54 protein-coding genes and 3 tRNA genes (1 of these 57 cut by a window edge) are annotated in these 55,405 nt (G+C 63.9%); 41 read left to right on the plus strand and 16 right to left on the minus strand.

The genetic code is table 11. The features are described 5' to 3' along the window. The first annotated feature begins 408 nt into the window (after positions 1–408). Together DBO85_RS12600 and DBO85_RS12605 are read left to right on the plus strand one after the other, a co-directional pair. Complete coding sequence (locus DBO85_RS12600) at positions 409–1,107, plus strand: pirin family protein (RefSeq protein WP_108107634.1); 699 nt, start codon at positions 409–411, stop codon at positions 1,105–1,107. A gap of 44 nt (positions 1,108–1,151) precedes the next feature. Continuing rightward, positions 1,152–1,631 (plus strand): hypothetical protein, encoded by a 480-nt coding sequence (locus DBO85_RS12605; protein WP_108107635.1) that lies wholly within the window; start codon positions 1,152–1,154, stop codon positions 1,629–1,631. Between the two features lie 48 nt (positions 1,632–1,679). Here DBO85_RS12605 and DBO85_RS12610 read toward each other — a convergent pair whose 3' ends face one another. The 6 genes from DBO85_RS12610 to DBO85_RS12635 form a co-directional block, all read right to left on the minus strand. Next, positions 1,680–2,570: a crotonase/enoyl-CoA hydratase family protein gene (locus DBO85_RS12610; RefSeq protein WP_108107636.1), complete on the minus strand. Its 891-nt coding sequence runs from the start codon at positions 2,568–2,570 to the stop codon at positions 1,680–1,682. A 34-nt stretch (positions 2,571–2,604) separates the two neighbouring features. After that, positions 2,605–2,949 carry a YajD family HNH nuclease gene (locus DBO85_RS12615; protein ID WP_108107637.1) on the minus strand — a complete coding sequence of 115 codons (345 nt, stop codon included), beginning with the start codon at positions 2,947–2,949 and terminating at the stop codon, positions 2,605–2,607. A 147-nt stretch (positions 2,950–3,096) separates the two neighbouring features. After that, positions 3,097–4,065: a TIGR01777 family oxidoreductase gene (locus DBO85_RS12620; protein ID WP_108107638.1), complete on the minus strand. Its 969-nt coding sequence runs from the start codon at positions 4,063–4,065 to the stop codon at positions 3,097–3,099. Between the two features lie 16 nt (positions 4,066–4,081). Continuing rightward, the gene (locus DBO85_RS12625) at positions 4,082–4,798 is read right to left on the minus strand and encodes a DUF2238 domain-containing protein (protein WP_108107639.1); all 717 of its coding nucleotides are present in this window, start codon (positions 4,796–4,798) and stop codon (positions 4,082–4,084) included. A 43-nt stretch (positions 4,799–4,841) separates the two neighbouring features. Continuing rightward, the gene (locus DBO85_RS12630; RefSeq protein WP_108107640.1) at positions 4,842–5,279 is read right to left on the minus strand and encodes a hypothetical protein; all 438 of its coding nucleotides are present in this window, start codon (positions 5,277–5,279) and stop codon (positions 4,842–4,844) included. 30 nt (positions 5,280–5,309) lie between these two features. Then, complete coding sequence (locus DBO85_RS12635; protein WP_233356605.1) at positions 5,310–7,355, minus strand: S9 family peptidase; 2,046 nt, start codon at positions 7,353–7,355, stop codon at positions 5,310–5,312. 115 nt (positions 7,356–7,470) lie between these two features. Between DBO85_RS12635 and DBO85_RS12640 the strand changes: the two genes are divergently transcribed. From DBO85_RS12640 to DBO85_RS12655, 4 genes are all read left to right on the plus strand, one after another. Next, on the plus strand, positions 7,471–7,944 hold the full coding sequence (locus DBO85_RS12640) for an MFS transporter (RefSeq protein WP_108107642.1): 474 nt from the start codon (positions 7,471–7,473) through the stop codon (positions 7,942–7,944). Between the two features lie 137 nt (positions 7,945–8,081). Further along, positions 8,082–8,537 carry an HIT family protein gene (locus DBO85_RS12645; protein ID WP_108107643.1) on the plus strand — a complete coding sequence of 152 codons (456 nt, stop codon included), beginning with the start codon at positions 8,082–8,084 and terminating at the stop codon, positions 8,535–8,537. Next, a complete protein-coding gene (locus tag DBO85_RS12650; RefSeq protein WP_108107644.1) occupies positions 8,530–9,309 on the plus strand; it encodes a class II glutamine amidotransferase in 780 nt (259 codons plus the stop codon). The genes DBO85_RS12645 and DBO85_RS12650 overlap by 8 nt, the downstream gene beginning before the upstream one ends. Before the next feature lie 10 nt (positions 9,310–9,319). Next, a complete protein-coding gene (locus tag DBO85_RS12655) occupies positions 9,320–9,832 on the plus strand; it encodes a DUF2937 family protein (protein WP_108107645.1) in 513 nt (170 codons plus the stop codon). A 13-nt stretch (positions 9,833–9,845) separates the two neighbouring features. Here DBO85_RS12655 and DBO85_RS12660 read toward each other — a convergent pair whose 3' ends face one another. The 5 genes from DBO85_RS12660 to DBO85_RS12680 form a co-directional block, all read right to left on the minus strand. Beyond that, positions 9,846–10,769: a GGDEF domain-containing protein gene (locus tag DBO85_RS12660; RefSeq protein WP_407681470.1), complete on the minus strand. Its 924-nt coding sequence runs from the start codon at positions 10,767–10,769 to the stop codon at positions 9,846–9,848. A 211-nt stretch (positions 10,770–10,980) separates the two neighbouring features. Continuing rightward, positions 10,981–11,721, minus strand: coding sequence for a YciK family oxidoreductase (locus DBO85_RS12665; protein WP_108107647.1), 741 nt, complete (start codon positions 11,719–11,721; stop codon positions 10,981–10,983). Positions 11,722–11,816: 95 nt separating this feature from the next. Continuing rightward, a complete protein-coding gene (gene mupP, locus DBO85_RS12670) occupies positions 11,817–12,488 on the minus strand; it encodes an N-acetylmuramic acid 6-phosphate phosphatase MupP (protein WP_108107648.1) in 672 nt (223 codons plus the stop codon). Further along, the gene (gene ubiG, locus DBO85_RS12675) at positions 12,488–13,186 is read right to left on the minus strand and encodes a bifunctional 2-polyprenyl-6-hydroxyphenol methylase/3-demethylubiquinol 3-O-methyltransferase UbiG (protein ID WP_108107649.1); all 699 of its coding nucleotides are present in this window, start codon (positions 13,184–13,186) and stop codon (positions 12,488–12,490) included. The genes mupP and ubiG overlap by 1 nt, the downstream gene beginning before the upstream one ends. Before the next feature lie 101 nt (positions 13,187–13,287). Beyond that, positions 13,288–14,619, minus strand: a complete 1,332-nt coding sequence (locus DBO85_RS12680) for a TRZ/ATZ family hydrolase (RefSeq protein WP_108107650.1) — start codon at positions 14,617–14,619, stop codon at positions 13,288–13,290. 153 nt (positions 14,620–14,772) lie between these two features. Here DBO85_RS12680 and mtnA point away from each other — a divergent pair, with 153 nt between their 5' ends. The 10 genes from mtnA to DBO85_RS12730 all read left to right on the plus strand — a co-directional run bounded on the left by mtnA (position 14,773) and on the right by DBO85_RS12730 (position 27,937). Further along, positions 14,773–15,849, plus strand: coding sequence for an S-methyl-5-thioribose-1-phosphate isomerase (mtnA, locus tag DBO85_RS12685; protein ID WP_108107651.1), 1,077 nt, complete (start codon positions 14,773–14,775; stop codon positions 15,847–15,849). Between the two features lie 124 nt (positions 15,850–15,973). Next, on the plus strand, positions 15,974–18,757 hold the full coding sequence (gyrA, locus tag DBO85_RS12690) for a DNA gyrase subunit A (RefSeq protein WP_108107652.1): 2,784 nt from the start codon (positions 15,974–15,976) through the stop codon (positions 18,755–18,757). A 112-nt stretch (positions 18,758–18,869) separates the two neighbouring features. After that, the gene (gene serC / locus DBO85_RS12695) at positions 18,870–19,955 is read left to right on the plus strand and encodes a 3-phosphoserine/phosphohydroxythreonine transaminase (RefSeq protein WP_108107653.1); all 1,086 of its coding nucleotides are present in this window, start codon (positions 18,870–18,872) and stop codon (positions 19,953–19,955) included. Beyond that, positions 19,955–21,052: a prephenate dehydratase gene (gene pheA, locus DBO85_RS12700; RefSeq protein ID WP_108107654.1), complete on the plus strand. Its 1,098-nt coding sequence runs from the start codon at positions 19,955–19,957 to the stop codon at positions 21,050–21,052. Before serC ends, pheA begins: the two co-directional genes overlap by 1 nt. Before the next feature lie 104 nt (positions 21,053–21,156). Then, positions 21,157–22,266 carry a histidinol-phosphate transaminase gene (gene hisC, locus DBO85_RS12705; protein ID WP_108107655.1) on the plus strand — a complete coding sequence of 370 codons (1,110 nt, stop codon included), beginning with the start codon at positions 21,157–21,159 and terminating at the stop codon, positions 22,264–22,266. Between the two features lie 4 nt (positions 22,267–22,270). Continuing rightward, a complete protein-coding gene (locus DBO85_RS12710; protein WP_108107656.1) occupies positions 22,271–24,502 on the plus strand; it encodes a bifunctional prephenate dehydrogenase/3-phosphoshikimate 1-carboxyvinyltransferase in 2,232 nt (743 codons plus the stop codon). After that, positions 24,499–25,185, plus strand: coding sequence for a (d)CMP kinase (gene cmk / locus DBO85_RS12715; RefSeq protein ID WP_108107657.1), 687 nt, complete (start codon positions 24,499–24,501; stop codon positions 25,183–25,185). The genes DBO85_RS12710 and cmk overlap by 4 nt, the downstream gene beginning before the upstream one ends. Before the next feature lie 144 nt (positions 25,186–25,329). Next, a complete protein-coding gene (gene rpsA, locus DBO85_RS12720; protein ID WP_108107658.1) occupies positions 25,330–27,012 on the plus strand; it encodes a 30S ribosomal protein S1 in 1,683 nt (560 codons plus the stop codon). Between the two features lie 286 nt (positions 27,013–27,298). Next, on the plus strand, positions 27,299–27,577 hold the full coding sequence (gene ihfB, locus DBO85_RS12725; RefSeq protein ID WP_108107659.1) for an integration host factor subunit beta: 279 nt from the start codon (positions 27,299–27,301) through the stop codon (positions 27,575–27,577). A gap of 45 nt (positions 27,578–27,622) precedes the next feature. After that, positions 27,623–27,937 (plus strand): lipopolysaccharide assembly protein LapA domain-containing protein, encoded by a 315-nt coding sequence (locus tag DBO85_RS12730; RefSeq protein WP_108107660.1) that lies wholly within the window; start codon positions 27,623–27,625, stop codon positions 27,935–27,937. A gap of 15 nt (positions 27,938–27,952) precedes the next feature. Here DBO85_RS12730 and DBO85_RS12735 read toward each other — a convergent pair whose 3' ends face one another. From DBO85_RS12735 to DBO85_RS12745, 3 genes are read right to left on the minus strand one after another with little or no spacing between them, the layout of a single operon-like run. Continuing rightward, positions 27,953–28,672 (minus strand): glycerophosphodiester phosphodiesterase, encoded by a 720-nt coding sequence (locus DBO85_RS12735; protein WP_108107661.1) that lies wholly within the window; start codon positions 28,670–28,672, stop codon positions 27,953–27,955. Beyond that, a complete protein-coding gene (locus DBO85_RS12740; RefSeq protein WP_108107662.1) occupies positions 28,669–28,980 on the minus strand; it encodes a phosphodiesterase in 312 nt (103 codons plus the stop codon). The genes DBO85_RS12735 and DBO85_RS12740 overlap by 4 nt, the downstream gene beginning before the upstream one ends. A gap of 14 nt (positions 28,981–28,994) precedes the next feature. Further along, a complete protein-coding gene (locus tag DBO85_RS12745; RefSeq protein ID WP_108107663.1) occupies positions 28,995–29,576 on the minus strand; it encodes a PilZ domain-containing protein in 582 nt (193 codons plus the stop codon). 93 nt (positions 29,577–29,669) lie between these two features. Between DBO85_RS12745 and DBO85_RS12750 the strand changes: the two genes are divergently transcribed. Genes DBO85_RS12750 through DBO85_RS12760 form a run of 3 tightly spaced genes read left to right on the plus strand, consistent with a single transcriptional unit; the run spans position 29,670 to position 32,901 of the window. Next, positions 29,670–30,923: a lipoprotein-releasing ABC transporter permease subunit gene (locus tag DBO85_RS12750; protein ID WP_108107664.1), complete on the plus strand. Its 1,254-nt coding sequence runs from the start codon at positions 29,670–29,672 to the stop codon at positions 30,921–30,923. Beyond that, the gene (gene lolD / locus DBO85_RS12755) at positions 30,916–31,602 is read left to right on the plus strand and encodes a lipoprotein-releasing ABC transporter ATP-binding protein LolD (RefSeq protein WP_108107665.1); all 687 of its coding nucleotides are present in this window, start codon (positions 30,916–30,918) and stop codon (positions 31,600–31,602) included. Before DBO85_RS12750 ends, lolD begins: the two co-directional genes overlap by 8 nt. A gap of 60 nt (positions 31,603–31,662) precedes the next feature. Beyond that, positions 31,663–32,901, plus strand: coding sequence for a lipoprotein-releasing ABC transporter permease subunit (locus DBO85_RS12760; protein ID WP_108107666.1), 1,239 nt, complete (start codon positions 31,663–31,665; stop codon positions 32,899–32,901). Here the strand turns inward: DBO85_RS12760 and DBO85_RS12765 are convergent, their stop codons facing one another. Beyond that, positions 32,902–33,432: a DUF2062 domain-containing protein gene (locus DBO85_RS12765; protein ID WP_108107667.1), complete on the minus strand. Its 531-nt coding sequence runs from the start codon at positions 33,430–33,432 to the stop codon at positions 32,902–32,904. It abuts the gene before it with no gap. Positions 33,433–33,566: 134 nt separating this feature from the next. Here DBO85_RS12765 and DBO85_RS12770 point away from each other — a divergent pair, with 134 nt between their 5' ends. The 18 genes from DBO85_RS12770 to DBO85_RS12855 all read left to right on the plus strand — a co-directional run bounded on the left by DBO85_RS12770 (position 33,567) and on the right by DBO85_RS12855 (position 50,342). Next, positions 33,567–35,792 (plus strand): DNA internalization-related competence protein ComEC/Rec2, encoded by a 2,226-nt coding sequence (locus tag DBO85_RS12770; protein WP_108107668.1) that lies wholly within the window; start codon positions 33,567–33,569, stop codon positions 35,790–35,792. 73 nt (positions 35,793–35,865) lie between these two features. Continuing rightward, positions 35,866–36,498 (plus strand): MotA/TolQ/ExbB proton channel family protein, encoded by a 633-nt coding sequence (locus DBO85_RS12775; protein WP_108107669.1) that lies wholly within the window; start codon positions 35,866–35,868, stop codon positions 36,496–36,498. After that, on the plus strand, positions 36,495–36,923 hold the full coding sequence (locus tag DBO85_RS12780) for an ExbD/TolR family protein (RefSeq protein ID WP_108107670.1): 429 nt from the start codon (positions 36,495–36,497) through the stop codon (positions 36,921–36,923). The genes DBO85_RS12775 and DBO85_RS12780 overlap by 4 nt, the downstream gene beginning before the upstream one ends. Then, positions 36,923–37,921, plus strand: a complete 999-nt coding sequence (gene lpxK, locus DBO85_RS12785) for a tetraacyldisaccharide 4'-kinase (RefSeq protein WP_108107671.1) — start codon at positions 36,923–36,925, stop codon at positions 37,919–37,921. The genes DBO85_RS12780 and lpxK overlap by 1 nt, the downstream gene beginning before the upstream one ends. 42 nt (positions 37,922–37,963) lie before the next feature. Continuing rightward, positions 37,964–38,149: a Trm112 family protein gene (locus DBO85_RS12790; protein ID WP_108107672.1), complete on the plus strand. Its 186-nt coding sequence runs from the start codon at positions 37,964–37,966 to the stop codon at positions 38,147–38,149. A 2-nt stretch (positions 38,150–38,151) separates the two neighbouring features. Next, positions 38,152–38,916, plus strand: a complete 765-nt coding sequence (kdsB, locus tag DBO85_RS12795) for a 3-deoxy-manno-octulosonate cytidylyltransferase (protein WP_108107673.1) — start codon at positions 38,152–38,154, stop codon at positions 38,914–38,916. Beyond that, positions 38,916–39,380 carry a low molecular weight protein-tyrosine-phosphatase gene (locus tag DBO85_RS12800; RefSeq protein ID WP_108107674.1) on the plus strand — a complete coding sequence of 155 codons (465 nt, stop codon included), beginning with the start codon at positions 38,916–38,918 and terminating at the stop codon, positions 39,378–39,380. The genes kdsB and DBO85_RS12800 overlap by 1 nt, the downstream gene beginning before the upstream one ends. Further along, positions 39,377–40,399: a UDP-N-acetylmuramate dehydrogenase gene (gene murB / locus DBO85_RS12805; RefSeq protein ID WP_108107675.1), complete on the plus strand. Its 1,023-nt coding sequence runs from the start codon at positions 39,377–39,379 to the stop codon at positions 40,397–40,399. Before DBO85_RS12800 ends, murB begins: the two co-directional genes overlap by 4 nt. 236 nt (positions 40,400–40,635) lie before the next feature. Beyond that, positions 40,636–42,594 carry an acetate--CoA ligase gene (gene acs / locus DBO85_RS12810; RefSeq protein ID WP_108107676.1) on the plus strand — a complete coding sequence of 653 codons (1,959 nt, stop codon included), beginning with the start codon at positions 40,636–40,638 and terminating at the stop codon, positions 42,592–42,594. A 131-nt stretch (positions 42,595–42,725) separates the two neighbouring features. After that, complete coding sequence (locus tag DBO85_RS12815) at positions 42,726–43,673, plus strand: alpha/beta hydrolase (protein WP_108107677.1); 948 nt, start codon at positions 42,726–42,728, stop codon at positions 43,671–43,673. A gap of 127 nt (positions 43,674–43,800) precedes the next feature. Beyond that, positions 43,801–45,021, plus strand: a complete 1,221-nt coding sequence (locus DBO85_RS12820) for an aspartate aminotransferase family protein (protein WP_108107678.1) — start codon at positions 43,801–43,803, stop codon at positions 45,019–45,021. Positions 45,022–45,076: 55 nt separating this feature from the next. Then, entirely contained in the window at positions 45,077–45,361 is a 285-nt protein-coding gene (locus tag DBO85_RS12825; protein ID WP_108107679.1) for a topoisomerase II, read from the plus strand. 156 nt (positions 45,362–45,517) lie between these two features. Further along, entirely contained in the window at positions 45,518–48,142 is a 2,625-nt protein-coding gene (gene alaS / locus DBO85_RS12830; protein WP_108107680.1) for an alanine--tRNA ligase, read from the plus strand. 101 nt (positions 48,143–48,243) lie between these two features. After that, positions 48,244–49,482, plus strand: coding sequence for an aspartate kinase (locus DBO85_RS12835; RefSeq protein WP_108107681.1), 1,239 nt, complete (start codon positions 48,244–48,246; stop codon positions 49,480–49,482). 186 nt (positions 49,483–49,668) lie between these two features. Beyond that, entirely contained in the window at positions 49,669–49,854 is a 186-nt protein-coding gene (csrA, locus tag DBO85_RS12840) for a carbon storage regulator CsrA (protein WP_003244478.1), read from the plus strand. 62 nt (positions 49,855–49,916) lie between these two features. Next, positions 49,917–50,007, plus strand: a tRNA-Ser gene (locus DBO85_RS12845). Between the two features lie 103 nt (positions 50,008–50,110). Beyond that, positions 50,111–50,187, plus strand: a tRNA-Arg gene (locus DBO85_RS12850). 78 nt (positions 50,188–50,265) lie between these two features. Continuing rightward, positions 50,266–50,342 (plus strand) — tRNA-Arg (locus tag DBO85_RS12855). A gap of 38 nt (positions 50,343–50,380) precedes the next feature. Here DBO85_RS12855 and DBO85_RS12860 read toward each other — a convergent pair. Then, positions 50,381–50,866 (minus strand): DUF4124 domain-containing protein, encoded by a 486-nt coding sequence (locus DBO85_RS12860; protein ID WP_108107682.1) that lies wholly within the window; start codon positions 50,864–50,866, stop codon positions 50,381–50,383. Positions 50,867–51,187: 321 nt separating this feature from the next. Between DBO85_RS12860 and mgtE the strand changes: the two genes are divergently transcribed. From mgtE to DBO85_RS12880, 4 genes are all read left to right on the plus strand, one after another. Further along, positions 51,188–52,630 (plus strand): magnesium transporter, encoded by a 1,443-nt coding sequence (mgtE, locus tag DBO85_RS12865; protein WP_108107683.1) that lies wholly within the window; start codon positions 51,188–51,190, stop codon positions 52,628–52,630. Between the two features lie 211 nt (positions 52,631–52,841). Beyond that, complete coding sequence (locus tag DBO85_RS12870; RefSeq protein WP_108107684.1) at positions 52,842–53,093, plus strand: OadG family protein; 252 nt, start codon at positions 52,842–52,844, stop codon at positions 53,091–53,093. Positions 53,094–53,116: 23 nt separating this feature from the next. Beyond that, complete coding sequence (gene oadA, locus DBO85_RS12875; protein WP_108107685.1) at positions 53,117–54,895, plus strand: sodium-extruding oxaloacetate decarboxylase subunit alpha; 1,779 nt, start codon at positions 53,117–53,119, stop codon at positions 54,893–54,895. An 11-nt stretch (positions 54,896–54,906) separates the two neighbouring features. Beyond that, positions 54,907–55,405, plus strand: partial view of a sodium ion-translocating decarboxylase subunit beta gene (locus DBO85_RS12880; protein ID WP_108107686.1) — the 5' portion only. It continues 638 nt past the right edge of the window; the window shows 499 of its 1,137 coding nt (coding positions 1–499); the start codon lies at positions 54,907–54,909; its stop codon lies beyond the right edge, outside the window.

Here is a 55,405-nt window from a genome sequence, read left to right on the forward strand (position 1 = left end):
GCGTCATCCACCCTACGAGTTGCGGGCGTGCCGAGCGGGCGGATCTTCGTGGGGTGGATGGTCGAAGACGTTCACCACGGCGGGGGTCTGGTGGATGAACAAGGCGTCATCCACCCTACGAATTACGGGCGTACCGAGCGGGTTGAGTTTCGTAGGGTGGATGGTCGAAGCCATCCACCACAGCGGGGTTCTGGTGGATGAACAAAGCGTCATCCACCCTACACGGCGTTCGGAAGCAAGGCGGTGAGAGAGAGGTCAGGCGACTCGCACTCTTACGAAATCAGATCCTTTCCTATCTATTTTAAAGATGGATTTAGGCAAATATTTGCGCTTTTTAATTCGATTGTTCGAATCGATCATGTTGTCATCCGGTCCGGCGTTCGGGCCCCGACTTCTACGGAGGTTCCCATGATCGAAGTACGTCCCTTGACTCAGCTCGGTGCAGCGAACCACGGCTGGCTCGACAGCCGCTTCCACTTTTCCTTTGCCGAGTATCACGACCCGCGCCGTCTGCACTGGGGCCGGTTGCGGGTGTGGAACGATGACCGCATCGCGCCGCACAGCGGCTTTCCCAGTCACCCGCACCGCGACATGGAAATCATCACCTATGTGCGCAAGGGAGCGATCACGCATCAGGACAGCCTCGGCAACGAAGGTCGTACCGTGGCGGGCGACGTCCAGGTTATGAGCGCCGGCACCGGCATCGTCCACAGCGAGTACAACCTCGAGGATGAAACAGCCGAGATCTTCCAGATCTGGATCATGCCGAACCAGTCCGGCCTGCCGCCGGCCTGGGGCAGCAAGCCGTTCCCTCGCGCGCAGCGCAACGGGCGCTTCGAAACCCTTGCCAGCGGCATGTCGGGTGATGGGGAGGCCTTGCCGATCCGCGCCGACGCGCGTCTGCTGGCGGCCACCCTGGCGCCGGGCCAGAGCGCCGAGTACCCACTTGCCACTCGGCGCAAGGCCTATCTGGTGGCTGCACGTGGCCGTATCGAGGTGAACGGCACTGTCGCCGCAGCGGGCGACGGAGTGGCTATTGTCGACGAGTCCGTGTTGCGCGTGGTGGCGCTGGAGGAGAGCGAGGTGGTGCTGGTGGACGTGGCCTGAAGACGGGCTAGGCTGGTTCTTCTGATCCCGGCAAGGAGGCTGCCATGTCCTACTACTTCTACAAGACGGTGCGTGATTACCACATCACCGGCAAGACCCTGTTCCTGCCCACCACCGGTATTGCCCGGGGCGGGCTGGACCCTGCCCTGCGCAACTCTGCTGGCGGCTGTACGGCCACGGCACAGGCAGCCACGGGTCGCCCGTTGAGCGAGGCGGACAATACCGGCGTGGGCCAGTGCCTGACTGGCAATCGTTCCTACGCCGAGGACTACGCCACGCAGGATAATCAGTGCCTGCTGCGAATCACCCTGGAGGACAGCGATCTCGACAAGTTGGTGGTCAGCGCAGCCAATCGCAGCCAGTTCAAGAGCATGCAGGAGGCGGTGGATGCGAGTGAATGCACGGCGATCGTGACCATTCCACCGAGCTGCATCGACTACCTGACCGAAGCGCGGAGCTGGCAGCCGATCAGCACCTTTCCGAACCCAAAACCCTGGAGAGGTGGCGGCGAGGAAGACTGGTGAGACCTGTGCTGGTGCTTCCGACGCCGGGCTTCCAGGGCCCGGCGCTGTTCACGCGCTGTCGCCGTTCAGCCACTGCTCGTAGAACGCCGGCATCTGCGAAGCCTTGCCACTGAACTGCGCGTCGCGCTTTTCGCGAAACGCAGCCACGCCTTCCTTGCCGTCGCCGACGCTGGTGTAGAACATCGCCAGCGAGTCGATCCGGTGCGCTTCCAGCGGATGTGGCTGGGCGCTGTTGCGATAGAGCATCTGCCGGGCGAAGGCGGTGGCCACTGGCGAGCGACCGGCGACCAGGCGGCGGGCGAACGTGCGGGCGTCATCGAGCAGGCTGTCGGCTGCGTGCACCGAGCGCACCAGGCCGCCGCGACGAGCTTCCTCGGCGTCGAATATGTCCCCGGTATAGACCCACTCCAGTGCCTGCTGCAGGCCGACGATGCGAGGCAGGAACCAGGACGAGCAGGCTTCCGGAACGATGCCCAGGCGGCCGAAGACGAAGCCGATGCGGGCCTTTTCCGAGGCCAGGCGAAAGTCCATCGCCAGGGTCATGGTCGCGCCGATGCCGACCGCGGCACCGTTGATCGCACCTACTACCGGCTTGCGGCAGGCATGGATCGCCAGGGTCACCCGGCCGCCGGTATCGCGCACCCCGTCGAAGATCGCCGGATCCTCGAGGCGCCCGTGCATGTCGTCGAGGGTCGGGGTCTGGCTCTCGTCGAGGCCGAATACGTTGCCCGGCCTGGACAGGTCCATGCCGGCGCAGAAGGCGCGGCCGGCGCCGGTCACCAGCACCACCCGCACCGCATCGTCGAGGCTGGCGCGCTCGAAGGCGTGCACCAGCTCGTTGGCCATCTCCACGGTGAAGGCGTTGAGCTGCTCGGGACGATTCAGGGTGAGGGTCAGCAGGCCGTCGTCCAGTTGCCAATCTATTGTTGTGTAGTGCATCGGCGGGTCTCTTCGGGTGGGCGAAAGGCGGAGGTCAGTCGTCGCTCTTCTTCAGCAGGCTGGCCAGATCGCCGAAGGCCTTGTAGGTGGTCTTCGGCGCCTGCGGGCTGGCGGTGGAGCCTTCGGCGAAGTACTGCTGGTCGGTGTAGCGCGAGTGTTCGTTGTCATGGCAGAACAGGCACAGCAGCTCCCAGTTGGAGCCGTCGGCCGGGTTGTTGTCGTGGTTGTGATCGCGGTGATGCACGGTCAGCTCGCTCAGGCGCTTGCCGGAGAACTCCCGGGCGCAGCGGCCGCAGACGTGCGGGTACATCTTCAGGGCTTTCTGACGGTAATCCTCTTCCGCCTTGGCGGAGAGGAAATGGCTGTTGCGGCTACTCATGGCGTGACCTTGCTGGGGCTCTGAGGGGTGATGACGAGTGAGGAGAATGAAACCATAGTTCGTCGGGCAGCAGGCATCTTAGAAACCTTTTCTATCGCGACGCTCGGCAAGGCGCGCCCTGGGCGGTGTGAAAGAATGCGCCGCTTCTTAAGTGTGCGGATTCCCAACAGTGCTCGTCAGGTCGATGAGTGCCTGTGCCAAGGTCGGGTAGCGAAACACATAACCATGCTGCAACAGCTTGTGCGGAACTACCCGCTGGCCGCTGAGCAGGATTTCGTCCGCCATCTCGCCGACCAATAGTCGCAGCAGCCACGCCGGAACCGGCAGCGGTAGGCACGGATGCGTGATCTGGCGCCTCAGCGCACGGCTGAATTCGGCCTGGGTGACCGGCTCGGGCGCGGTGAGATTGATGGCGCCCTGCAGCTGCGGCTGGCCCAGGGCGAAGGCGCAGATGTCCAGGACGTCCTGCAGGTGGATCCAGGGCAGCCACTGTCGGCCATTGCCCAGTTGCGTGGCGATGCCCCAGTCGAAAGGGCGGCGAAGTTCTGCCAATGGTCCGCCGTCGCGACCGAGGACCACGCCGATGCGCAGCAGACAGACACGCAGCCCCAGCGGCTCGAAAGCGCCGGCGCGCTCCTCCCAGCGGGCGCAGAGCTGGTGCGAGAAACAATCCCGAGCCGACGCGCCTTCATCCAGTGGCTGGTCCTGCTGGTGCCCGTAGTAGCCGACGGCCGAGGCGTTCAGCAGTACTTTGGGTTTGTGTTCCAGGCGTTGCACCAGTTGCAGCAGCTGATCGGTGACCTGCAGACGACTGCCGAGAAAGCGCGCCTTGCGTTCGGCGTTCCAGCGGCCCCCGGCCAGGGGCTCGCCAGCGAGGTTGATGATGCAGTCGATGTGCTCGTCGCAACCAAGTTGCTGCAGATCGCGGACGAACCTCGCTTGTCCCCACGCTTCCTTCGCTGGCGGCGGACCGCCACGGCTCAGGATCAGCAGATCGTGGCCGGCCAGGCCAAGTGCTGCGGCAAGCGGTCGACCGATGAAACCGGTGCCGCCGGTCATCAGGATGCGCAGCGTGTGCGAGGTGCCGTCGCGCAGGGCGATGGTCGTATCGGACATGGCTGTCACCGCCGCCTCACTCGCGCTCTTCGAGCAGCCGCTGGATCTCCACCTCGCCCAGCGGGCGGCGGCTCTTGATGCGCAGGCTGTCGCGCCACTCGCCGGCGAAATCCTTCTGGATGCGCATGTTCAGGAACAGGGTCAGGAGCATGGCGATGAGCGCGCCCATGCTCGCCAGCAGCATGTCCTTGTGCGCGTCCCAGACATCGCCTTGGGTGCCCAGGTAGGCGATGCCCAGATCGCCGCCGAACAGCTCGGCTGCGCCCCATTCGAACAACTCGAAGAGCATCGAGGTGGCCATCACCAGGTCGAGTGGGAAGAAGTAGCCCCAGAAGCCCTTGGCTTCGGCGATCCGGCAGTAGACCTCGCGTACCGGATAGGCCAGCAGCAGGCCGTAGGCGAAGTGCACGAAGCGATCGAAATGGTTGCGCTCCCAGCCCATGAAGGCGTTCAGGCTGAAATTGAAATGCCGGATCAGAAAGTCGTCGTAGGGGACCTCGGCATAGGTGTAGTGCGCGCCGACCTCGTGCAGGCAGAGGAAGACGAAGATCAGGCTATAGGAGACCTTCGACAGCGGGAAACTGCGTGCGCTGGTGGCCAGCGCGACGATGAATATCACCGCCAGCAGGTTTTCCAGCGCCCAGTCGGCACGGTCGTGGGGAGCGATGGCGAGCAGCACGAAGAGCAGGCCAAAGGGCACGGCGAGCAGTGCCAGGTAGCGTTGGGTGGACATGTCTCCTCCTTGAGTTCGAGTGGGTCGGTAGCGGCGCCGATGATCAGGCGTCGGTAGGCTGCGTTCCGATCTGCGGTTTCAGCAGGGCCAGCGGGATGACGATGGCCGAGGCCACGGCGGTGTTCAGATAAAGGTGGCTATACAACCCTGCCTGAGCCGATACCCAGCAGTCCGGACCCCACCACAGCAGCAGGCCCAGGTACAGGCCGGTCTTGATCCAGGCGTCGCCATGCCGGCGATAGAGTGCCAGCAGCAGGCAGTAGAACAGCGCCCAACTGGCCACCGTAGGACCGAACAGTTGCACCAGGTTCTTGATCAGTGCCTGCTGGGCCAGGCTCGGCGTCGCCTCGCCGGTACTGGCATAGAGCTCCTGGAAATAGGGCTCCATGGGCGGTAGCGCCCCGAACAGGGCCAGCACCAGGCCGAGCAGGATATGGCCGAAGCCGACCAGCAGCAGCCAGCGATAGATCAGGTTCTGCATGTTTTTCCTCCGTGAATATCAATGCGCCGTTCAGTGACGACCGAATACCTTGAGCAGGAAGGCATACTCCAGCGCCACGTCGTGCAGGGCCTGGTAGCGGCCGCTCATGCCGCCGTGGCCGGCAGCGAACTCGGTCTTGAGCAGCAGCAGGTGGTCATCGGTGCGAGTGGCGCGCAGCTTGGCCACCCACTTGGCGGCCTCCCAGTACTGCACGCGACTGTCGTGGTAGCCGGCCACCGCAAGGATTGCCGGGTAGGCCTGGGCGCGCACGTTCTCGTAGGGCGCGTAGGCCTTGATCCGTGCATGCACGTCCGGCTCCTGCGGATTGCCCCATTCGTCGTACTCGGTGACGGTGAGCGGCAGGTCGGGATCGAGCATGGTGTTGAGCACATCGACGAAGGGCACCTCGGCGATGGCGGCAGCGAACAGCTCCGGGCGCTGGTTGAGCACCGCGCCGATCAGCAGGCCGCCGGCGCTGCCGCCGCTGATGGCCAACTGCTCGGGACGGCTGTAGCCCTCGGCGATCAGGTGCTCGGCACAGGCGATGAAGTCGTCGAAGCTGTTCTGCTTGTGCGCAAGCTTGCCGGCGCGGTACCAGGCTTCGCCCAGCTCGCCACCGCCACGCACGTGGGCGATGGCGAAAACGAAGCCACGCTCGAGCAGGCTCAGGCGGGCATGCGAGAACCAGGGGTCGAGGCAGGCGCCATAGGCACCGTAGCCATACAGATAGAGCGGCGCAGGCAGCTCGCCGTCGAGCAGGTCGCGCCGCCCGACCAGACTGATCGGCACCTGGCTGCCGTCTGCCGCCGTGGCCCAGAGCCGCCGGCTCTCATAGGCATCGGCATCGAAGGGGCCTTCCACCGGGGTCTGTTTGAGCACCTGTTGCGCACCACTGGCCAGATCCAGCTGACGGACCTGTGCCGGGCGGTTGAGCGCCTCGTAGCGCAGGCGCACGACCTCGCTGGTGAACTCCAGGCTGTCCTGCACATGCAGGCTGTAGGCCGCGTCGGGCAGCTCGACCCGATAGCTCGCGGCGTTCTGCGGATGCACTTCGATCACCGGCAGGCCGCCGATGCGCAGACTCAGCAGCCAGGCATCGCGGTTGAGGGTCAGGTCCTCGATCATCACCGCCGGATCGTGCGCCACCAGCTCGCGCCAGTTGGGCCGTTCCGGGCTGGCTTCCGGCGCTGCATAGAGGGCGAAGTTGATGCCGCTCTGGTTGCTGCGCACCAGCCAGCTCCAGTCGCCGTCGAGCATGCCGTGGTCGATGTGATACTCGTGGTTCTCCTCGCGGGGGGCGACGCAGCGCAGCGGTTGCTGCGGATGGTCGGCGTCCAGCACCCAGGCCTCGCTGGTGGTCTTGCTGCCAAGGGCGATGATCAGCTTGCGCTCGGAGCTTGAGCGATAGCAGTGCAGGAAGAAGCGTCCATCCGGCTCATGGAAGACCTCCTGGGTGGCTTCGTCCCCGAGCACATGGCGCAGCAGACGATGCGGTCGATGGGTGTCGTCCAGTTCGCCGAAGAACAGCGTACGGCTGTCGTTGGCCCAGGTCATGCTGCCATCGCAGTCGTCGAAGGGCAGCTCGTTGAGGGCGCCGCTGTAGAGGTCCTTGACGTACAGGCGATAGATCTCGTCGCCGCTGGTATCCAGGCTGTAGGCCAGCAGGCTGTGGTCGGGGCTGACGCTGAAGGCGCCGAGCGAGAGAAAGCCGCCGCCAGCCAGCTCATTGGGATCGAGCAGCAGCTGTTCGGCGCTGTCGTCGATGTTCAGCGAGCCGTCGGCCGGGCGCGGGCAGCGGTAGTGACGCGGGTACTCGTCACCGGCCGTGGTGCGCTGGTAGTACAGCCAGGGCCCCCAGGGCGAGGGCAGCGACAGGTCGGTCTCGCGGATGCGGCCCTTGATCTCCAGGAACAGTTGCTCGCGCAAACCCGCCTGGTCGGCGAGGCTGGCTTCCAGGTAGGCGTTTTCCGCCTGCAGGTAGGCGAGCACTTCGTCGGCGTCGCGCTGTTGCAGCCATTGGTAGGGATCGCTGGCGGCATCGCGCCGGGCGATGGGCGCAGGGGGGAGGGAAGCCAAGGGGAATCTCCTGACGGGGCGGACGACAGGGGCGCCGGTCCGGGGAAAAGCCGCTATCATAAGCGCCCTTTTGCTGGCGCGGCGCGACTGTCGGCCAAGACTGCGGAATCGATCGATGAACGAACAAGAATACCTGCTCGCCTGGGGCGCCTATGCCGTGGCCGGGCTGGGCTGCCTACTGGTCTGGTGCCGCATGACCCGAGCGCTCTGGCGCTGGTTGCGCGAGCCATTGCGCGTGTTGGTAGCGGTACTGTTGTTCACCCCCACGCTGATCGATCCGGCACGCGAGCTGTTTGCCCCGGCTCTGGCCATCACCGCGCTGGATCTGGCCTTCAATGTCGGCGATCACGCCCTGCGCGCCCTGGCCGATCTGAGCATGTTCGCTGCCCTGGCGTTTGCCGCCTATCTGCTGTTCGCCCTGCTGCGCTGGCCGCTGGAGCGCTGGTGGCGGGGCCTGCGAGGGGAGCGCAATGCACAGACGACAGACGAGGCGGACGAGCCGACCTTGCGCGATCTGATGCAGCGCGGTCTCGAAGACGCCGAGCAGCGTCCGGCTGGCCAGGATCTGCGGATCGAACCGCGGCTCTGAGCCAGCGGCTGAGTACCTCTGCTCGGGCAGCCGGTTCAGCGGGCGAACGCGCAATTGCCGTCACGCTTTCAACGTCCCGGCTTGCGCCGACTGTCCCGGCGCTGCAGCATGGCCGCTTCCGTGAACGAGGAGAGCCCATGGACTGCGTGTTCTGCGCCATCGTCGAAGACCGCCTGCCGGCCCTGACGATCCACGAGGACAGCCACTTCCTGGTGTTGCTGGACATCTACCCGTTGCGTCCGGCGCACGTGCTGATCGTCAGCCGCGAGCACGCGCCTTACCTGCATGATCTTTCCTCCGCTGCGCGCGACCGGCTGCTGGTGCTGGCCGACGGCATCTGCCGGGTGATGCGCAGCGCCGGTCACGGCATCAGCGGGATCAATCTGCTGCTCAACGATGGCCCGGCGTCCAATCAGCACGTCCCGCATCTGCATCTGCATTTGATCCCGCGGCGCAAGGGCGATGTCCCGGCGCTGCTCTGGCGCATCCTCACGCGCTTCCTGCCGCTGGGTCGCAAGCGTCTGCAGGCGCGCATGGAGCGTGAGGCGCAGCTGCTGCGACAGAGCCTGCGCGAGGCTTTCGGCGGTGTGTGAACTGCTGGGCATGAGCGCCAACGTACCCACCGATATCGTCTTCAGCTTCAGCGGGCTGATGCAGCGCGGCGGGCGTACCGGTCCGCACCGCGATGGCTGGGGCGTGGGTTTCTATGAAGGGCGCGGCCTGCGTCTGTTCCAGGATCCGCAGGCCAGCGCGGAGTCCGAGGTGGCGGCGCTGGTGCAGCGCTATCCGATCAAGAGTCATACGGTCATCGGCCATGTTCGCCAGGCCAATGTCGGCAAGGTCTGCCTGGCCAATACCCACCCCTTCGTGCGCGAGCTGTGGGGGCGCAACTGGTGCTTCGCCCACAATGGTCAGCTGGCACAGGTTCCCCGGGCTGGCGCGCCGGCGTTCTACCGGCCGGTGGGTGATACCGACAGCGAGGCGGCCTTCTGCGAACTGCTCAATCGGCTGCGCAACCTGTTCCCCGAACCGGTCGAGCCGGAAGTGATGCTGCCGCTGCTGGTGGAGAGCTGCGCCGACTTTCGCCGGCAGGGCGTGTTCAACTGCCTGCTCAGCGATGGCGACTGGCTGTTTGCCTTCTGCTCCAGCAAGCTGGCGCGGATCACCCGGCGCGCGCCCTTTGGTCCGGCGACCCTCTGCGACATCGACCTGAGTGTGAACTTCGACTCGCAGACCGGGCCGGATGACGTGGTTACCGTCCTGGCCACCGAGCCGCTGACCGGCAATGAGGCCTGGACTCTGTTCGAGGCCGGCGACTGGAGTCTCTGGCGCCTGGGCGAATGCATCGCCCAGGGCCGGGCCTGAAGGAGAAGACATGTTCAGAAGCTATCTGCGCCTGGCGTTGTTCGCCGTCGGTCTGCTCGTCGGTGTGCAGGTTCCCGGCGCCATCGAGCAGTACGCGCAGCGGGTCGATGCGCATCGGATCGAGGCACAGCTGGCACTGGAGGGCTTTCGCACTACGGCGCGACAGTTCTTTGGCGGTGATCTGGATGCACTGGTGGCGCACTATCGCGCCAGCGACGATCCGGTGTTTCGCCGCGATGCCGACAGCCTGCAGGGGTTGATCGATCGGGCGCAATTGCTGCAGGCGGAGTGGCAGGCGATGCAGGGGCCCTGGTACGCACGGGCCCTGCATCTGGCCTTGCGTGCCGATCCGGAGCTGCGTGCCGAGGCGCTGGCCAGTTATCGCTACCAGGTGTTGCTCGATCCTGCGGCCATCGCCTGGGGTGTCTGTTCGGCGTTGCTGCTGGCCTGGCTGGTCGAAACCCTGCTGCTGGCGCTGTATCTGATGTTCCCGTCGACCCGGCAGCGCCGCCGCCCGGCCTGATCGGGAGCGCTGCTCAGCAGGCCATGCGCAGACGGTTGCGACCGCCGCGCTTGGCTTCCAGCAGGGCCATGTCGGCGCGCTGCTGCAGGCGATCGCCCGATTCCCCAGGCTGCAGGGTTGCGCAGCCGAGGCTGATCGACAGGCTCATCTGCTGACCCTCGCTGCTCAGTTGCAGATCGTGCACGGCCTGGCGCAGGCGTTCGCCAACCATGGCCGCCGCTTCGGTGCTGGTATTGGAGAGCAGCACGAGGAACTCCTCGCCGCCGTAGCGAAAGATCATGTCGATGTTGCGCAGCTGCGACTTGAGGGTCTGCGCCACGCTGCGCAGGGCCTCGTCGCCGGCGCTGTGGCCATGGACGTCGTTGATGCGCTTGAAGTGATCGACATCCAGCATCAGTACCGACAGCGGCAGCTGCGAGCGACGAGCGACCTCGATTTCGCGCTGCATCGACTGGTTCATGGCGATGCGGTTGCCGGTGCCGGTCAGGGGGTCACGCAGTGCGCTGCGCACGGCGTCGCGGTAGAGCAGGGCATTGCGCAGCGGAAACAGCAGGGCGGCGAGCAGCGATTCGAGCTGGGCCAGCTCGTCCTCGCTGAAGCGTTGAGTGCGGCGGAACACCAGCTCGCCCAGGTAGTCGTTCATGTGGTTGAGGCAGTAGCTCACCGAATGGCTGCCACGCTGGCCGAGGTCCAGGCGCAGGTCGCTGCCATTGTGCTGATAGGTCAGCGCGTCCAGCGGCACCAGGCGCTGAATCTCCTGGAAGAACAGAGTCATGATCCGTTCGACATCGAGACTGGTCTGCAGCAGCAGGGTCAGTTGCTGGCGCAGCTCGCCAAGGGTGATCGGCAACAACTGCGGCTCGCGCTTGCTGGTGTAGCCCAGGCGCTGCAGCTTGGCGGCATCGAAATCGATAGTGTTGCTGTGGGTGGTGAGCATGATCGTCCGGACCTCTGGCGCTAGGCGCTTGGATAGGGACGCTTGAGCTAGATTCGTGCCATCTCTGAAAAATAAATATTTTTCTTTATGAATCAGATGCTTGGCTTTTGGTGGTGCCGGCGAGCGGCAAGCATTTGCCGGTTTTGTGGCGGGTGCTGGCTGATTGATATTGCAGCTTGCCGCCCGCCGTCGGTTTTCCGGCGCGCAGGCGTCACTGGGCGTCCAGTGCCTGGCCGTTGACGCCCTTGCTGTCGGGGCCCATCAGATACAGATAGACCGGCATGATCGCTTCGGGCAGCGGATTGTTCTGCGGATCTTCCCCTGGGTAGGCATGGGCGCGCATGTCGGTGCGGGTTGCGCCCGGGTTAACGCTGTTGGCGCGCACTGGGCAGATGCCGTCGACCTCGTCGGCGAGCACCTGCATCAGGCCTTCGGTGGCGAACTTGGAGACGGCGTAGGCGCCCCAGTAGGCGCGGCCCTTGCGTCCGACGCTGCTCGAGGTAAAGACCACCGAGGCGTCCTGGGACAGCTTGAGTAGCGGCAGCAGGGTGCTGGTGAGCATGAACATGGCGTTCACGTTGACCTGCATGACGCGCATGAAATTGTCGCCGGACAGCTGCTCCAGCGGCGTGCGTGGCCCGAGGATGGAAGCGTTGTGCAGCAGGCCGTCGACGCGTCCGAAGGCATCCTCGATCATCGAGGCGAGCTCGTCGTACTGGTGCGGCAGCGCGGTCTCCAGGTTGAACGGGATCACTGCAGCCTGGGGGTGGCCGGCTGCCTCGATCTCGTCGTACACGCGGTTGAGGTTGGCCTCGCCCTTGCCCAGCAGCAGGACGGTTGCGCCATGCGCGGCAAAGGTCTTGGCAGCCGCGGCACCAATGCCGCGGCCGGCCCCGGTGACCATGATCACGCGGCCTGCGAGCAGGTCGGGACGGGCGCTGTAGTCGAACATGGATGGCTCCTTCGGAGAGCTATGGGCTTCAAGCGTCGGGCTTCAAGCGACAGCTATGCGTTCTGAAAAGGGTGGGATGTGGTTGCGTGAGCTGCCTAGCAGCCGCACAGAGCCTGGTCGAGCAGGGTGCGCAATTCGCGCGGGTCATCGACCACGACGTCGGCGCCCCAGTGGCGCGGGTTGTCGTCCGGATGGATATAGCCGTAGGTCACCGCGACCGTGCGACAGCCGGCGGCGCGGCCGGCCTCGATGTCGCGCAGATCGTCGCCGACGAACAGTGTGGCGCGCGGGTCCAGCTGCAACTGCTCGCAGGCCAGCAGGAGCATCTCCGGGTCCGGCTTGGCCTTGCTGACATGATCCGGGCAGACCAGGACCGAGCAGCGTTCGGCCAGTCCGAGCTCGCGCATCAGTGGCTCGGCAAAGCGCACCGGCTTGTTGGTCGCCACGCCCCAGCGCAGGTGCGCCGCCTCGATGTCGGCCAGGAGCTCGGGCATGCCGTCGAACAGCCGCGTATGCCGCGCGCAGCCTTGCTCGTAGCGTGCGAGGAAATCCAGGCGCAGGGCTTCGAAGGCATCCGAGAGTGGATCGACATCGAAGGCATTGACCACCATCGCTCGCGCGCCACCGGATACCACGTCGCGGATCTGCCGTTCGGGCAGTGCCGCCAGGCCCTGGTCGGCGCGCATCGCCTGCACCACGGCGACGAAATCCGGCGCGGTGTCGAGCAGGGTCCCGTCCATGTCGAAGAGTACGGCGCGCAGGCGCATCAGGCCTCCTTGAGTGTCTGGATCATGTAGTTGACGTCGACATCCGCCTCAAGCTTGTAGTGCTTGGTCAGCGGGTTGTAGGTCAGGCCGATGATGTCGCGCACTTCAAGGCCTGCCGCGCGCGACCAGGCCCCCAGCTCGGAGGGGCGAATGAATTTCTTGAAATCGTGGGTGCCGCGCGGCAGCAGGCGCAGCAGGTACTCGGCACCGACGATGGCAAACAGGTAGGCCTTGGGGTTGCGGTTGATGGTCGAGAAGAACACCTGGCCGCCGGGCTTGACCAGGGTCTGGCAGGCGCGGATGACCGAGGCGGGGTCGGGCACGTGTTCGAGCATCTCCAGGCAGGTGACCACGTCGAACTGGCCGGGCATTTCCTCGGCCAGTGCTTCGGCGGTGATCTGCCGGTAATCGACCTGTACCCCGGATTCCAGCTGATGCAGGCGGGCCACGGCCAGCGGCGCCTCGCCCATGTCGATGCCGGTGACGTCGGCGCCGCGCAGGGCCATGGCTTCGCTGAGGATGCCGCCGCCGCAGCCGACGTCGAGAACCTTCTTGCCGGCCAGAGGGATGCGCTCGTCGATCCAGTTGACCCGCAGCGGATTGATGTCGTGCAGCGGCTTGAACTCGCTTTCGCGATCCCACCAGCGGTGGGCGAGGGCCTCGAATTTGGCGATTTCGGCGTGATCGACGTTGCTCATGGGCATGTCCGTTGGCAAGGCAGGAAGGCTTGGGCCGGCTATCTTGCCAGCTTTTTCAGCAGTTTTGGACGCGACGGGCGCGGCGGGCTGCCGCAGCGCGCTCAGCGTCCGCCGGCGATGCGCTCGCCCCAGGCCCGGGCGCGCTCGCCCAGCGCCTGGGTGTCGATGCGGGTCAGGCGGCGGTCGTCGAGCAGTTGCTTGCCGCCGACCCACAGGTGCCGCACGCAGTCGCGACCACAGGCGTAGATCAGCTGCGATACAGGGTCATAGACCGGCTGCAGGCTCAGGGCCGAGAGATCGAAGGCCACCAGGTCGGCGAACTTGCCGATCTCCAGCGAGCCGCAGTCGGCCTCGATGCCCAGCGCGCGGGCGCCGTTGAGGGTCGCCATGCGCAGCGCCCGGTGTGCGTCCAGCGCGGTGGCGGAACCAGCGACGGCCTTGGCCAGCAGGGCGGCGGTGCGGGTTTCCCCGAGCAGGTCGAGATCGTTATTGCTGGCGGCGCCATCGGTGCCGATGGCGACGTTGACGCCGGCCTCCCAGAGGCGCTCGACCGGGCAGAAGCCGCTGGCCAGCTTGAGGTTGGACTCGGGGCAGTGGATCACGCTGCTGTTGCTCTCCACCAGCAGGGCCAGATCGTCATCGCTGATCTGGGTCATGTGCACGGCCTGGAAGCGCGGGCCGAGCAGGCCGAGGCGGGCGAGCCGGGCCAGTGGCCGTTCACCGAGTTGCTGGATCGACTGTTCCACCTCGAAGGCGGTCTCGTGGACGTGCATGTGGATGCCGGCATCCAGCTCCTCGGCCAGCATCAGCACCTCGGTCAGACGCTCGTCGCCGACCGTGTAGGGCGCGTGGGGGCCGAATGCGACCTTGATCCGCGGGTGGTGTTTCAGATCATCGAACAGCTGCAGGCCGTGACGCAGTGCCTCGGCGGAGTCCAGCGCGCCGGGCACGGGGAAATCGAGAATGGGCACGGTGATCTGCGCGCGCATGCCGCTGCGGTGCATGACTTCGCTGGCTACATGCGGGAAGAAGTACATGTCCGAGCAGGCGCTGATGCCGTTCATGATCTGCTCGGCGACCGCCAGTTCGGTCCCGTCGCGGATGAAGTCCTCGTTCACCCAGCGCGCCTCGGCGGGCCAGATGTGCTGCTCCAGCCAGGTCATCAGCGGCAGATCGTCGGCCAGGCCGCGGAACAGGGTCATGGCGGCATGGCCATGGGCATTCACCAGGCCCGGCGCCAGCAGCATGTTCGGCAACTCGCGGGTTTCCGTGGCGGGGTGGCGCAACGCCTGCTCGCGCGGGGCGATCAGCACGATGCGGCCGTCACGCACGCCCAGGCCATGGTCGCGCAGGATCACGCCGGCCGGTTCGACCGGCACCAGCCAGGTCGGCAGAAGAAGAAGGTCGAGCGGCGCGGCGGGCTTGGCGTGCATGGAGGACTGTCGAAAATGGTCTGGGGCGGGCAGTGTAAGGCGGCTGCGGCGCAGTTTGAAGCCGCGTCGTGACGCGTCGGTCAGACTGAGCCCGGTCGCTGGCGGTTGCACGTATAATGCCGCGCTTTTTCGATGTGAAGTTCGAGGTAAGAGATGCGTGAACGATTGCTGGCGGCGGAAAAGGTCACTGCCATTCGCTGGACGGGTGACGCGCTGCAGCTGCTCGATCAACGCCTGCTGCCGTTGCAGGAGACCTGGCTGAACTACGACAGCGCCGCCGGGGTGGCGGGTGCGATCCGCGACATGGTGGTGCGCGGCGCGCCGGCGATCGGGATCGCGGCCGCCTACGGGCTGGTGCTGGGTCTGCGCGTACGTCTGGCCGAAGGCGCCGACTGGCGCGCGGCGCTGGAGCAGGACTATGCGCTGCTGGCGGACTCGCGGCCGACCGCGGTGAATCTGTTCTGGGCGCTGAACCGCATGATCGATCGTCTGGATCGGCTGCGCCCCGATGAGCCGGTGCTGGCGAGCATGGTCGCCGAAGCCGAGGCGATCCATCAGAGCGATCGCGAGGCCAACCTGACCATGGCCCAGTTCGGTGTCGACCTGATCCGCAAGCATCTCGATCGCCCGCAGAGCCTGCTGACCCACTGCAATACCGGGGCGCTGGCGACCGGCGGCTTCGGCACCGCGCTGGGGGTGATTCGCGGCGCCTATCTGGAAGGGCTTGTGGAGCAGGTGTATGCCGATGAAACCCGGCCCTGGCTGCAGGGTTCGCGTCTGACCGCCTGGGAGCTGGCTGGCGAAGGGATTCCGGTAAAGCTCAACGCGGACTCGGCTGCCGCGCATCTGATGAAGACCTGTGGCGTCACCTGGGTGGTCGTCGGTGCCGACCGCATCACCGCCAACGGCGATGTGGCGAACAAGATCGGCACCTATCAGCTGGCGGTCCTGGCCATGCACCATGGCGTGCGCTTCATGGTGGTGGCGCCCAGTTCGACCATCGACATGAGCCTCGAGGATGGTGACCAGATTCCGATCGAGGAACGTGCCGGCAGCGAGCTGCTGGAAGTGAATGGCCAGCGCTTCGCTGCGGACGTGGAGGCGGTAAACCCGGTCTTCGACGTCACCCCGGCGGACCTGATTGACGCCATCGTCACCGAGAAAGGGGTGGTCGAGCGGCCCAATGCCGAGAAGATGGCGGCTCTGATGAGTCGCAAACGTCTGCATTGAGCCGTTCCCGCCGCGCTGCGCAGCCGCCTGCGGATGCGCTTGCCGCTAGAGGCTTGCGCGTGCGCCTTGTGATACCATCCCGCGCTTAATTGCTGGACCACGGACAATAAGGAACCTGGCTTCCATGGGCGAACTGGCCAAAGAAATCCTCCCAGTCAACATCGAAGACGAGCTGAAGCAGTCCTATCTCGACTACGCCATGAGCGTGATCGTCGGACGAGCCCTGCCGGACGCGCGTGATGGCCTGAAGCCTGTACACCGGCGCGTGCTGTTCGCCATGAGCGAGCTGGGCAACGACTGGAACAAGCCCTACAAGAAATCCGCCCGTGTGGTCGGTGACGTCATCGGTAAATACCACCCGCACGGCGATACCGCGGTGTACGACACCATCGTGCGCATGGCACAGCCGTTCTCGCTGCGCTACCTGCTGGTGGACGGCCAGGGCAACTTCGGCTCGGTCGACGGCGACAACGCCGCGGCCATGCGATACACCGAAGTGCGCATGACCAAGCTGGCCCACGAGCTGCTGGCCGACCTGCACAAGGAAACCGTCGACTGGGTGCCCAACTACGACGGCACCGAGCAGATCCCGGCGGTCATGCCGACCCGTGTTCCGAACCTGCTGGTCAACGGTTCCAGCGGCATCGCCGTGGGCATGGCGACCAACATCCCGCCGCACAACCTCACCGAGGTGATCAACGGCTGCCTGGCGCTGATCGAGAACCCCGAGCTGACCGTCGATGAGCTGATGCAGTACATCCCCGGCCCGGACTTCCCGACCGCGGGCATCATCAACGGCCGTGCCGGCATCATCGAGGCCTACCGTACCGGTCGTGGGCGCATCTATATCCGTGCCCGCGCCGAGGTCGAGGACATCGACAAGGTCGGCGGTCGCCAGCAGATCGTCATCACCGAGCTGCCCTACCAGCTGAACAAGGCGCGGTTGATTGAGAAGATCGCCGAGCTGGTCAAGGAGAAGAAGCTCGAAGGCATCACCGAGCTGCGCGACGAGTCAGACAAGGACGGCATGCGCGTGGTCATCGAGCTGCGTCGCGGCGAAGTGCCGGAGGTGATCCTCAACAACCTTTACGCGCAGACCCAGATGCAGAGCGTGTTCGGCATCAACGTGGTGGCCCTGATCGACGGCCAGCCCAAGGTGCTCAACCTCAAGGACATGCTCGAGGCCTTCATCCTGCACCGCCGCGAGGTGGTTACCCGCAGGACGGTGTTCGAGCTGCGCAAGGCGCGCGAGCGCGGCCATATTCTCGAAGGTCAGGCTGTTGCGCTGTCCAACATCGATCCGGTGATTGCGCTGATCAAGGCCTCGCCGAGCCCGGCCGAGGCGCGCGAAGCGCTGATTGCCACCGCCTGGGAATCCAGCGCAGTGGAGGCCATGGTCGAGCGCGCCGGTGCCGACGTCTGCCGCCCGGAGGATCTCGATCCGCAATACGGCCTGCGCGATGGCAAGTACTACCTTTCGCCCGAACAGGCGCAGGCGATCCTCGAGCTGCGTCTGCACCGCCTGACCGGCCTGGAGCACGAGAAGCTGCTGGCCGAGTACCAGGAAATTCTGCTGCAGATCGGCGAGCTGATCCGCATCCTGACCAGCGCCACGCGCTTGATGGAAGTCATCTGCGAGGAGCTGGAGGCGGTCAAGGCCGAGTTCGGCGACAAGCGTCGCACCGAGATCGTCGCCTCCCAGGTCGATCTGACCATCGCCGATCTGATCACCGAAGAAGAACGCGTCGTCACCATCTCCCATGGCGGCTACGCCAAGAGTCAGCCACTGGCGGCCTATCAGGCACAGCGCCGTGGTGGTCGCGGCAAGTCGGCTACCGGCGTCAAGGACGAGGACTACATCGAGCATCTGCTGGTTGCCAACAGCCACGCGACCCTGCTGCTGTTCTCCAGCAAGGGCAAGGTCTACTGGCTGCGCACCTTCGAGATTCCGGAAGCATCGCGCACTGCTCGCGGTCGTCCGCTGGTGAACCTGCTACCGCTGGACGAGGGCGAGCGGATCACTGCGATGCTGCAGATCGACCTCGAGGCGCTGCAGCAGAGCGGCGGTGCCGATGACGAGCTGGAGGAGAGCGAAGGCAGCATCATCGAGGGTGAAGTGGTCGAGACAGACGTCGTCGCGGAGTCTGCCGAGGACGGCAGCACCGAGCTGGCCGCCGACGAGCCGACCGGCGCCTACATCTTCATGGCTACCGCCTTCGGTACCGTCAAGAAGACCCCGCTGGTGCAGTTCAGCAAGCCGCGTAGCACCGGTCTGATCGCCTTGCGTCTGGATGAGGGCGACACCCTGATCGCCGCCGCCATTACCGACGGGGCCAAGGAAGTGATGCTGTTCTCCGACGCCGGCAAGGTCATCCGCTTCAAGGAAAAACACGTTCGCACCATGGGCCGGACCGCCCGCGGCGTGCGTGGCATGCGCCTGGCCGAAAGTCAGCGGATCATCTCCATGCTGATCCCCGAGGCCGGTGCGCAGATCCTCACCGCCTCTGCTCGGGGTTACGGCAAGCGCACCGCACTGCCCGAGTTCCCGCGGCGCGGTCGTGGCGGCCAGGGCGTGATTGCCATGGTCACCAACGAGCGCAACGGCGCACTGGTCGGTGCCATCCAGGTCCAGGAAGGCGAAGAGATCATGCTGATCTCCGATCAGGGCACCCTGGTCCGCACCCGTGTCGACGAAGTGTCCAGCCTGAGCCGCAACACCCAGGGCGTGACCCTGATCAAGCTGGCCAGTGACGAGACACTGGTGGGGCTGGAGCGGGTGCAGGAGCCTTCGGTCGAGGATGACGACGAGTCGCTGGTAGTCGAAGAAGGCGTTGATCCGGTAGCCGCCGAGGCGGATACCGAACCGGGCGCCGAGGATACCGACGCCGTGGAAGGCAGCGAGGAGTAACCGGAGGCACGGGCGCATCCTCGATGCGTCCGTGCGGTTTCGCCGATCCGCACAGTGCAAGCACGCCATCGCCAGGGGGCGAGGGCGCTCAGTGATACGAGAGAGTTCAGACGTGAGCAAACGAGCCCATAACTTCTGCGCCGGCCCGGCCGCGCTTCCCACCGCGGTTCTGCAGCGCGCCCAGGCGGAAATGCTCGACTGGCAGGGTCGGGGTCTGTCGGTGATGGAGATGAGCCATCGCAGCGACGACTACGTGGCGATCGCCGAGAAGGCCGAGCAGGATCTGCGTGATCTGCTGCTGGTGCCGTCGGACTACAAGGTGCTGTTCCTGCAGGGCGGTGCCAGCCAGCAGTTCGCCGAGATTCCGCTGAACCTGCTGCCCGAGGGTGGCGTGGCCGACTATGTCGATACCGGCATCTGGTCGAAGAAGGCGATCGAGGAGGCGAGCCGCTACGGCAACATCAATGTCGCTGCCAGCGCCAAGGCTTACGACTACTTTGCGATCCCCGGGCAGAACGAGTGGCAGCTGTCGAAAGACGCAGCCTATCTGCACTACGCCAGTAACGAGACCATCGGTGGCCTGCAGTTCGACTGGATCCCGGAGCTGGGTGACGTGCCCCTGGTGGCCGACATGTCCTCGGACATCCTCTCGCGCAGTCTCGATGTCTCCCGCTATGGCCTGATCTACGCTGGCGCGCAGAAGAATATCGGCCCCAGCGGCCTGGTCGTGGTGATCGTTCGCGAAGACCTGCTTGGGCGTGCCCGCTCCAGCTGCCCGACGATGCTCAACTACCAGATCGCCGCCGACAACGGCTCGATGTACAACACTCCCGCGACCTATTCCTGGTACCTGTCCGGCCTGGTCTTCGAGTGGCTCAAGGAGCAGGGCGGCGTCGAGGCGATGGAGCAGCGCAACAAGGCCAAGAAGGACCTGCTTTACGCCGCCATCGACGGCAGCGATTTCTACAGCAATCCGATCGCCAGCAATGCGCGCTCGTGGATGAACGTGCCCTTCCGCCTGGCCGACGAAAAGCTCGACAAGGCCTTCCTCGCCGGCGCCGATGCGCGCGGCCTGCTCAATCTCAAGGGCCATCGTTCGGTCGGCGGCATGCGCGCCTCGATCTACAACGCCACCGGCCTGGATGCGGTCGAGGCGCTGGTCGCCTACATGGCCGAATTCGAGAAGGAGCACGGTTGATGACCGACGCCGATCAGCTCAAGGCGCTGCGCGTTCGCATCGACAGCCTCGACGAGAAGATCCTCGAGCTGATCAGTGATCGTGCGCGCTGTGCCCAGGAGGTTGCCAGGGTCAAGATGGCCTCGCTGGCTGAGGGCGAGAAGCCGGTTTTCTATCGACCGGAACGTGAAGCCTGGGTGCTCAAGCACATCATGGAGCTGAACAAGGGGCCGCTGGACAACGAGGAAGTCGCGCGACTGTTCCGCGAGATCATGTCCTCGTGCCTGGCACTGGAGCAGCCGCTGCGGGTTGCCTATCTGGGGCCGGAAGGCACCTTCAGTCAGGCCGCGGCGCTCAAGCACTTCGGTCATGCGGTGATCAGCCAGCCGATGGCGGCAATCGACGAGGTATTTCGCGAGGTGGTGGCTGGCGCGGTGAACTTCGGCGTGGTGCCGGTGGAGAATTCTACCGAGGGCGCGGTCAATCACACCCTGGACAGCTTCCTCGAGCACGACATCGTGATTTGTGGCGAGGTCGAGCTGCGCATCCATCACCACCTGCTGGTAGGCGAGACCACCAAGACCGATCGCATCACCCGCATCTATTCCCATGCCCAGTCGCTGGCGCAGTGCCGCAAGTGGCTGGATGCGAACTTCCCCAACGTCGAGCGCGTGGCGGTCTCCAGCAACGCCGATGCGGCCAGGCGGGTCAAGAGCGAGTGGAACAGCGCGGCGATTGCCGGCGACATGGCGGCCCAGCTCTACGGCCTGACCAGGATTGCCGAGAAGATCGAGGATCGCCCGGACAACTCCACGCGCTTTCTCATCATCGGCAGCCAGGAAGTGCCACCGACCGGCGACGACAAGACTTCCGTGATCGTCTCCATGCGCAACAAGCCCGGTGCCCTGCACGAGCTGCTGATGCCCTTCCATGCCAACGGCATCGACCTGACACGCATCGAGACCCGACCCTCGCGCAGCGGCAAGTGGACCTACGTCTTCTTCATCGACTTCGTCGGCCACCACAAGGATCCGCTGATCAAGGACGTGCTCGAGAAGATCAACAACGAGGCCGTGGCGCTGAAGGTGCTGGGCTCTTATCCGAAGGCCGTACTCTAAGAAGCAGCTGGAAGTGGGAGGCTGGAAGCTGGAAGCGGGGCAGTGCGGACTGCCGAGAGCTTCAAGCGCCAAACTTCAGGCTTTCAGCTTCAGCGGGGCTGAACATGAGTTGTGATTTCCTCGCCCTGGCCGTGCCGGGCGTACAGAAGCTGTCGCCCTACGTGCCGGGCAAACCGGTAGACGAGCTGGCCCGCGAGCTGGGGCTCGACCCGCAAGGCATCGTCAAGCTGGCGAGCAACGAGAATCCGCTGGGGCCTTCGCCAAAAGCCCTTGACGCCATTCGAGCCGAGCTCGGCGAGATCACCCGCTACCCCGATGGCAGCGGCTTTCGTCTGAAGGCGAAGCTGGCCGAGCGCTTTGGCCTGCAGAGCACGCAGATCACCCTGGGTAACGGCTCCAACGACATTCTCGACCTGGTCGCGCGGGCCTGGCTGGCGCCGGGGCGCAACGCGGTGTTCAGCCAGTACGCCTTCGCCGTCTATCCGATCTCGACCCAGGCGGTGGGTGCCGAGGGGCGGGTGGTGCCGGCCAGGAACTACGCGCATGACCTTGAGGCGATGCTTGCTGCGATTGATGAAAACACCCGCGTGGTATTCATCGCCAATCCGAACAATCCGACCGGTACCTGGTTCGGTCCGGCTGCGCTGGAGTCCTTCCTCGATCGCGTGCCGCAGGACGTGCTGGTGGTACTGGACGAGGCCTACATCGAGTTCACCGAGCCGGGTGAGCTGCCCAACGGTCTGGACTATGTGGCGCGCTATCCGAACCTGCTGGTCTCGCGCACGCTGTGCAAGGCCTATGGCCTGGCCGGTCTGCGGGTCGGTTACGCAGTGTCCTCGCCACAGATCGCCGATGTGCTCAATCGCGTGCGCCAGCCATTCAACGTCAACAGCCTTGCGCTGGTGGCCGCCTGTGCGGCGCTGGACGACACCGATTATCTGGAGGCGGGCCGTCAGCTCAACCGCGCCGGCATGGCTCAGCTTGAAGCCGGCCTGGCGGCACTGGATCTGCACTGGATTCCTTCGCGCGGAAATTTCCTTGCGGTGGATTTCGCTCGGGACGCGGCGCCGGTCAACCAGGGGCTACTGCAGCGCGGCGTGATCGTGCGACCGATCGCAGGTTACGGCATGCCGAATTTCCTGCGGGTTTCCATCGGCACCGAAGCGGAAAATGCACGTTTCCTCGAGGCGCTGGCGCAGGTGCTGCGTGGCTGACGTCATGAGCCTGCAATCGGGCTCGCCTATTCTCGGGCGCCTGGTGGTGATCGGTCTGGGTCTGATTGGCGGCTCCTTCGCCAAGGGGATGCGCGAGCGTGGCCTGTTCTTCGAGGTGGTCGGGGTCGATCTGGACGCCGAATCGCGCCGCATCGCGGTGGACAAGGGCGTGGTCGATCGCTGCGAGACCGATCTGGCGACAGCCTGTCAGGGCGCCGATGTGATCCAGATGGCAGTGCCTATCCTGGCCATGGAGCGTCTGCTCGGCCAGCTCGGTCGCCTCGATCTGGGTGATGCGATCCTTACCGATGTGGGGAGCGCCAAGGGCAGCGTGGTGCGCGCGGCGCGGCGCATCTTCGCCGACACGACGCTGCGCTTCGTGCCCGGCCACCCGATTGCCGGGTCCGAGAAGAGCGGGGTGGAGGCGGCCAATGCGACGCTGTTCCGTCGGCACAAGGTGATCCTCACGCCGCTGGAGGAGGTCGATCAGGCAGCACTTACACGCGTCGACATGCTCTGGCGCGAGCTGGGTGCCGATGTTGAACACATGCAGGTCGAGCACCATGACGATGTGCTGGCTGCCACCAGCCATCTGCCGCACCTGCTGGCATTCGGCCTGGTCGACTCGCTGGCCAAGCGCAGCGAGAACCTGGAAATTTTTCGTTATGCCGCCGGCGGCTTTCGCGATTTCACGCGGATCGCCGGCAGCGACCCGGTGATGTGGCACGACATCTTTCTCGCCAACCGCGAGTCGGTGCTGCGCACACTGGATGCATTTCGCGACGACCTCGACGCCCTGCGCGCCGCGATCGACGCGGGGGACGGGCATCACCTGCTGGGCGTGTTCACCCGCGCCCGGGTTGCCCGGGAACATTTCAGCAAAATTCTGGCCCGTCGGGCCTATGTGGACGCCATGCATTCCAAAGACCTGATTTTCCTCGCCCAGCCGGGCGGCAGCCTCTCCGGACGCGTGCGCGTGCCGGGCGACAAGTCCATCTCGCATCGCTCGATCATGCTCGGCTCACTGGCCGAAGGCACCACCGAGGTCGAGGGCTTTCTCGAGGGTGAGGACGCTCTGGCGACCATCCAGGCATTCCGTGACATGGGCGTGGTCATCGAGGGTCCGCATCACGGCAGGGTCACCGTACATGGCGTCGGGCTGAAGGGGCTGAAACCGGCGCCGGGGCCGATCTATCTGGGCAACTCCGGTACGTCGATGCGCCTGCTCGCCGGTCTGCTTGCCGCGCAGCCGTTCGACAGCGTGCTGACCGGTGACCCGTCGCTGTCCAAGCGGCCGATGAATCGAGTCGCCAAGCCGCTGCGCGAGATGGGTGCGGTGATCGAGACTGCCGCCGAAGGCCGTCCGCCGTTGACCATTCGGGGTGGCCAGCGCCTGACCGGAATGCATTACGAAATGCCGATGGCGAGCGCCCAGGTCAAATCCTGCCTGCTGCTTGCCGGCCTGTATGCCGCAGGTGAAACCTCGGTCAGCGAGCCGGCGCCGACCCGCGACCATACCGAGCGCATGCTGCGTGGCTTCGGCTATCCGGTCGAGGTCAAGGGCAACACTGCCCGCGTCGAGACCGGTCACAAGCTCGGCGCTACCCGTATCGAGGTGCCGGCGGACATTTCTTCGGCCGCGTTCTTCCTGGTCGCAGCCAGTATTGCCGAGGGCTCTGAACTGCTGCTCGAGCACGTCGGTATCAACCCGACTCGCACCGGCGTGATCGACATCCTTCGGCTGATGGGCGGCGATATCACCCTGGAGAACGAGCGCGAGGTCGGCGGCGAGCCGGTTGCCGATCTGCGCGTGCGCAGCGCGAAACTCAAGGGCATCGACATTCCCGAGGATCTGGTGCCGCTGGCCATCGACGAGTTCCCGGTGCTTTTCATTGCCGCGGCCTGTGCCGAGGGTCGTACCGTGCTGCGTGGCGCCGAGGAGCTGCGGGTCAAGGAATCCGACCGTATCCAGGTGATGGCCGACGGTCTGCAGGCGCTGGGTGTGAAGGCCGAACCGACGCCGGACGGCATCATCATTGAGGGCGGCCCGATCGCTGGCGGTGAGGTCTGGGCGCATGGCGACCACCGCATCGCCATGAGTTTCAGCGTCGCTTCGCTGCGCGCCAGCGGGGCCATTCGCATCCACGACTGTGCCAACGTCGCCACCTCCTTCCCGAATTTCCTTGGTCTTGCGGCCACCGCCGGCATCCGTGTCGCGGAAGAGGGGCAGGCATGACGCCGGTGCCGGTGATCACCATCGACGGACCCAGCGGTTCGGGCAAGGGTACTGTCGCGGCGCTGGTCGCCCGCCAGTTGGGCTGGGGGCTGCTGGACTCCGGTGCGCTCTACCGCCTGCTGGCTTTTTCCGCCCGCAACCACGGCGTCGACCTGACCAACGAGGAAGGTCTGAAGCTGCTGGCGGCTCACCTGGACGTTCAGTTCATCGCAGGTCCCGATGGTCAGGGCCAGCGCATCGTGCTGGAGGGGGAAGACGTCACCGACAGCATCCGCAACGAACAGATCGGGGCCGGTGCTTCGCAGGCGGCGTCATTGCCGGCGGTGCGCGAGTCGTTGCTGCAGCGTCAGCGCGCCTTTCAGGAGGCGCCCGGTCTGGTGGCCGATGGCAGGGATATGGGCACGGTGGTGTTTCCAGATGCGCCGCTGAAGGTGTTTCTTACCGCCAGCGCCGAGGAGCGTGCGCGCCGGCGTTACAACCAGTTGAAGGCGAAGGGTGACGATGTTAGTCTTGCGAGTCTTCTCGACGAGATCCGTGTGCGTGACGAGCGCGACACCCAGCGCAGCGTCGCACCGCTGAAGCCGGCAGCCGATGCCATTCAGCTGGATTCCACGGATCTTTCCATCGAGCAGGTGGTTGAACGAATCCTCGGTGAAGTCGCGCTTCGCGATCTCGCCGGATAAAAGGGATGGTCCGGTTCCGGACGCCCGCCAGGAGGCATGCAGGAGACCAGTCCACGTCCTGCCTGCCTTCTTTTATATGAACGTACCCACATTGTCTGGAGTGTGGTTTGGGCAGATCCCCTGCCCGTATCTACAGGAATCAACATGAGCGAAAGCTTTGCAGAACTTTTTGAAGAAAGCCTGAAGACCCTCGACATGCAGCCGGGCTCCATCATCACCGGCGTAGTGGTCGACATCGACGGTGACTGGGTCACCGTGCATGCCGGCCTGAAGTCCGAGGGCGTCATCCCGCTCGAGCAGTTCTACAACGACGCTGGCGAGCTGACCATCAAGGTCGGTGACGAAGTCCACGTCGCGCTGGACGCGGTTGAAGATGGCTTTGGTGAAACCAAGCTGTCCCGCGAGAAAGCCAAGCGCGCCGAGTGCTGGATTGTTCTGGAAGCAGCTTTCGCCGCCGAGGAAGTGGTCAAGGGCGTTATCAACGGTAAGGTTAAGGGCGGCTTCACTGTCGACGTTAACGGCATCCGTGCGTTCCTGCCTGGTTCCCTGGTCGATGTCCGTCCGGTGCGTGATACCACTCACCTGGAAGGCAAGGAACTCGAGTTCAAGGTCATCAAGCTGGACCAGAAGCGCAACAACGTTGTCGTTTCCCGCCGCAGCGTGCTGGAAGCCGAGAACAGCGCCGAGCGCGAAGCTCTGCTGGAATCCCTGCAGGAAGGCCAGCAGGTCAAGGGTATCGTCAAGAACCTCACCGACTACGGCGCGTTCGTGGATCTGGGTGGCGTCGACGGCCTGCTGCACATCACCGACATGGCCTGGAAGCGCATCAAGCACCCGTCCGAGATCGTCAACGTGGGTGACGAGATCGACGTCAAGATCCTCAAGTACGACCGTGAGCGCAACCGCGTTTCCCTGGGTCTGAAGCAACTGGGCGAAGATCCGTGGGTTGCCATCAAGGCGCGCTACCCGGAGAACACTCGCGTTGTCGCCAAGGTCACCAACCTCACCGACTACGGCTGCTTCGCCGAGCTGGAAGAGGGCGTGGAAGGCCTGGTACACGTCTCGGAAATGGACTGGACCAACAAGAACATCCACCCGTCGAAAGTCGTTCAGGTTGGCGACGAAGTGGAAGTCATGGTTCTGGACATCGACGAAGAGCGTCGTCGTATTTCCCTGGGTATCAAGCAGTGCAAGACCAACCCGTGGGAAGACTTCTCCGGTCAGTTCAACAAGGGTGACAAGATCTCCGGCACCATCAAGTCGATCACCGATTTCGGTATCTTCATCGGCCTGGACGGCGGCATCGATGGTCTGGTTCACCTGTCCGACATCTCCTGGAACGAAACCGGCGAAGACGCCGTGCGCCGTTTCAAGAAGGGCGACGAGCTGGAAACCGTCATCCTGTCGGTCGACCCGGAGCGCGAGCGCATCTCCCTGGGCATCAAGCAGCTGGAAGATGATCCGTTCAGCAACTACGTGTCGGTCAACGACAAGGGCACCATCGTTCGTGGCACCGTGAAAGAAGTTGACGCCAAGGGCGCCATCATCGATCTGGGCAACGATATCGAAGCGACCTTGAAGGCGTCCGAAATCAGCCGTGACCGCGTTGAAGATGCGCGCAACGTGCTGAAGGAAGGCGACGAAGTCGAAGCCAAGATCATCAGCATCGACCGCAAGTCCCGCGTCATCAACCTGTCCGTGAAGTCGAAAGACGTCGAGGACGAGAAGGACGCGATGAAGGAACTGCGTACCAAGCAGGAAACCGAGTCTGCCGGTCCGACCACCATTGGTGATCTGATCCGCGCGCAGATGGAGAATCAGGGCTAAGTCCTGATTCACCTGCACGAAAAAGGGCGACTTCGGTCGCCCTTTTTTATTGCCCCTTTTTTCATCTGACCCTGATCGCTCCGGTAGACCGTTGGGGGTTATCGGCGGTTTGTGCTTTTGGCGTGGCGAGGGGATTTTCGGGCGATGGGATGAGACCTGCTCGCGACCTTCGCAGCTGACTTTGGTTCTTCTTCGGTTTGTCAAGAGCGTGGGCTATTCAAACGCTGCCGGGCATGCTAAAACCACCCTCTAGCTGATCTAGCCGCTTGAAAAAGAAGGGAAAACCATGACCAAGTCGGAGTTGATCGAACGCATCGTCACGCATCAGGGGCTGCTCTCATCCAAGGATGTGGAGCTCGCCATCAAGACGATGATCGAGCAGATGTCGCAGGCTCTGGCGACGGGGGAGCGCATCGAGATTCGCGGTTTCGGCAGTTTCTCGCTGCACTATCGGGCGCCACGGGTAGGGCGCAATCCGAAGACCGGACAATCGGTCCGTCTGGATGGCAAGTTTGTGCCGCACTTCAAGCCAGGCAAGGAACTGCGCGACCGCGTCAACGACTAAGCTGGGTTGTGCCTTTCTTCATTACTTTATCGTTCCGAGGTAGCTATGCTCTGGTTCAAACGCGTACTGGGCTTCGCCGTGGCGCTCGCTCTGGCCCTGGCAACCCTGGTTTTCGTGTTGGAAAACCAGATGCCATCGACCCTCGCATTTCTCGGCTTTCAGTCTGCCGAGCTACCGGTGGCTGTGTTTCTGGTGATGTTCTTCGTGGCGGGCGGGCTGCTTGGGCTGCTGCTGGGCCTGCTGGTCTACTCGCGACTCAAGCTGCGACTTAGGAATCTGGAGGCGCGCCTGCGGCGTCTGGATGATGAACGCAAGCAACTGCATCTGCAGTTGAGCGAGCGCGACGTCAGCGCCGCCTGATCGGGGCGGCACGGGTCAGCTGGAGAGTGTCCGCTTCGCCAGGCCGGGGAAGTCGGTAATCAGGCTGTCCACGCCGAAGTCGGCCAGGCGGCGCATCAGTGCCACTTCGTTGACCGTCCACACCGATACGTGCAATCCCTGTTTCTGTGCCTTCTGCAGCCTCTCCGGCGTACACAGCGTCCAGTTCAGCACCAGCATCTCGCAACCGTAGTGGCGTGCCACCTTGAGTGGATCGAGCCAGGCGTACTCGGCAACCAGCCCGCGTGACAGTGCCGGGGCGTGCCGTTCCAGTGCGCGCAGGACTTCGCGGGAGCTGCTGGTGACGATGACCTTGTCGAGCAGGCCGTGACGGGCAACCAGCTTCTCGATGGCCTGTACGGTGCGTGCCGCGCGCACCTTCGAGGCGCTCTTGACCTCAAGCTGCCAGTGCTCGAAGGGGCACTGTTCGAACAACTCCTCGAGTCGCGGGATAGGGCAGGGCTGTGGCCAGCCCGGTCCGCCGTGGCGGGCGTCGAATGTCACGAGTTCCGCCGCATCGTGCTGGGAAACCTTGCCACGGCGGCTGGTGGTGCGCTTGAGCGTGGTGTCATGGATCACCATCAGCTCGTGGTCGCGAGAAAGATGCAGGTCCAGTTCGCAGCGGTTGACGCCCTGGGCCAGGCAGTGCTGGAAGCTGGCGAGGGTGTTTTCCGGTGCCTCTCCCTTCGCCCCGCGATGGCCGTAGAGCAGCGTCATTCCTGCTCCTCCACGATGATGGTTTCCGCCGCACGGGGCCGATGGTGGACGACGCTGTTGATCACCACGCCGCTCTCGAAGTAGACGCTGAAGTCGCGATAGTCCCAGCGGGTGATGGGCGGCTGGCCAACCGCAGGGTGCTCCTGGTCGGGCAGTCCGAAGCGCTCCAGAACCACCCCCTGACGCTGGCCGCGGGTGGGCAGGCTGTGCTCATCGATCGAGCTCTGCTGGCCGATGGGGATTTGCAGCACATCGGCATGCAGCGACAGCGGAAAGATGAGGCTTGCGAGCAGTAGCAGACGGGACATGGGGGCTTCCTTGTTCAGCTTGAGGCAGGAGTTTCACGCGAAAGGCGCCGCTCCAGGGCCTGACGTTGCAGGATATGGCGTGCGAGCAGCTGCCGCTGGGCATCGGTCAGTGCCTCGAATTCCGTGCCAATGTCGTACTGACCGTCCTCCAGTGCAGTGCAATGCACCACCCGGGCTCTGAGCAGCAGACCCAAGGCCTGTGGCATCAGCATCATCTTCAGCGCGAGATGGCTGCCGTTCTCTACGGGGGTCGGATTGACGAAGCTGACGCCGCCCTCGGACAGCGACACCTTGCGCGGTGCGCTGATGTCGCGCATGAGTGTCTGTGCCAGCGCCTGGCCGAGCAGGTCGATGCGCTTGTTCATGACCTTCAGGTAGTTCGCCAGGGTACGATCGCGCTCGCTGATATGGCGCAGCAGATGCTGGGACTCGAAGTCCGTCACATGCAGCTCGCTGAGCAGATTGAACAGCGGCGAGCTGTCATGCAGCGCCTCGGTGGCAAGCGCCTGTGCGCCGGAAAGACGGCTAAACTCAAGTGCCATCGTGTCGTCGATACGATAGTATTCGCGGCGTTCGTTATCTTCTCGCATCGTCATGGTGAACCCATGGCAGCAGTGGTGCCGTGAGTGTAAAGGCGCAAGCCGAGCCTCGCCACAAGGACGTCCTCTTTCTCTGCGATCCGGTCCTCCATGTACAGACCCCTGTTTTTTTTCATTGGCGCACGCTACACGCGGGCCAAGCGTCGAAATCACTTCGTCTCCTTCATTTCCCTGACTTCCATGGTCGGCCTGGCGCTGGGCGTGCTGGTGATGATTCTGGTGCTCTCGGTGATGAATGGTTTCGATCACGAGATGCGCACCAAGGTGTTGGGGCTGGTGCCGCACGCCACCGTGGAAAGCCCCGCGTTGCTGGATGACTGGCAGTCGTTGGCAGATGAGGCGCTGAAGGATCCGCGTGTACTGGCCGTGGCGCCGTTCAATCAGGCGCAGGGGCTGCTGACCAACGATGGCAAGGTGCAGAAGATCCTGATCAATGCGGTCGATCCTGCGCATGAAGGCAAGGTGTCGATCATCGAGCAGTTCATCCTGAACGATGGCAGCCTTCAGGCGCTGCAGGCGGGTGAGTTCGGCATCCTGCTTGGCGAGCGCGCCGCGACCAAACTGGGCGTTGGGGTGGGCGACAAGGTCACCTTCGTCGCGCCCGAGGTGACGGTCACGCCGGCCGGCATGTTCCCGCGCCTCAAACGCTTCACCGTGGTTGGAACCTTCAGGGTCGGTGCTGGCGAGATCGATGGTTTCGTCGCGCTTGCGCACCTGGATGATCTGGGGCGGCTGCAGCGCTTCAAGCCGGGTCAGGTGCAGGGCATACGGTTGGCGTTCGCCGATCTGTTCCAGGCGCCGCAGCTGGCCTGGGAATTGTCTGCGCGCCTGGGGCAGGGCGATTACATCGCCCGTGACTGGACCCGCACCCACGGCAACCTGTACCAGGCGATCCGCATGGAAAAGACCATGATCGGCCTGCTGCTGCTGCTGATCGTCGCGGTGGCCGCGTTCAACATCATTTCCACGCTGGTGATGGTGGTCACCGACAAGAAAGGTGATATCGCCATCCTGCGCACGCTGGGGGCCACACCCTCCGAGATCATGGCGATCTTCATGGTGCAGGGCAGCATCATCGGTGTGATCGGTACCCTGGTCGGCGCTGTCCTCGGTGTGCTGGCGGCGCTGAACATCAGCAGTCTGATCGCCGCGCTGGAGAAGGCTCTGGACATCAAGTTCCTCAGCGCCGAGGTCTACTTCATCGACTATCTGCCTTCGCAACTGATGTGGTTCGACGTGTTTCTGGTCTGCACGGCCGCATTGATCCTGAGTTTCCTCGCCACCCTGTATCCGGCCTGGCGTGCGGCACGCACCCAGCCCGCGGAGGCCCTGCGTTATGAGTGAGCAAGCGGTTCTGAGCTGTCGCAATCTGGGCAAGCGCTACGAGGAGGGCCCGCAATCGGTCGTGGTCCTGGCAGGGCTGGAGCTTGAGCTGCATGCCGGTGAGCGGGTTGCCATCGTCGGCAGCTCCGGTTCGGGCAAGAGCACCTTGCTGAACATGCTCGGTGGCCTGGATACCCCCAGCGAGGGCAGCGTCTGGCTGGCCGGCCAGCAGTTGTCGGCACTCAACGAGACCCAGCGTGGCTGGCTGCGCAATCGCGCGCTGGGGTTCGTCTACCAGTTCCACCATCTGTTGCCGGAGTTCACTGCGCTGGAGAACGTCTGCATGCCGCTGCTGATCGGCGGAACGCCGATTCCCGAAGCGAGGGAGCGGTCCTCGGCGCTGCTCGAGCGGGTGGGACTTGGCCATCGTCTGGCGCACAAGCCGGCGGAACTCTCGGGTGGCGAGCGTCAGCGCGTGGCGATCGCCCGGGCGCTGGTCAACCGTCCGGCGCTGGTGCTGCTCGACGAGCCGACCGGCAACCTGGACCAGCATACGGCGCAAAGCATCCAGGAGCTGATGCTGGAGCTGAGTCAGTCGGTCACCGGTACCGCATTTCTGGTGGTCACCCACGATCCGCAACTGGCCGCGCAGATGGATCGAGTCCTGCGCCTGGAAGACGGTCGCCTGGTCGCCGCCTGACAGAGCCTTTCCATGAATCGCGATCACCCAAGTGGTCGCTCTGAGACGGTAGCGTTGCGCATGTTCAAACCGCTTTCGCTGTTCATTGGCCTGCGCTATCTGCGCGCCAAGCGCCGCAATCACTTCATTTCGTTCATCTCGCTGACCTCGATGATCGGCCTGGCGCTGGGCGTACTGGCCATGATCGTGGTGCTTTCGGTGATGAACGGATTCCAGAAGGAGATGAGCTCGCGGATTCTCGGCATGGTGCCGCACGCGACCCTGTTTGGCGCCGAGCCGCTGGACGACTGGCAGGCGCTGGCCGAGGAAGTCGCGCGACAGCCTGGCGTGACCGGCGTTGCACCTTTCGCCGAGATGGAAGGCATGCTGTCCTACCGCGGAGCCATGCAACCGGTACTGGTCAACGGCATCGATCCTGCGCACGAAGGCAAGGTTTCGATCATCGACGAACACATGCTGCGCGGTCGCCTCGCCGATCTGCGCCCGGGCGATTTCGGCGTCGTACTGGGTAGCCTGACAGCACGGCGCTTCGGCCTGGTTCCCGGCGACAAGCTGACTCTGATCGTGCCTGAGGTCGGCTCGGTTCCCGGCGGCATTACTCCACGCATGCACCGGCTGACCGTGGTCGGGGTGTTCAAGGTCGGCGCCGAACTGGACGGGTCCCTGGCGATGATCCATATCGCCGACGCGGCGACCATGCAACGCCTGCAGCCGGGACAGGTCGCCAGCCTGCGCCTGGCGGTGGACGACATCTATCGGGCTCCGCAGCTGGCGGCCGGCATTGCCGAACGACTGGGCTATTCGAGCAGTGACTGGACTCACACCCAGGGCAGTCTGTTCGGCGCGATGCAGATGGAGAAGATCATGATCGGTCTGCTGCTGCTGCTGATTGTGGCGGTCGCCGCCTTCAATATCGTTGCGACCCTGATCATGGTGGTCTCGGACAAGGGCGGGGATATCGCCATCCTGCGCACCCTGGGCGCCACGCCGGGGCAGATCATGCGGGTGTTCATGGTGCAGGGCAGCATGATCGGGGTGATCGGTACGCTCATCGGCGCCGTGCTCGGCGTACTGGCCGCACTGGGGGTGAGCGATCTGGTGGCCTGGCTCGAGCGCTCCAGTGGTCGCGAGGTGTTCAGCTCGGATGTCTATTACATCAACAGCCTGCCGTCCGATCTGCAGAGTGGGGATGTGCTGCTGATCTGCTCGGCAGCACTGGTGCTGAGCTTCCTCGCCACCCTCTATCCGTCCTGGCGCGCCTCGCGCATTCAGCCGGCGGAGGCGCTGCGTTACGAATGATCAGGCCTGGTCGCGCGCGCGGCGGCGTTCCTGACGTTTGCGCCAGCTGCGGCCGACCCACCAGCTCCAGTAGACCCGGGTAAGCAGATAGCCGATCAACGCCAGGGCGATGCCTGCGACTATCGATCCCAGGTACAGCGGTTGCCAGTGGCTGGCGAGAATCTTGGTGATCCAGGCGAGGGTGATCTGTTCGGGCATCTCTACCGCTGGTGTATCCATCAGCCAGGTGCCGAGCATGTAGCTGAAGTAGAACACCGGTGGCATCGTCAGCGGATTGGTAATCCACACCAGGCCCACAGAGATTGGCAAGTTGCCTCGAGCCGGGATTGCGGTTGCAGCGGCTGCCAGCATCTGCAGCGGCATCGGGATCATCGCCCAGAACAGCCCTATCGCCATGGCCCGTGCCACTGAGTGCCGGTTCAGGTGCCACAGGTTCGGGTCATGGATCAGCTGGCCCAGAAACCGCAAGGACTTGTTGCCCTTGATTCGATCGGGATGGGGCATGTAGCGCTTGATGAAACGACGCGGCATGAAGGCTCTCGCAGGCAATTGCGGCGGTATTATGCACATTCGCTGGGGGTTCCGCTCCTCCAGCTTGTGACAAGTATTTCCGGTCTAGACTCCCCTCCGGAATTACCCTGAAAAGACTCAAGGAGCCGAGTCTAATGCGCATTGCTCTGCTTGCGCTGGCAGCCGGATTGCTGCTGCTGCGTTTCCTGCCCCAGTTGCCCGGCGGCGGCGTGTTGGCGGGGATGGCCTGTCTTGCCCTGGCCATGTTGCCGACGCGCCTTTACCCCTTGTCTTTCTTCCTGGTCGGTTTGAGCTGGGCCAGCTTCAGTGCGTCGCTGGCGCTGGATGATCGCCTCTGCCCCGAGCTGGATGGGCAGACGCTGTGGCTGGAGGGCAGGGTGGTCGGCTTGCCCGAGGTGGGCGAAGGCGTGGTGCGCTTTCAGCTCGAGGACGCCGTTTCTCGGCGCGCGCAGCTTCCGGAGCGTCTGCGCCTGGCCTGGTATGGCGGGCCGGAACTACGTGCCGGAGAGCAATGGCGGTTGGCGGTACGCTTGAAGCGGCCGCATGGCGGGGTCAACCCGCAGAGTTTCGACTACGAAGCCTGGCTGCTGGCCCAGCGGATCGGCGCGACCGGCACTATCAAGCAGGGCGAGCGTCTGGCGCCTGCGGCGGGAGCCGGCAGTTGGCGTGACCGCTTGCGCCAGCGCCTGCTGGCGGTGCCGGCCAACGGCCGCGAGGGTGGGCTGGCCGCGCTGGTGCTTGGCGATGGCTCCGGGTTGTCGGCTCAGGACTGGACGCTGCTGCAGGACACCGGAACCGTGCACCTGATGGTGATCTCCGGCCAGCACATCGCGCTGTTGGCCGGTTTCGTCTATGCGCTGGTGGCGGGGCTGGCGCGCTTCGGCTGCTGGCCGCGGCAGCTGCCCTGGCTGCCGGCTGCCTGTTGCCTGGCGCTCCTTGCAGCCCTGGCCTACGGATTTCTCGCCGGCTTCGGTGTGCCGGTGAGGCGCGCCTGCATCATGCTCGGGCTGGTGCTGCTCTGGCGCTGGCGGTTTCGTCATCTGGGCGTGAGCCTGCCGTTCCTGCTGGCGCTCGATCTGGTTCTGCTGGCCGAGCCGCTGGTGGTCCTGCAGGCGGGATTCTGGTTGTCCTTCGGTGCCGTGGCGGTGCTGGTCTGGGTATTCTCCGGCCGGCTCGGCAGCTGGTCCTGGCTGCGCAGTTGGGGTCGCGCGCAATGGACGATGGCCATCGGCTTGCTGCCGATGCTGATGGCGTTGGGTTTGCCCTTGAGCCCGAGCGGTCCTGCGGCCAATCTGCTTGCCGTGCCCTGGGTTGGTCTGCTGGTGGTGCCTCTGGCGCTGCTCGGCACACTGTTACTGCCGGTGCCCTGGCTGGGAGAGGCATTGCTCTGGAGCGCCGGCGGCATGCTCGAGTTGCTGTTCATGCTCCTGGCTGCGCTGGCGGACCACGCGCCTGCGTGGCTGGCGCCGCGGATCGCGCCGTTGTGGTGGTGGCTCGGTGCGTTAGGTTGCGTGCTGGTGCTGTTGCCCGGAGGAGTGCCGCTGCGTCTGCCTGGTGCGGTGCTGCTGCTCGCATTGTTCTTCGCGCCGCAGGAGTTGCCAGCGTCGGGGCGGGTCGAGGTATGGATGCTGGATGTCGGTCAGGGACAGGCGTTCCTGCTGCGTACCCGCGGGCATGCACTGCTCTATGACGCCGGCCCGCGTCTGGCCGGGTTCGATAGCGGAGAGCGGATCGTTCTGCCGTCGCTGCGTCGCCTGGGCGTGGGTCGGCTGGATCTGATGCTGCTCAGTCACGCCGACAACGACCATGCCGGCGGCGCGCTGGCGATCCGGAACGGGCTGCTGGTCGCGGCGGTCAGCAGCGGGGAGGCCATGGCGCTGCCTGCTGCGCTGGCTGCCCGGCCGTGCCGGCACGGCGAGCAGTGGGTGTGGGACGAGGTGCGTTTCACCGTCTGGCGTTGGGATGGGGCGCGCGACAGCAACCAGGCGTCTTGCGTATTGATGGTCGAGGCCAACGGCGAGAGGCTGCTGTTGACCGGCGACATCGACGCGAGGGCCGAGATGGCGCTGATTGCTCAAGGCCTCGATCTGCGCGCCAACTGGCTGGTCGCGCCTCACCATGGCAGCCGCACGTCATCGTCTTCGGCATTGCTGGAAGCGGTGCAGCCTGGCGCGGTACTTATCTCGCGCGGTCGCCACAATGCCTTCAATCACCCGCATCCACTGGTGCTGGCGCGTTACCGGGAGCGCTCGCTGCAGATCTTCGACAGCGCCGAGCAAGGCGCGGTGAACCTGCTACTGGGTGACTTTTCCCCGGCGCAGGGACTGCGTGAAAAGCCGCGCTTCTGGCGAGAAAAATGAGAACGGCGGCGGTCGGCGCACCTGCGATCCCATGCTAGAGTTGGCGCCACTTTTTCGAGGGAGTGCATTCAACGTGTGGGAGCTTGTCAAAGCGGGTGGCTGGATGATGCTGCCGATAGTCCTCTGTTCCATCGCCGCGGCTGCCATAGTCGCTGAACGTCTCTGGACCCTGCGTGCCAGCCGCATCACCCCGCCGCATCTGCTCGGTCAGGTGTGGCGCTGGATCAAGGACAAGAAGCTCAACAACCAGAAGCTCAAGGAACTGCGGGGCGATTCGCCGCTGGGCGAGATACTCGCTGCCGGCCTGGCCAACTCCAAGCATGGTCGCGAGATCATGAAGGAGTGCATCGAGGAAGCGGCCGCGCGCGTCATCCACGAGCTGGAGCGCTATCTCACGGTACTGGGCACCATCGCTGCGGTTGCTCCGCTGCTCGGCCTGCTGGGTACCGTGCTGGGCATGATCGAGATCTTCAGCGCCTTCATGGGCAGCGGCATGGCCAACGCGCCGCAGCTTGCCGGCGGTATCGCCAAGGCGCTGATCACCACGGCGGCCGGCCTGTTCGTGGCGATTCCGGCGGTGTTCTTCCATCGCTACCTGATGCGTCGGGTCGACGAACTGGTGGTCGGCATGGAGCAAGAAGCGATCAAGCTGGTCGAGGTCGTCCAGGGTGACCGCAACGTCGATCTGGGTGAGGACAAGGCGTGAAATTTCGACGCAAGTCACGGGACCCGGTAGACATCAACCTGGCGCCGCTGATCGATGTGGTCTTCATCCTGCTGCTGTTCTTCGTGGTGACCACTACCTTCACCCGCGAAACCCAGCTCAAGGTCGATCTGCCCGAGGCGGTCAGCGGCAACCCGCCGCAGCCGACCGAGCTCAAACAGCTGGAAATCCTGGTTTCGGCCGACAGCAGCTTCTCGCTGAACGGGCGTCAGTTGGCGAAGAACGATCTGAACAGCCTGATGGCCGCTCTGCAGAAGGAATCCCAGGGTGACGCCAGCGTTCCGCTGATCATCAGCGCCGACGGCCAGGCGCCGCACCAGGCGGTGATCATTGCGATGGATGCGGCTGCCAAGCTGGGCTTCTCCCGTCTGCGCATCACCACTGTCGAGGCGCAGGCGCAACCCTGATGAAGCTGGCCGAGCGGCTGCTCGCAGCCTGGTATTCCGGTCATCCGGCCCTGGTTCTGCTGCGACCGCTCGAGTGCCTCTATCGCGCGGTTGTGCGGCGTCGGCGTCAGCGCTTTCTCGATGGCTCGAGCCCGGCCTATCGTGCGCCCGTTCCGCTGATCGTGGTCGGCAATGTCACCGTCGGCGGTACCGGCAAGACCCCGATGATTCTCTGGCTGATCGAGCACTGCCGCGCCCGCGGTCTGCGCGTCGGCGTGGTCAGTCGCGGTTATGGCGCGCAGCCTGCGCATCTTCCCTGGCGGGTCGCGGCCGATCAGCAGGCGGCTGAGGCCGGTGACGAGCCGCTGTTGATCGTGCAGCGCACCGACGTTGCGCTGATGATCGATCCGGATCGCGGTCGGGCGGTCAGGGCGCTTCTCGCGGAAGAATCGCTGGATATCCTGCTGTCCGACGACGGTCTGCAGCACTATCGCCTGGCGCGGGATCTTGAACTGGTGCTGATAGACGCCGCGCGTGGTCTGGGCAACGGTCGCTGCCTGCCGGCCGGTCCGCTGCGTGAGCCCATCGAGCGACTGCAGTCGGTGGATGCGCTGCTATGCAACGGCGCGCAGGCGGACGGCGAGCAGGGGTTTGCCCTGCAGCTGCAGCCTACCGCGCTGGTGCATCTGCGCAGCGGCCGGCGCGTCTCGCTTGCGCATTTTCCGGCGGGGCAGGCGTTGCACGCGGTGGCCGGCATCGGCAATCCGCAGCGTTTCTTCGCTACCCTCGAAGCGCTACACTGGCGCCCGATTTCCCACGCCTTCGCCGACCACGCCGAATACAGCGCCCAGGCCCTGAACTTCGCTCCCGAGCTGCCGCTGGTGATGACCGAAAAGGATGCCGTCAAATGCCGGGCATTCGCCGGCGAGGACTGGTGGTATCTGGCGGTCGATGCGCAGCCCTCGGCAGCTTTTCAGACCTGGCTGGATGAGCGTCTGGACCGCCTGACTCAGCGCTGAGCTCAGGCGAGTAAACCCTTTCCCTTCTTCGAGGACTCCTGCATGGACCCGAAACTGCTCGATATTCTGGCTTGCCCGATCACCAAGAGCCCGCTGCAGCTGAGCGAAGACAAGAGCGAGCTGATCAGTCGCGCCGCCGGCCTGGCCTTCCCGATTCGCGACGGCATCCCGGTGATGCTGGAAAGCGAGGCGCGCACGCTGTCCAGCGACGAACGCCTGGACAAATGAGCATGGCGCAACCCTTCATCGTGGTGATTCCGGCGCGCTATGCCTCCAGTCGGCTGCCCGGCAAGCCGCTGCAGGACATCGCCGGCAAGCCGATGGTCCAGCATGTCTGGGAGCAGGCACGGCGCAGTGCAGCGCAGCGGGTGCTGATCGCCACCGACGATGCACGCATCGTCGAGGTCTGCCAGGCCTTTGGGGCCGAGGTGCTGCTGACCCGGGCCGATCACGAATCCGGCACCGACCGTCTGGCCGAGGTGGCCACTCAATTGGGCCTTGCGACCGACGCCATCGTGGTCAACGTGCAGGGTGACGAGCCGCTGATTCCGCCGGCCATCATCGATCAGGTGGCTGCGAACCTTTCGGCCAATCCGCAGGCGGCGATCGCCACCCTGGCGGAGCCGATCCAGGACGCCGAGACCTTCTTCAATCCCAATGCGGTCAAGGTGGTCAGCGATTGCAACGGCCTGGCACTGACCTTCAGCCGCGCGCCGCTGCCCTGGGCGCGCGATGCTTTTGCGGTGGACCGCACGCGCCTGCCGGAAGGTGTGCCGCATCGCCGGCACATCGGTATCTACGCCTACCGTGCCGGCTTTCTGCATGATTTCGTGGCCTGGGGGCCTTGCTGGCTGGAGCAGAGTGAGTGCCTGGAGCAGTTGCGAGCGCTCTGGCACGGCGTACGCATCCATGTCGAGGACGCATCGCAGTCGCCGCCCACCGGCGTCGATACCCCGGAAGACCTGGCGCGCGTGCGCAGGATTCTGGCGCCCTGATGCGCATCCTGTTTGTCTGCCTGGGCAACATCTGCCGTTCGCCGACCGCCGAGGGCGTGTTCCGCCAGCGGCTGCTTGATGCCGGCCTGGCCGAGCGGGTGCTGGTGGATTCTGCCGGTACTGGCGGCTGGCACGTGGGCAAGGGGCCGGATGCGCGTACCCAGCTGGCGGCGCGCCGGCGAGGTTTCGATCTCTCGGCGCTGCGCGGGCGTCAGGTCACGGCCGAGGACTTCCAGCGCTTCGACCTGATCCTGGCGATGGACGAGAGCAATCTCGCTCATCTGCAGCGTATGCATGTCGGTGCCGCTGGCGCAGAGGTGGATCTGTTTCTGCGTCGCTTCGACCTTTCGCCCGCCGAGGTGCCTGATCCCTACTACGGCGGGGCAGACGGTTTCGATCAGGTACTCGATCTGATCGAGCAGGGCGCCGACGCGTTGCTCGCCGAGGTGCGTGCGCGGCTATGAGTCTTTCACCTCTGCAGGATGTATCGCTCAAGCCCTACAACAGCCTCGGGGTGGAGGCGCGCGCGCGGCAGTTCGTCGAGGTGCGCGGTGACGACGAGCTGCGCGAAGCGCTACGTCTGGCCGATGCGTCGACACTGCCACTGCTGCTGATCGGTGGCGGCAGCAACCTGCTGCTCAGCGGCGATGTCGAGGCGCTGGTGGTGCGCATGGCCAGTCGCGGTCGCCGCATCATTGCCGATGACGCTGCTGGGCAGGTGGTGGTCGAGGCCGAAGCCGGCGAGCCCTGGCACCCGTTCGTGCTCTGGACTCTGGAGCAGGGCCTCGGCGGACTGGAAAACCTCAGCCTGATTCCCGGCACCGTGGGCGCCGCACCAGTGCAGAACATCGGCGCCTACGGGGTCGAGCTGAAGGATCGTTTTGTCAGCCTCAGCGCACTGGACCGCCAGACGGGTGAGGTGCGCGAGTTCGATCGCGAGCAGTGCGAGTTTGCCTACCGCGAGAGCCTGTTCAAGCACAGTGGCGGGCGCTGGCTGATCCTGCGGGTGCGTTTCGCCCTGTCGCGCGCTGCCCGGGTGCATCTGGAATACGGCCCGGTACGCCAGCGGCTGGCGGAAGAGGGAGTTGCCGAGCCATCGCCGATGGACGTCAGTCGGGTGATCTGCGCCATTCGCAGCGAGAAGCTGCCGGACCCTGCGCAGCTTGGCAACGCCGGCAGCTTCTTCAAGAACCCGCTGGTGGATGCCGCGCACGCGGCGCGGCTTGCGAGCGAGCATCCGGGTCTGGTCGGCTATCCGCAGGGCGATGGTCGGGTCAAGTTGGCGGCCGGCTGGCTGATCGAGCAGGCCGGCTGGAAGGGTTATCGCCTGGGAGACGCCGGCGTCCATCGCCTGCAGGCGCTGGTGCTGGTCAACCATGGCAATGCCAGTGGTGCTGAGATTCTCGCACTGGCGCGGCGAATCCAGGCCGACATCGCCGAGCGCTTCGGTGTCGAGCTGGAGATGGAGCCCAACCTGATCTGACCCTTTCGCGCCGGTTTTTCAGTCGCGTCGAACCTCTTCCTGCCTGGCGTGCGCGCCTTCCTTCAGAGGGGCTATCTGCGCTAAAACGCGCCGAACAGGGCGCGTACAGCGGCCAATCCGCCTCTCTGCGACTAAGGTCCATGCCCGTTAAGACCTTGGTCGTATGGTTCGGCTGGCGAGCCGGGGAGTACAAAAAGCACACAGAAAAAACAACTATTCACCGAGGTGTTTTGCTCATGAGTGCTTCCCTGTATCCCGTGCGTCCGGAGGTTGCGGCCACCACCCTGACCGACGAGGCGACCTACAAAGCCATGTACCAGCAGTCGGTGATCAACCCTGATGGATTCTGGCGCGAACAGGCGCAGCGCATCGACTGGATCCAGCCGTTCACCAAGGTCAAGCAGACCTCGTTCGACGATCACCATGTCGACATCAAGTGGTTTTCCGACGGCACCCTCAACGTTTCCGCCAACTGCCTGGACCGTCACCTGGAAACCCGTGGCGACCAGCTGGCGATCATCTGGGAGGGTGACGACCCCTCCGAGCACCGTGAAATAACCTACCGCGAGCTGCATGAGCAGGTGTGCAAGTTCGCCAACGCGCTGCGTGGTCAGGACGTGCACCGTGGCGACGTGGTGACCATCTACATGCCGATGATCCCGGAAGCGGCGGTGGCCATGCTGGCCTGCGCGCGCATCGGCGCCATCCATTCGGTGGTCTTCGGCGGCTTCTCGCCCGAGGCGCTGGCCGGGCGCATCATCGACTGCAAGTCCAAGGTGGTGATCACCGCCGACGAGGGTGTGCGTGGCGGCAAGCGCACCGCGTTGAAGGAAAATGTCGACGAGGCGCTGACCAATCCGGAAACCGCCAGCGTGCAGAAGATCATCGTGGTCAAGCGCACCGGCGGCGCGATCAAGTGGCACGGCCATCGCGACATCTGGTACGAGGACCTGATGAAGGTCGCCTCGGCGCATTGCGCGCCCAAGGAAATGGGTGCCGAGGAGGCGCTGTTCATCCTCTATACCTCCGGTTCCACCGGCAAGCCCAAGGGCGTGCTGCACACCACGGGCGGCTATCTGGTGTACGCCTCGCTGACCCATGAGCGGGTCTTCGACTACCGTCCCGGCGAGGTCTTCTGGTGTACCGCCGATGTCGGCTGGGTCACCGGCCACACCTACATCGTCTATGGCCCGCTGGCCAACGGTGCGACCACCGTCATGTTCGAGGGCATCCCGAACTATCCCGACGTCACCCGTGTCGCCAAGATCATCGACAAGCACAAGGTCAACATCCTCTACACCGCACCGACCGCCATCCGCGCCATGATGGCCGAGGGCAGGGCGGCGGTCGAAGGTGCCGACGGTTCCAGCCTGCGCCTGCTCGGCTCGGTCGGCGAACCGATCAACCCGGAAGCCTGGCAGTGGTACTACGACACCGTTGGCCAGGGCCGCTGCCCGATCGTCGACACCTGGTGGCAGACCGAAACCGGCGGCACCCTGATGACCCCGCTGCCGGGTGCCCACGGCCTCAAGCCGGGTTCCGCCGCGCGGCCGTTCTTCGGCGTGCAGCCGGCGCTGGTCGACAACCTGGGTAACCTGGTCGAGGGGCCGGGCGAGGGCAACCTGGTGATCATCGACTCCTGGCCGGGCCAGGCGCGCACTCTGTATGGCGACCACGATCGCTACGTCGATACCTACTTCAAGACCTTCAAGGGCATGTACTTCACCGGCGACGGCGCTCGTCGAGACGACGACGGTTACTACTGGATCACCGGCCGCGTCGACGACGTACTCAACGTTTCCGGCCACCGCATGGGCACCGCCGAGATCGAAAGCGCCATGGTCGCCCACCCGAAGGTTGCCGAAGCCGCCGTGGTCGGCGTGCCGCACGACATCAAGGGCCAGGGCATCTATGTCTACGTCACCCTCAACAGTGGCGAGGAGCCCAGCGAGGCGCTGCGCCAGGAGCTGCGCCAGTGGGTGCGCAAGGAGATCGGTCCGATCGCCTCGCCGGATGTGATTCAGTGGGCGCCAGGGCTGCCGAAGACCCGTTCCGGCAAGATCATGCGCCGCATCCTGCGCAAGATCGCCGTGGCCGAGTACGACGCGCTTGGCGATATCTCCACCCTGGCCGATCCGGGGGTGGTGCAGCACCTGATCGATACCCATCGCAGCATGACCGCCGCCTGCGCCTGACAGCGCCTGCGTAGGAAAAAGCCCCGGCCCTGGTGTCGGGGCTTTTTCTTTTCCGCCGCACGTCGAGCGGGTCCGAGGTTGTTCACCTCCCTGGCTAGACTGCGAGCTTGTCGGGTGCTCCGGGAGGCGTGATGCGATTCGTCAGGACCTTTGCTCTGCTGCTTTGCTGCGTCGGCTTCTTGCCCGTTCATGGGCACGCAAGTGACGCCGGGGATGGTTATCCGCAGGTGCGTGTGGCGTTTGCCGATGGCGTGACCGGATTGCCGGCGCTGACCTACGCCAGCGAGGCGGGTTTTCGTCCGCTCACGCTCGATCTTTACCTGCCGCCTCCGCGTTTCGAGGGGCCCCGTCCGCTGGTGATCTTCGTACATGGTGGGGGCTGGGCTATCGGCACGCCCAGATACGCCGCGGTCTACCGGAACTGGCCCGAGCGACTCGCCGGTCTGGCCGCCCGGGGCTACGTGGTGGCCGCGCCCAGCTATCGTCTCTCCGGTGAGGCGAGGTTTCCGGCCGCCTTCCACGACATTCAGGCGAGCATCCGCTGGCTGCGCAGCAATGCGCAGGCGTTCGGCGTGGACCGTGAGCGTGTGCTGATCTGGGGCGAATCTGCCGGCGGGCATCTGGCCGCGCTGGTTGCGGCACGTTGCGAGGGTTCGGCTCGCGCGAATGGCGAGTCGGCCTGCGTGCAGGGAGCGGTGGTCTGGTATGGCATCAGCGATCTGCTGAGCCAGGACTTCGGCGACATGGATCGCAACTTTATAGGCTGTGCTGTCGGCTGTGATGAGCTGCGCCGCCAGGCAAGTCCGGTGCATCAGGTCGGGCCGGATGCCGCGCCCTTTCTTATCCTGCATGGTACGGCCGACCGTGTCGTGCCTTACCGCCAGGCGCAGCTGCTGCAGCAGGCGCTGGAGCGGCGCAAGGTGCCGGCGCGTCTGCTGACCCTGGAAGGCATTGATCACAGCTTCATCGGCCACACGCCGGCGCAGACGCAGAAGGTCGGGGAACAGGCGCTGCGGGAGACCTTCGCGTTCATCGAGCGGCTGTTGCCTGCGCAAAACCGTGTCGATGCTGAGGAGTAGATGTGGTCGCTGCTTTCGGCGCGCCGCGCGCGCGTTTACACTGGCCGGCCGCACTGCTGGTGCGGTCGCGATGCCGCTCAATCAGAGCGGCCGCCCATCAAACATTGTTTCCGGCAGGAGAGCCACGATGTCCGCTGATCACGCTGCGGTGCAACGCACCGACTTCGACCAGTTCATGGTCCCCAACTACGCCCCAGCTGCCTTTATTCCGGTACGCGGCGAGGGTGCGCGAGTCTGGGATCAGGATGGTCGAGAGCTGATCGATTTCGGCGGCGGCATTGCGGTCAACTGCCTGGGGCATGCGCACCCGGCACTGGTCAAGGCGCTGACCGAACAGGCGCAGAAGCTCTGGCACGTCTCCAACGTGTTCACCAACGAGCCGGCCCTGCGCCTGGCGCGCAAGCTGGTCGAGGCGACCTTCGCCGAACGCGTGTTCTTCTGCAATTCCGGCGCCGAGGCCAACGAGGCTGCGTTCAAGCTGGCCCGTCGCTACGCCCACGATGTTCATGGCGCGGAGAAGTTCGAGATCATCTCGGCGGTCAACAGCTTCCACGGCCGGACGATCTTCACCGTGAACGTCGGTGGACAGCCGAAGTACTCCGACGGCTTCGGTCCGCGTCCCGAGGGTATCAGTCATGTGCCCTACAACGATCTGGCGGCGCTGGAAGCGGCCATTTCCGAGAAGACCTGCGCCGTGGTGCTGGAACCGATCCAGGGCGAAAGCGGCGTGCTGCCGGCCGACAAGGCCTACCTGGAAGGCGCGCGGCGTCTGTGCGACCAGTACGGCGCGCTGCTGATCTTCGACGAAGTGCAGACCGGTGTCGGCCGCACCGGCGAGCTCTATGCCTACCAGTATTTCGGCGTGACCCCCGACATTCTTTCCAGCGCCAAGGGCCTCGGCGGGGGCTTTCCGATCGGCGCCATCCTCACCACCAGCGCCATCGCCAGCCATTTTGGCGTCGGTGTGCATGGCACCACTTACGGCGGCAATCCGCTGGGCTGTGCGGTGGGTTCTGCGGTGCTTGATGTGGTCAATACGCCGCAGGTGCTGGCCGGGATCAAGTCGCGGCACCAGCGTTTCAAGAGCGAGCTCGAGCGCATCGGCCAGCAGTACGGCCTGTTCGAAAAGGTGCGTGGTGCCGGCCTGCTGATCGGTGCGGTGCTGGCCCCGGCCTGGAAGGGCCGCGCCAAGGACATCCAGCAGGCGGCCGAGCAGGATGGCGTGCTGGTGCTGCAGGCAGGGCCGGACGTGATTCGGCTTGCGCCGAGCCTGGTCATCAGTGATGCCGAAATGACCGAAGGTCTGGGCCGCTTCGAGCGCGCTGCAGCGCGCCTGGCCAAGAGCTGAATCCCTTTCTGCCCGCCGGTGCCGCTGGTGCCGGCTCTTTCTCAAGGAAACTGCCATGAGCGACAGTCTGCAACTGATTCTGGAAGACACCGACGGTACCCAGCTGGAAACGTCCTGCACCCGTTTTGCGGTGATGTGGCAGGGGCGCGAGGTCTGGATTCAGCAGGCCGGCAACGGTCAGTTGATGATCGGCGTCGATGTGGATGAGGGCGACACCGAGTACGCCAATCTGGTGCTGCGCCCGCTGGCCACCAATCTGGTCAGCCTGCAGCTGGAAATGGAAGCGGCCGAGGGCGACGACGAACACGTCCATGGCCCCGATTGCGCCCACGACCACTGAGTTTCGCCTATTGCTCCGATTTGCCCGCGCCCAGTTACTGCCGGGCGGTCTGCTCTATATAATGCGCCGCTTTCAGGTCGGCGCAGACTGGCCGCTGCCACGTATGAGCGTGCGTGATCATCGCGCGTCCTGGCCGTCGTTTTCCGAGAGAGATCAATGAAAAGCGCAGAAATCCGTGAAGCCTTCCTCCGCTTCTTCGAAGAGAAGGGTCACACCCGTGTGGCATCCAGCTCGCTGATCCCGGCGAACGACCCGACCCTGCTGTTCACCAATGCCGGCATGAACCAGTTCAAGGACTGCTTCCTCGGCTTGGAGAAACGCGCCTACACCCGTGCGGTGAGCAGCCAGAAATGCGTGCGTGCCGGCGGCAAGCACAACGATCTGGAGAACGTCGGCTACACGGCGCGCCACCACACCTTCTTCGAAATGCTCGGCAACTTCAGTTTCGGCGACTACTTCAAGCGCGACGCCATCACCTACGCCTGGGAGTTCCTGACCAGCGACAAGTGGCTGAACCTGCCCAAGGAGAAGCTGTGGGTCACCGTCTATGCCAGCGATGACGAGGCGTATGACATCTGGACCAAGGAGGTCGGTGTGCCGGCCGAGCGCATGGTTCGTATCGGTGACAACAAGGGTGCGCCCTATGCCTCGGACAACTTCTGGGCGATGGGCGACACCGGACCGTGCGGCCCCTGCACCGAGATTTTCTTCGACCATGGCGAGCACATCTGGGGCGGCCCGCCAGGCTCCCCCGAGGAAGACGGCGACCGCTACATCGAGATCTGGAACAACGTCTTCATGCAGTTCAACCGCACTGCGGATGGCGTGATGCATCCGCTGCCGGCGCCGAGTGTCGACACCGGCATGGGTCTTGAGCGCATCAGTGCGGTGCTGCAACACGTCAACTCGAACTACGAGATCGACCTGTTCCAGAGCCTGCTGAATGCCGCCGCCAAGGCCATTGGTTGTGCCAACGAGGCGCAGGCCTCGCTCAAGGTGGTCGCCGATCACATCCGTTCCTGCAGCTTCCTGATTGCCGATGGCGTGACCCCATCCAACGAAGGCCGTGGCTACGTGCTGCGCCGCATTGTTCGCCGTGCCTGCCGCCACGGCAACAAGCTCGGCGCCAAGGGCGCGTTCTTCCATCAGATCGTCGCCGCGCTGGCGCTGGAGATGGGCGAAGCCTTCCCTGAGTTGCGCCAGCAGCAGGCGCACATCGAGCGCGTGCTGAAGACCGAAGAAGAGCAGTTTGCCAAGACCCTGGAGCAAGGCCTGAGGATTCTCGAGCAGGATCTGGCCGACCTGCAGGGCAGCGTCATCCCCGGTGAGGTGATCTTCAAACTCTACGACACCTACGGTTTTCCGGTAGACCTGACCGGTGACATCGCCCGAGAGCGCGAGCTGACGCTGGACGAGGAGGGCTTTGAGCGCGAGATGCAGGCCCAGCGCGAACGGGCCCGCTCCGCCAGCGCCTTCGGTCTGGACTACAACAGCCTGGTCAAGGTCGAGGGCGAAACCGTTTTCACCGGCTACCAGGGCACCAGCGGCAAAGGCAAGGTGCTCGCCCTGTTCAAGGAGGGCATGAATGTGCCCAGTCTGAACGCGGGCGAGGAGGGCGTGGTGGTGCTCGACCAGACGCCGTTCTACGCCGAATCCGGCGGCCAGATTGGCGATTGCGGCTATCTGAGCGCGCCGGGCCTGCGCATGGATGTGCGTGAAACCAGCAAGGCTGGTGGTGCCTTTCTGCATCACGGCATCCTCGACAGCGGTGAGCTCAAGATTGGCGACAGTGTCGAGGCGATCGTGGATGCCAGCGTGCGCCAGGCGACCGCGCTGAATCACTCGGCGACCCACCTGCTGCACGCCGCGCTGCGCGAGATCCTCGGTGAGCACGTGCAGCAGAAGGGCTCGCTGGTCGACAGCCAGCGCCTGCGCTTCGACTTCAGCCACTTCGAGGCGATCCGTCCGGAGCAGATCAAGGCGCTGGAAGATCGCGTGAACGGCGAAATCCGTCGCAACAGCGCGGTGGAAACCGACGAGACCGACATCGAGACCGCCAAGGCCAAGGGCGCCATGGCGCTGTTCGGCGAAAAATACGGTGATCGCGTGCGTGTGCTAAGCATGGGCGGCGGCTTCTCCGTTGAGCTGTGTGGCGGCACCCATGTGTCACGCACCGGCGACATCGGTCTGTTCAAGATCACCAGCGAAGGCGGCGTCGCTGCTGGGGTGCGGCGTATCGAAGCGGTCACCGGCGAACAGGCACTGGCCTACCTGAATGGCGCCGAGGAGCAGCTCAAGGAGGCCGCACAGCTGGTCAAGGGCAGTCGCGAGAATCTGCTCGACAAGCTGTCCGCGGTGCTCGAGCGCAACCGCCAGCTGGAGAAGGAGCTGGAGCAGCTCAAGGCCAAGGCTGCCAGCGCAGCCGGCAACGATCTGGCCGGTTCGGCCGTCGACATCAAGGGCGTCAAGGTGCTTTCCGCTCGTCTCGACGGCCTGGACGGCAAGGCCCTGCTGGCGATGGTCGATCAGTTGAAGAACAAGCTCGGCAGCGCGGTGATCCTGCTCGGCGGCGTGCAGGATGACAAGGTCGTGCTGGTCGCCGGTGTCACACAGAATCTCACCGCCCGCCTCAAGGCGGGTGATCTGATGAAACAGGCGGCGGCAGCCGTGGGCGGCAAGGGCGGTGGTCGCCCGGACATGGCCCAGGGTGGCGGCAGCGAGGCGGGCAAGCTGGACGAGGCGCTGGCACTGGCTGCGACTTTCGTCGAGCAGGCCGTCTAAGCAACCGAAAACCGGGTCCGCAGTGCGCCCTGCGGACCTTGGCAGTCTGACCCGTTGCGGGTCTAATGGGCGCCCTTCGAGGATTCAGGCGGCTTTTTGACATGGCTTTGATCGTACAGAAGTTTGGCGGCACCTCCGTCGGGACCGTCGAGCGGATTCAGCAGGTGGCCGAGAAGGTCAAGAAATTCCGTGAGAACGGCGATGACATCGTGGTCGTCGTCTCCGCCATGAGTGGCGAAACCAACCGCCTGATCGATCTGGCCAAACAGGTCAGCGACGGCCAGCCGGTGCCGCGTGAGCTTGATGTCATGGTCTCCACTGGCGAGCAGGTGACCATCGCGCTGCTGGCCATGGCGCTGATCCAGCGCGGCGTGCCGGCGATTTCCTATACCGGCAACCAGGTGCGCATTCTGACCGACAACGCGCACACCAAGGCGCGCATCCTGCAGATCGACGATGCGCGCATTCGTGCCGACCTCAAGGCCGGTCGCGTGGTGGTGGTCGCCGGTTTCCAGGGCGTCGACGAGCAGGGCAACATCACCACCCTCGGTCGTGGCGGTTCCGATACCACCGGCGTGGCGCTGGCCGCGGCGTTGAAGGCCGACGAGTGCCAGATCTACACCGATGTCGATGGCGTCTACACCACCGATCCGCGTGTGGTGCCGCGTGCCCGCCGCCTGGAGAAGATCACCTTCGAAGAAATGCTGGAGATGGCCAGCCTGGGCTCCAAGGTGCTGCAGATCCGCTCGGTGGAGTTCGCCGGCAAGTACAACGTCCCGCTGCGCGTGCTGCACAGCTTTCAGGAGGGTCCGGGCACCCTCATTACCCTTGATGAAGAGGAATCCATGGAACAGCCGATCATCTCCGGCATCGCCTTCAATCGCGACGAAGCCAAGTTGACCATCCGTGGTGTGCCGGATACTCCTGGGGTGGCTTTCAAGATCCTCGGGCCGGTAAGTGCCGCGAATATCGAAGTGGACATGATCGTGCAGAACGTCGGCCACGATAACACCACCGATTTCACCTTCACCGTGCACCGCAACGAGTACGCCAACGCCTTGAAGGTGCTGGAAAACACGGCTCGCGAGATCGGTGCTGGCGAAGTCATCGGCAACACCGAGATCGCCAAGGTGTCCATCGTCGGCGTCGGCATGCGCTCCCATGCGGGAGTCGCCAGCCGCATGTTCGAGGCGCTGGCCAAGGAAAGCATCAACATCCAGATGATTTCGACTTCCGAGATCAAGGTGTCGGTGGTGATCGAGGAGAAGTACCTGGAACTGGCTGTACGTGCATTGCACACTGCCTTCGAGCTGGATGCGCCTGATCGACAGGCCGAGTAGTTTTTTCACAAAAGGCGCGGGCTGGCTCGCGCCTTTTGTCTTTCTTGATCATCCTGGCGGAACTTTGTTTCCGTCCAGACAGGTCAATACCCTGGCGGGTGTCCCGCGCTACACTGCTGGTATGGGGTCCGCCATTTTCTTTTGCAGACTGTTGTCCCTGAAACGTAAATCCGTGAGGAGAAAGGAATGCTGATTCTGACTCGCCGGGTCGGAGAGACCCTGATGGTGGGTGATGATGTCACTGTCACCGTGTTGGGCGTGAAAGGTAACCAGGTGCGCATTGGCGTCAACGCGCCCAAGGAGGTTGCAGTGCACCGAGAGGAGATCTACCAGCGTATCCAGAAAGAGAAAGGCGACGAACCAAGCCACTAATTTTTCTCTGATTTTTGGCTTTGCAAGCGGGGTAAAGATGAGTATCATGCGCCCCGTGTTGCGGAGAGGTGGCCGAGTGGCCGAAGGCGCTCCCCTGCTAAGGGAGTACACCTCAAAAGGGTGTCGGGGGTTCGAATCCCCCCTTCTCCGCCATGTTGAGTGTTATATGTGAAGCGTTTTATTTTCCTGATAAGTATCTGATTTTTATCAGATTTCCTTGAAAGGAAGCGAGGTTTCACTATAATGCGCGATCTGTGGACTCATAGCTCAGCTGGATAGAGTACTCGGCTACGAACCGAGCGGTCGGAGGTTCGAATCCTCCTGAGTCCGCCATATTGAATGGCGTTGTTTCAGTCGAATGACGCTGTTGCAGGTAATAACCAGTGGTGACTGGTATAAAAGCGCCAAAACGGACTCATAGCTCAGCTGGATAGAGTACTCGGCTACGAACCGAGCGGTCGGAGGTTCGAATCCTCCTGAGTCCGCCATACCCAAAAGGGCCTGCAGAAATGCAGGCCCTTTTCATTTAGCGTTTGGTTTTCACGCAGCCGTTTTCGTCGAAGGTTACCTGCTGGGACCGCCCACTCTTCGTCTGGTAGTGAAAGCGCGTTGTGCCGTTCTGGCTGCTGGTACGTTCCGGCTTGCCCAGGGCGCTTTCGACATCGGATTGGCTCATGCCTGCTCGGACCTTGCCTTTGATGATGCTCTCGCGTCGAGTACGGCTGTCCAGCTGATTGCCGCAACCGTCGTCTTTCGGTCCGATTCCGCGAGTCTGGAACTCCTTCAGAGGTGTGCGCACGCCTGGCTCTCTAGCCATTTCCTTGCTTGGGCCACTGCCACTGGGTCGAGTGTTGTGAGCTTGGATAATCTGCTCGCCCTGATCCTGGGGGCAGCCGTGCTGTGAGTAGGTGATGCGTCCCTGCGAATCCTCGCAACGCGAGACCGTTGAACCCTGCGCTGGGGTGACGGCGAAAAGAACAGCGCACAAAACCGCGCGCATCATGGTCTGCATGTCAGCGTCCTCCTTGACGGTGATTCACGCGAGTTTAGCTAGGTTCCTTTGTGTTTCCAGGGCGTGTCGTCGAGGTCGCGCGCAGCGTCGCATTCCGGTAATCAGAGCTTGTCTCAATAGAGCGTTGCAAGTGCTTGTTCCTGGCAGGCTTTGACGTGCAAAGCCTGCTGCTGCTGGTTATCATTGCCGGTATCAGCCTCGTTGGGGCGAATGGACCACCACCATGGACTTACCCAGTAGTCAGCCACTATCCGAATCGCCTCATCGCGTAATGATTGAATGAGCCCCTTGGCGCGTCCGCCAGCTGGGGTGGAGCGCGCCATGACTGAAGTAGAAGCCAAGAAGCCACAGGAAAGTCTGCAGGAGCGCCTCGCGCAGGTAGTTGAGCTCCTGCAGCGCCATCGTCTTGTCGAGGACCTGACGCACCGTCAGGAAGGTCACCACCAGGATCGGGTGGAGAACCTGGTCCATCGCCAGAATCTGGTCGAACTGCAGCGCAAACTGGATGAGCTGCACTCCGCTGATATCGCGCACATTCTTGAAGCCCTGCCGCTGGAAGACCGTCTCACTGTCTGGCAATTGGTCAAGGCTGACAGGGATGGCGACATCCTGCTCGAAGTGTCCGATGCGGTCAGGGAAACCCTGCTCGCTGACATGGACGATCACGAGATCCTGGCGGCGGCCCGGGAGATGGATGCCGATGAGTTGGCGGATCTTGCGCAGGAGCTGCCGCGAGATGTCGTCCACGAACTCATGGAATCGCTCGATGCGCAGCAGCGTGAGCGGGTGCGTTCTGCGCTTTCCTATGGAGAGGACCAGGTCGGTGCGCTGATGGACTTCGAAATGGTGACCATCCGCGAGGATGTCAGTCTCGAAGTGGTATTGCGCTATCTACGGCGTCTGAAGGAGCTGCCTGGGCATACCGACAAGCTCTTTGTGGTTGACTATGACGGCGTCTTGGCGGGCGTCCTGCCGGTCAAGCGACTGCTGGTGAATGATCCGGACAAGCAGGTGGCCGAGGTGATGGCCAATGATCCTGTCAGTTTCCACCCGGATGAAGATGCCTACGATGCGGCACAGGCGTTCGAACGCTATGACCTGATTTCCGCGCCGGTGGTGGATCGTAACGGCAAGCTCATCGGTCGCCTGACCATCGATGAGATGGTCGATCTGATTCGCGAGGAAAGTGAGGCTGAAGTCCTCAACATGGCCGGCCTGCGCGAAGAAGAAGACATCTTCGCCTCGGTCTGGAAGTCGGTGCGCAACCGCTGGGCCTGGTTGGCGATCAATCTGGTGACGGCGTTCGTTGCCTCTCGCGTGATCGGGTTGTTCGAGGGCTCGATAGAGAAGCTCGTGGCGTTGGCGGCGCTGATGCCGATCGTTGCCGGCATCGGTGGCAATTCCGGCAATCAGACGATCACCATGATTGTTCGGGCAATGGCACTCGATCAGATGGGTACCGGCAATACCCGTCGCCTGGTACGTAAGGAACTGGGCGTGTCGCTGATCAACGGCTTGGTCTGGGGAGGGGTGATCGGACTTGTCGCCTGGCTGCTGTATGGCAGTTGGTCGCTCGGCGTAGTAATGACGGCGGCCATGACTCTCAATCTGCTGTTGGCTGCGCTGATGGGCGTGCTGATTCCGATGACGTTGGTGCGCCTCGGTCGAGACCCTGCGCTGGGCTCGAGCGTGATGATCACCGCGGTTACCGACAGCGGTGGATTTTTCATTTTCCTCGGTTTGGCCAGTCTCTTTCTTACCTGAATTCTTACGTCCTTTGGGCTTGCCAGGGTTGCTCTGCGTTGCGTTTGGCACGCTGGCGCGGCTTTTTTTCATGGTATTCGAATGGGTTATCGATTTGCATGCGGAGGGCCTGTCAGGCTAATGTTCGCCAGTTTTTCGGTACGCTCCGCTGCACACGGCGGTTCGTTGACAATAAAAAAGTGACCTGAGACTCACTGGCAAAGGAGCCATGATGACCCCCGGCCAACTTCTATCCGAAGGCTTCGAACTCATGCTTTACGGCATGGGCTCTGTCTTTGTCTTCCTGGTTCTGCTGGTGCTTTGCATCCGCGTAATGTCCCGTGTGGTCGAGCTTTTATCCCCCGAGCAGTCGGCGCCGGCTAGGGCGACTGCGCCTGCACCGGTTCGCAGTGACTTGCCGGATGGCGAACTGCTTGCCGCCATCCAGATGGCTATCCATCAGCACCGCGCACGCCGCGATTGAAAGGTTCGACACGGAGTTCTCGCATGAGCAATACCACCAAGGCACTGGGCATCACGGACGTAGTGCTGCGCGACGCGCACCAATCCATTCTGGCCACCCGCGTGCGTCTGGAAGATATGCTTCCCATCGCCCCCAAGCTGGATCGGATCGGATTCTGGTCGGTCGAGTCCTGGGGCGGCGCCACCTTCGATGCGTGCATTCGCTATCTGGGTGAAGACCCCTGGGATCGTATTCGTCAGTTGAAGAAGGCAATGCCCAATACTCGCCAGCAGATGCTGCTGCGTGGTCAGAATCTTCTGGGCTATAGGCACTATGCGGATGATGTGGTGGAGAAATTCGTCGAGCGCGCCGCGGTCAATGGTGTCGACGTGTTCCGCGTCTTCGACGCGATGAATGACCCGCGCAATCTGGAGACGGCCCTCAAGGCCGTGCGCAAACAGGGCAAGCACGCCCAGGGCACCATTTCCTATACCACCAGTCCTGTTCATACACTTGAGATGTGGGTCGATCTGGCCAAGAAGATCGAAGACATGGGCGCTGACTCCATCGCGATCAAGGATATGGCGGGCATCCTCACGCCCTATATTGCGTTCGAGCTGGTGTCGCGCCTCAAGGCGACACTGAGCATTCCAGTGCACATGCAGTGTCATGCTACTGCCGGCCTGTCGACCGCCGCCATTCTCAAGGCAGTGGAGGCGGGTATTGATAACGTCGATACCGCCATTTCCTCGTTGTCGATGACTTACGGACATTCGCCGACCGAGTCGGTAGTGGCGATCTTCAAGGGCACCGAACGCGATACCGGTCTGGATCTGGAGCTGCTGGAAGAAGTGGCTGCCTATTTCCGCGACGTACGCAAGAAGTACGCGAAGTTCGAAGGGAATCTCAAGGGAGTGGATTCGCGCATCCTTGTGGCTCAAGTGCCTGGCGGCATGCTGACCAACATGGAAAGCCAGCTCAAGGAGCAAGGTGCCCAGGACAAGTTCGACCAGGTGCTGGCCGAGATCCCGCGCGTTCGTGAAGACCTAGGGTTCATTCCCCTGGTGACGCCGACTTCCCAGATCGTCGGCACTCAGGCGGTGATCAACGTCCTGACGGGTGAACGCTACAAGTCGATCACCAAGGAAACCGCAGGCGTACTCAAGGGTGAGTACGGTGCTGCACCCGCTCCGTTCAATGCCGAACTGCAGGCGCGCGTGCTGGATGGCGCGGCCCCGGTGACCTGTCGTCCGGCAGATCTGCTTGAGGCGGAGATGGGCAAGCTCACTGCAGAGCTACAAGGTATCGCCACGGAGAAAGGCATCAAACTGGCAAACGACCTGATCGATGACGTGCTGACCTATGCGCTGTTCCCCCAGATCGGTCTCAAGTTCCTCGAGAACCGCGGCAACCCGGCTGCCTTCGAGCCGGCGCCCACCGGCAGGGAGCAGTCGCAGCGCGAGCCCGGCAAGCCAGAGGTGTATACCGTAGAGGTGAGTGGCAAGTCGTATGTGGTTCAGGTGGGCGAAGGCGGCGACATCGAGGGCATCAAGCCTGTTGGCGGTTCGGCGTCCGGCGCTACCGCTGCGGCGGCTGTTGCAGTTGGTGGTGGGGAGCCGCAGGCGGCTCCGTTGGCCGGCAATATCTTCAAGGTTCTCGTTCAGCCAGGTCAGCGCATCGAAGAAGGTGAGCTGGTGATGATCCTTGAGGCGATGAAGATGGAAACCGAGATCCGTGCGTTCAAGGCTGGCACCGTCGGTGCAGTCAACGTCAAGGTCGGTGATGCGGTGGCGGTGGGCGACAGCCTGCTGACCATTGGTTGAGGAGCGACTGAATGGAAAAGCTCCTCAAACTTTGGCAGAGCACAGGCCTGTATCATGTAGAGCCCGGTCAGCTGTTCATGATCGCGGTCTGTATGTTGTTGATTTATCTGGCTATCCGTAAGGGCTTCGAACCACTGCTGCTGATCCCTATCGGCTTTGGCGGTCTGCTGGCCAATATTCCGGTGGCCAACATGGCGGAAGGTGCGGGCTTTCTGCATCTGATCTACGAAGTGGGCCTGCCTACCAGTATCTTTCCGCTGCTGATCTTTCTTGGCGTGGGGGCTATGACCGACTTCGGGCCGATGCTGGCCAATCCCAAGACTCTGTTGCTGGGGGCGGCGGCGCAGTTCGGTATCTTCGGTACCCTGATGGGGGCTCTGGCGATCACCGCGATGGGCATCCCGGGTATGGAGTTCACTCTAAAGGAAGCTGCTTCCATCGCCATCATCGGCGGTGCTGATGGCCCCACCTCGATCTTCGTGACCTCCAAGCTGGCGCCGGATCTGCTTG

It is taken from the genome of Pseudomonas mangrovi (assembly GCF_003052585.1).
In the GTDB taxonomy this organism is placed as follows: Bacteria; Pseudomonadota; Gammaproteobacteria; order Pseudomonadales; family Pseudomonadaceae; genus Aquipseudomonas; species Aquipseudomonas mangrovi.

Coding starts and splice junctions, on each gene's coding strand:
- DBO85_RS12860 (WP_108107682.1), bottom strand. CDS start 50,866: ATGCAGACCATGATGCGCGCGGTTTTGTGCGCTGTTCTTTTCGCCGTC.
- DBO85_RS12835 (WP_108107681.1), top strand. CDS start 48,244: ATGGCTTTGATCGTACAGAAGTTTGGCGGCACCTCCGTCGGGACCGTC.
- DBO85_RS12760 (WP_108107666.1), top strand. CDS start 31,663: ATGTTCAAACCGCTTTCGCTGTTCATTGGCCTGCGCTATCTGCGCGCC.
- DBO85_RS12640 (WP_108107642.1), top strand. CDS start 7,471: ATGAACGAACAAGAATACCTGCTCGCCTGGGGCGCCTATGCCGTGGCC.
- lpxK (WP_108107671.1), top strand. CDS start 36,923: ATGAAGCTGGCCGAGCGGCTGCTCGCAGCCTGGTATTCCGGTCATCCG.
- lolD (WP_108107665.1), top strand. CDS start 30,916: ATGAGTGAGCAAGCGGTTCTGAGCTGTCGCAATCTGGGCAAGCGCTAC.
- DBO85_RS12620 (WP_108107638.1), bottom strand. CDS start 4,065: ATGTCCGATACGACCATCGCCCTGCGCGACGGCACCTCGCACACGCTG.
- DBO85_RS12765 (WP_108107667.1), bottom strand. CDS start 33,432: ATGCCGCGTCGTTTCATCAAGCGCTACATGCCCCATCCCGATCGAATC.
- DBO85_RS12660 (WP_407681470.1), bottom strand. CDS start 10,769: ATGCTCACCACCCACAGCAACACTATCGATTTCGATGCCGCCAAGCTG.
- ihfB (WP_108107659.1), top strand. CDS start 27,299: ATGACCAAGTCGGAGTTGATCGAACGCATCGTCACGCATCAGGGGCTG.
- DBO85_RS12680 (WP_108107650.1), bottom strand. CDS start 14,619: ATGCACGCCAAGCCCGCCGCGCCGCTCGACCTTCTTCTTCTGCCGACC.
- gyrA (WP_108107652.1), top strand. CDS start 15,974: ATGGGCGAACTGGCCAAAGAAATCCTCCCAGTCAACATCGAAGACGAG.
- mtnA (WP_108107651.1), top strand. CDS start 14,773: ATGCGTGAACGATTGCTGGCGGCGGAAAAGGTCACTGCCATTCGCTGG.
- mgtE (WP_108107683.1), top strand. CDS start 51,188: ATGACTGAAGTAGAAGCCAAGAAGCCACAGGAAAGTCTGCAGGAGCGC.
- DBO85_RS12745 (WP_108107663.1), bottom strand. CDS start 29,576: ATGACGATGCGAGAAGATAACGAACGCCGCGAATACTATCGTATCGAC.
- ubiG (WP_108107649.1), bottom strand. CDS start 13,186: ATGAGCAACGTCGATCACGCCGAAATCGCCAAATTCGAGGCCCTCGCC.
- DBO85_RS12615 (WP_108107637.1), bottom strand. CDS start 2,949: ATGAGTAGCCGCAACAGCCATTTCCTCTCCGCCAAGGCGGAAGAGGAT.
- murB (WP_108107675.1), top strand. CDS start 39,377: ATGAGTCTTTCACCTCTGCAGGATGTATCGCTCAAGCCCTACAACAGC.
- DBO85_RS12665 (WP_108107647.1), bottom strand. CDS start 11,721: ATGTTCGACTACAGCGCCCGTCCCGACCTGCTCGCAGGCCGCGTGATC.
- rpsA (WP_108107658.1), top strand. CDS start 25,330: ATGAGCGAAAGCTTTGCAGAACTTTTTGAAGAAAGCCTGAAGACCCTC.
- DBO85_RS12820 (WP_108107678.1), top strand. CDS start 43,801: ATGTCCGCTGATCACGCTGCGGTGCAACGCACCGACTTCGACCAGTTC.
- DBO85_RS12800 (WP_108107674.1), top strand. CDS start 38,916: ATGCGCATCCTGTTTGTCTGCCTGGGCAACATCTGCCGTTCGCCGACC.
- DBO85_RS12870 (WP_108107684.1), top strand. CDS start 52,842: ATGACCCCCGGCCAACTTCTATCCGAAGGCTTCGAACTCATGCTTTAC.
- hisC (WP_108107655.1), top strand. CDS start 21,157: ATGAGTTGTGATTTCCTCGCCCTGGCCGTGCCGGGCGTACAGAAGCTG.
- DBO85_RS12710 (WP_108107656.1), top strand. CDS start 22,271: ATGAGCCTGCAATCGGGCTCGCCTATTCTCGGGCGCCTGGTGGTGATC.
- pheA (WP_108107654.1), top strand. CDS start 19,955: ATGACCGACGCCGATCAGCTCAAGGCGCTGCGCGTTCGCATCGACAGC.
- DBO85_RS12740 (WP_108107662.1), bottom strand. CDS start 28,980: ATGTCCCGTCTGCTACTGCTCGCAAGCCTCATCTTTCCGCTGTCGCTG.
- cmk (WP_108107657.1), top strand. CDS start 24,499: ATGACGCCGGTGCCGGTGATCACCATCGACGGACCCAGCGGTTCGGGC.
- DBO85_RS12735 (WP_108107661.1), bottom strand. CDS start 28,672: ATGACGCTGCTCTACGGCCATCGCGGGGCGAAGGGAGAGGCACCGGAA.
- DBO85_RS12600 (WP_108107634.1), top strand. CDS start 409: ATGATCGAAGTACGTCCCTTGACTCAGCTCGGTGCAGCGAACCACGGC.
- oadA (WP_108107685.1), top strand. CDS start 53,117: ATGAGCAATACCACCAAGGCACTGGGCATCACGGACGTAGTGCTGCGC.
- DBO85_RS12630 (WP_108107640.1), bottom strand. CDS start 5,279: ATGCAGAACCTGATCTATCGCTGGCTGCTGCTGGTCGGCTTCGGCCAT.
- DBO85_RS12790 (WP_108107672.1), top strand. CDS start 37,964: ATGGACCCGAAACTGCTCGATATTCTGGCTTGCCCGATCACCAAGAGC.
- DBO85_RS12605 (WP_108107635.1), top strand. CDS start 1,152: ATGTCCTACTACTTCTACAAGACGGTGCGTGATTACCACATCACCGGC.
- DBO85_RS12750 (WP_108107664.1), top strand. CDS start 29,670: ATGTACAGACCCCTGTTTTTTTTCATTGGCGCACGCTACACGCGGGCC.
- DBO85_RS12655 (WP_108107645.1), top strand. CDS start 9,320: ATGTTCAGAAGCTATCTGCGCCTGGCGTTGTTCGCCGTCGGTCTGCTC.
- csrA (WP_003244478.1), top strand. CDS start 49,669: ATGCTGATTCTGACTCGCCGGGTCGGAGAGACCCTGATGGTGGGTGAT.
- kdsB (WP_108107673.1), top strand. CDS start 38,152: ATGGCGCAACCCTTCATCGTGGTGATTCCGGCGCGCTATGCCTCCAGT.
- acs (WP_108107676.1), top strand. CDS start 40,636: ATGAGTGCTTCCCTGTATCCCGTGCGTCCGGAGGTTGCGGCCACCACC.
- DBO85_RS12625 (WP_108107639.1), bottom strand. CDS start 4,798: ATGTCCACCCAACGCTACCTGGCACTGCTCGCCGTGCCCTTTGGCCTG.
- mupP (WP_108107648.1), bottom strand. CDS start 12,488: ATGCGCCTGCGCGCCGTACTCTTCGACATGGACGGGACCCTGCTCGAC.
- DBO85_RS12610 (WP_108107636.1), bottom strand. CDS start 2,570: ATGCACTACACAACAATAGATTGGCAACTGGACGACGGCCTGCTGACC.
- DBO85_RS12730 (WP_108107660.1), top strand. CDS start 27,623: ATGCTCTGGTTCAAACGCGTACTGGGCTTCGCCGTGGCGCTCGCTCTG.
- alaS (WP_108107680.1), top strand. CDS start 45,518: ATGAAAAGCGCAGAAATCCGTGAAGCCTTCCTCCGCTTCTTCGAAGAG.
- DBO85_RS12645 (WP_108107643.1), top strand. CDS start 8,082: ATGGACTGCGTGTTCTGCGCCATCGTCGAAGACCGCCTGCCGGCCCTG.
- DBO85_RS12770 (WP_108107668.1), top strand. CDS start 33,567: ATGCGCATTGCTCTGCTTGCGCTGGCAGCCGGATTGCTGCTGCTGCGT.
- DBO85_RS12825 (WP_108107679.1), top strand. CDS start 45,077: ATGAGCGACAGTCTGCAACTGATTCTGGAAGACACCGACGGTACCCAG.
- DBO85_RS12815 (WP_108107677.1), top strand. CDS start 42,726: ATGCGATTCGTCAGGACCTTTGCTCTGCTGCTTTGCTGCGTCGGCTTC.